This is a genomic window from thiotrophic endosymbiont of Bathymodiolus puteoserpentis (Logatchev), assembly GCF_900127505.1.
Lineage (GTDB): Bacteria > Pseudomonadota > Gammaproteobacteria > PS1 > Pseudothioglobaceae > Thiodubiliella.
In genome coordinates this window covers 238,255-285,827 of record NZ_UEXF01000019.1, presented here as the reverse complement: position 1 = coordinate 285,827, position 47,573 = coordinate 238,255, and the positions used below count along the sequence as shown (strand labels likewise).

Annotated in this window: 49 protein-coding genes; 17 read left to right on the top strand and 32 right to left on the bottom strand. The window is 36.7% G+C overall.

Going from position 1 to position 47,573, the window contains the following annotated elements; genetic code table 11:
- From BHECKSOX2_RS03265 to BHECKSOX2_RS03240, 6 genes are all read right to left on the bottom strand, one after another.
- A partial coding sequence (locus BHECKSOX2_RS03265) for a transposase (protein WP_139682481.1) occupies positions 1 to 415 on the bottom strand: 415 nt, incomplete at its 3' end.
- A gap of 150 nt (positions 416 to 565) precedes the next feature.
- Positions 566 to 3,292, bottom strand: a complete 2,727-nt coding sequence (fdhF, locus tag BHECKSOX2_RS03260) for a formate dehydrogenase subunit alpha (protein ID WP_139682435.1) — start codon at positions 3,290 to 3,292, stop codon at positions 566 to 568.
- Positions 3,289 to 4,890, bottom strand: coding sequence for an NAD(P)H-dependent oxidoreductase subunit E (locus BHECKSOX2_RS03255; RefSeq protein ID WP_139682434.1), 1,602 nt, complete (start codon positions 4,888 to 4,890; stop codon positions 3,289 to 3,291). Before BHECKSOX2_RS03255 ends, fdhF begins: the two co-directional genes overlap by 4 nt.
- 285 nt (positions 4,891 to 5,175) lie before the next feature.
- Entirely contained in the window at positions 5,176 to 6,123 is a 948-nt protein-coding gene (locus BHECKSOX2_RS03250) for a YncE family protein (protein WP_245391292.1), read from the bottom strand.
- 55 nt (positions 6,124 to 6,178) lie between these two features.
- A complete protein-coding gene (locus BHECKSOX2_RS03245; protein WP_139682433.1) occupies positions 6,179 to 6,667 on the bottom strand; it encodes a DUF2380 domain-containing protein in 489 nt (162 codons plus the stop codon).
- A gap of 2 nt (positions 6,668 to 6,669) precedes the next feature.
- On the bottom strand, positions 6,670 to 7,233 hold the full coding sequence (locus BHECKSOX2_RS03240) for an SRPBCC family protein (protein ID WP_139682432.1): 564 nt from the start codon (positions 7,231 to 7,233) through the stop codon (positions 6,670 to 6,672).
- A gap of 265 nt (positions 7,234 to 7,498) precedes the next feature.
- Here BHECKSOX2_RS03240 and BHECKSOX2_RS03235 point away from each other — a divergent pair, with 265 nt between their 5' ends.
- From BHECKSOX2_RS03235 to BHECKSOX2_RS03205, 7 genes are all read left to right on the top strand, one after another.
- Entirely contained in the window at positions 7,499 to 7,936 is a 438-nt protein-coding gene (locus tag BHECKSOX2_RS03235) for a GFA family protein (RefSeq protein WP_139682431.1), read from the top strand.
- Positions 7,937 to 8,016: 80 nt separating this feature from the next.
- Positions 8,017 to 9,126, top strand: coding sequence for an S-(hydroxymethyl)glutathione dehydrogenase/class III alcohol dehydrogenase (locus BHECKSOX2_RS03230; RefSeq protein ID WP_139682430.1), 1,110 nt, complete (start codon positions 8,017 to 8,019; stop codon positions 9,124 to 9,126).
- A 25-nt stretch (positions 9,127 to 9,151) separates the two neighbouring features.
- Positions 9,152 to 9,988 (top strand): S-formylglutathione hydrolase, encoded by an 837-nt coding sequence (fghA, locus tag BHECKSOX2_RS03225; protein WP_180323639.1) that lies wholly within the window; start codon positions 9,152 to 9,154, stop codon positions 9,986 to 9,988.
- A gap of 34 nt (positions 9,989 to 10,022) precedes the next feature.
- Positions 10,023 to 11,813: a methanol/ethanol family PQQ-dependent dehydrogenase gene (locus BHECKSOX2_RS03220; RefSeq protein ID WP_139682428.1), complete on the top strand. Its 1,791-nt coding sequence runs from the start codon at positions 10,023 to 10,025 to the stop codon at positions 11,811 to 11,813.
- Between the two features lie 374 nt (positions 11,814 to 12,187).
- Positions 12,188 to 12,613 carry a c-type cytochrome gene (locus BHECKSOX2_RS03215; RefSeq protein ID WP_139682427.1) on the top strand — a complete coding sequence of 142 codons (426 nt, stop codon included), beginning with the start codon at positions 12,188 to 12,190 and terminating at the stop codon, positions 12,611 to 12,613.
- Positions 12,610 to 13,389 (top strand): quinoprotein dehydrogenase-associated putative ABC transporter substrate-binding protein, encoded by a 780-nt coding sequence (locus BHECKSOX2_RS03210; RefSeq protein WP_139682426.1) that lies wholly within the window; start codon positions 12,610 to 12,612, stop codon positions 13,387 to 13,389. Before BHECKSOX2_RS03215 ends, BHECKSOX2_RS03210 begins: the two co-directional genes overlap by 4 nt.
- 50 nt (positions 13,390 to 13,439) lie before the next feature.
- Entirely contained in the window at positions 13,440 to 13,796 is a 357-nt protein-coding gene (locus tag BHECKSOX2_RS03205) for a hypothetical protein (RefSeq protein WP_139682425.1), read from the top strand.
- A gap of 25 nt (positions 13,797 to 13,821) precedes the next feature.
- On the opposite strand, the gene BHECKSOX2_RS03200 is transcribed toward BHECKSOX2_RS03205, so the two are convergent.
- The 7 genes from BHECKSOX2_RS03200 to pqqA all read right to left on the bottom strand — a co-directional run bounded on the left by BHECKSOX2_RS03200 (position 13,822) and on the right by pqqA (position 18,096).
- The gene (locus BHECKSOX2_RS03200; protein ID WP_139682424.1) at positions 13,822 to 14,307 is read right to left on the bottom strand and encodes a DUF302 domain-containing protein; all 486 of its coding nucleotides are present in this window, start codon (positions 14,305 to 14,307) and stop codon (positions 13,822 to 13,824) included.
- Positions 14,308 to 14,323: 16 nt separating this feature from the next.
- Positions 14,324 to 14,926, bottom strand: coding sequence for a hypothetical protein (locus BHECKSOX2_RS03195; RefSeq protein ID WP_139682423.1), 603 nt, complete (start codon positions 14,924 to 14,926; stop codon positions 14,324 to 14,326).
- On the bottom strand, positions 14,923 to 16,047 hold the full coding sequence (gene pqqE, locus BHECKSOX2_RS03190; RefSeq protein WP_139682422.1) for a pyrroloquinoline quinone biosynthesis protein PqqE: 1,125 nt from the start codon (positions 16,045 to 16,047) through the stop codon (positions 14,923 to 14,925). Before pqqE ends, BHECKSOX2_RS03195 begins: the two co-directional genes overlap by 4 nt.
- Entirely contained in the window at positions 16,035 to 16,301 is a 267-nt protein-coding gene (pqqD, locus tag BHECKSOX2_RS03185) for a pyrroloquinoline quinone biosynthesis peptide chaperone PqqD (protein WP_139682479.1), read from the bottom strand. The genes pqqE and pqqD overlap by 13 nt, the downstream gene beginning before the upstream one ends.
- A 2-nt stretch (positions 16,302 to 16,303) precedes the next feature.
- Positions 16,304 to 17,020 (bottom strand): pyrroloquinoline-quinone synthase PqqC, encoded by a 717-nt coding sequence (pqqC, locus tag BHECKSOX2_RS03180; RefSeq protein ID WP_139682421.1) that lies wholly within the window; start codon positions 17,018 to 17,020, stop codon positions 16,304 to 16,306.
- 17 nt (positions 17,021 to 17,037) lie between these two features.
- Positions 17,038 to 17,958: a pyrroloquinoline quinone biosynthesis protein PqqB gene (gene pqqB / locus BHECKSOX2_RS03175; protein WP_139682420.1), complete on the bottom strand. Its 921-nt coding sequence runs from the start codon at positions 17,956 to 17,958 to the stop codon at positions 17,038 to 17,040.
- A gap of 66 nt (positions 17,959 to 18,024) precedes the next feature.
- On the bottom strand, positions 18,025 to 18,096 hold the full coding sequence (pqqA, locus tag BHECKSOX2_RS10585) for a pyrroloquinoline quinone precursor peptide PqqA (RefSeq protein WP_139682478.1): 72 nt from the start codon (positions 18,094 to 18,096) through the stop codon (positions 18,025 to 18,027).
- A gap of 242 nt (positions 18,097 to 18,338) precedes the next feature.
- Here pqqA and BHECKSOX2_RS03165 point away from each other — a divergent pair, with 242 nt between their 5' ends.
- From BHECKSOX2_RS03165 to BHECKSOX2_RS03135, 7 genes are all read left to right on the top strand, one after another.
- A complete protein-coding gene (locus BHECKSOX2_RS03165; protein ID WP_139682419.1) occupies positions 18,339 to 19,523 on the top strand; it encodes an ABC transporter substrate-binding protein in 1,185 nt (394 codons plus the stop codon).
- 58 nt (positions 19,524 to 19,581) lie between these two features.
- Positions 19,582 to 20,538 (top strand): PQQ-dependent catabolism-associated beta-propeller protein, encoded by a 957-nt coding sequence (locus BHECKSOX2_RS03160; RefSeq protein WP_139682418.1) that lies wholly within the window; start codon positions 19,582 to 19,584, stop codon positions 20,536 to 20,538.
- The gene (locus BHECKSOX2_RS03155) at positions 20,525 to 21,277 is read left to right on the top strand and encodes an ATP-binding cassette domain-containing protein (RefSeq protein WP_139682417.1); all 753 of its coding nucleotides are present in this window, start codon (positions 20,525 to 20,527) and stop codon (positions 21,275 to 21,277) included. The genes BHECKSOX2_RS03160 and BHECKSOX2_RS03155 overlap by 14 nt, the downstream gene beginning before the upstream one ends.
- Positions 21,267 to 22,052, top strand: coding sequence for an ABC transporter permease (locus tag BHECKSOX2_RS03150; RefSeq protein WP_139682416.1), 786 nt, complete (start codon positions 21,267 to 21,269; stop codon positions 22,050 to 22,052). The genes BHECKSOX2_RS03155 and BHECKSOX2_RS03150 overlap by 11 nt, the downstream gene beginning before the upstream one ends.
- Before the next feature lie 38 nt (positions 22,053 to 22,090).
- Positions 22,091 to 22,849, top strand: coding sequence for a quinoprotein dehydrogenase-associated SoxYZ-like carrier (locus tag BHECKSOX2_RS03145; RefSeq protein WP_180323635.1), 759 nt, complete (start codon positions 22,091 to 22,093; stop codon positions 22,847 to 22,849).
- A 47-nt stretch (positions 22,850 to 22,896) separates the two neighbouring features.
- Positions 22,897 to 23,502, top strand: a complete 606-nt coding sequence (locus BHECKSOX2_RS03140) for a response regulator transcription factor (protein ID WP_180323634.1) — start codon at positions 22,897 to 22,899, stop codon at positions 23,500 to 23,502.
- Positions 23,503 to 23,663: 161 nt separating this feature from the next.
- Positions 23,664 to 23,870, top strand: coding sequence for a hypothetical protein (locus BHECKSOX2_RS03135; RefSeq protein ID WP_139682414.1), 207 nt, complete (start codon positions 23,664 to 23,666; stop codon positions 23,868 to 23,870).
- 30 nt (positions 23,871 to 23,900) lie between these two features.
- On the opposite strand, the gene fabF is transcribed toward BHECKSOX2_RS03135, so the two are convergent.
- The 15 genes from fabF to BHECKSOX2_RS03060 all read right to left on the bottom strand — a co-directional run bounded on the left by fabF (position 23,901) and on the right by BHECKSOX2_RS03060 (position 38,567).
- The gene (gene fabF / locus BHECKSOX2_RS03130; protein ID WP_139682413.1) at positions 23,901 to 25,139 is read right to left on the bottom strand and encodes a beta-ketoacyl-ACP synthase II; all 1,239 of its coding nucleotides are present in this window, start codon (positions 25,137 to 25,139) and stop codon (positions 23,901 to 23,903) included.
- Between the two features lie 84 nt (positions 25,140 to 25,223).
- Positions 25,224 to 25,454, bottom strand: a complete 231-nt coding sequence (gene acpP, locus BHECKSOX2_RS03125; protein ID WP_090718041.1) for an acyl carrier protein — start codon at positions 25,452 to 25,454, stop codon at positions 25,224 to 25,226.
- 109 nt (positions 25,455 to 25,563) lie between these two features.
- Positions 25,564 to 26,238, bottom strand: a complete 675-nt coding sequence (queC, locus tag BHECKSOX2_RS03120) for a 7-cyano-7-deazaguanine synthase QueC (RefSeq protein ID WP_139682412.1) — start codon at positions 26,236 to 26,238, stop codon at positions 25,564 to 25,566.
- Entirely contained in the window at positions 26,231 to 28,114 is a 1,884-nt protein-coding gene (gene parE, locus BHECKSOX2_RS03115; protein WP_139682411.1) for a DNA topoisomerase IV subunit B, read from the bottom strand. The genes queC and parE overlap by 8 nt, the downstream gene beginning before the upstream one ends.
- Positions 28,115 to 28,321: 207 nt before the next feature.
- Positions 28,322 to 29,953 carry a chaperonin GroEL gene (gene groL, locus BHECKSOX2_RS03110; RefSeq protein WP_139682410.1) on the bottom strand — a complete coding sequence of 544 codons (1,632 nt, stop codon included), beginning with the start codon at positions 29,951 to 29,953 and terminating at the stop codon, positions 28,322 to 28,324.
- 11 nt (positions 29,954 to 29,964) lie between these two features.
- On the bottom strand, positions 29,965 to 30,252 hold the full coding sequence (locus BHECKSOX2_RS03105; protein ID WP_090716621.1) for a co-chaperone GroES: 288 nt from the start codon (positions 30,250 to 30,252) through the stop codon (positions 29,965 to 29,967).
- Positions 30,253 to 30,295: 43 nt separating this feature from the next.
- Positions 30,296 to 31,144 carry an RNA polymerase sigma factor RpoH gene (rpoH, locus tag BHECKSOX2_RS03100; RefSeq protein ID WP_139682409.1) on the bottom strand — a complete coding sequence of 283 codons (849 nt, stop codon included), beginning with the start codon at positions 31,142 to 31,144 and terminating at the stop codon, positions 30,296 to 30,298.
- 48 nt (positions 31,145 to 31,192) lie between these two features.
- The gene (gene gmk / locus BHECKSOX2_RS03095) at positions 31,193 to 31,801 is read right to left on the bottom strand and encodes a guanylate kinase (RefSeq protein ID WP_139682408.1); all 609 of its coding nucleotides are present in this window, start codon (positions 31,799 to 31,801) and stop codon (positions 31,193 to 31,195) included.
- Positions 31,801 to 32,067 (bottom strand): oxidative damage protection protein, encoded by a 267-nt coding sequence (locus BHECKSOX2_RS03090; RefSeq protein WP_090716614.1) that lies wholly within the window; start codon positions 32,065 to 32,067, stop codon positions 31,801 to 31,803. The genes gmk and BHECKSOX2_RS03090 overlap by 1 nt, the downstream gene beginning before the upstream one ends.
- A complete protein-coding gene (gene murJ, locus BHECKSOX2_RS03085) occupies positions 32,064 to 33,593 on the bottom strand; it encodes a murein biosynthesis integral membrane protein MurJ (protein ID WP_139682407.1) in 1,530 nt (509 codons plus the stop codon). Before murJ ends, BHECKSOX2_RS03090 begins: the two co-directional genes overlap by 4 nt.
- 12 nt (positions 33,594 to 33,605) lie before the next feature.
- The gene (lpxA, locus tag BHECKSOX2_RS03080) at positions 33,606 to 34,397 is read right to left on the bottom strand and encodes an acyl-ACP--UDP-N-acetylglucosamine O-acyltransferase (RefSeq protein WP_139682406.1); all 792 of its coding nucleotides are present in this window, start codon (positions 34,395 to 34,397) and stop codon (positions 33,606 to 33,608) included.
- A gap of 11 nt (positions 34,398 to 34,408) precedes the next feature.
- Complete coding sequence (gene fabZ, locus BHECKSOX2_RS03075; RefSeq protein WP_139682405.1) at positions 34,409 to 34,852, bottom strand: 3-hydroxyacyl-ACP dehydratase FabZ; 444 nt, start codon at positions 34,850 to 34,852, stop codon at positions 34,409 to 34,411.
- 4 nt (positions 34,853 to 34,856) lie between these two features.
- The gene (gene lpxD / locus BHECKSOX2_RS03070) at positions 34,857 to 35,855 is read right to left on the bottom strand and encodes a UDP-3-O-(3-hydroxymyristoyl)glucosamine N-acyltransferase (protein ID WP_139682404.1); all 999 of its coding nucleotides are present in this window, start codon (positions 35,853 to 35,855) and stop codon (positions 34,857 to 34,859) included.
- A gap of 12 nt (positions 35,856 to 35,867) precedes the next feature.
- Entirely contained in the window at positions 35,868 to 38,153 is a 2,286-nt protein-coding gene (gene bamA / locus BHECKSOX2_RS03065) for an outer membrane protein assembly factor BamA (RefSeq protein WP_139682403.1), read from the bottom strand.
- Between the two features lie 60 nt (positions 38,154 to 38,213).
- Complete coding sequence (locus BHECKSOX2_RS03060) at positions 38,214 to 38,567, bottom strand: gamma-butyrobetaine hydroxylase family protein (RefSeq protein WP_090716632.1); 354 nt, start codon at positions 38,565 to 38,567, stop codon at positions 38,214 to 38,216.
- Positions 38,568 to 38,629: 62 nt separating this feature from the next.
- Here BHECKSOX2_RS03060 and dapF point away from each other — a divergent pair, with 62 nt between their 5' ends.
- On the top strand, positions 38,630 to 39,493 hold the full coding sequence (gene dapF, locus BHECKSOX2_RS03055) for a diaminopimelate epimerase (protein WP_139682402.1): 864 nt from the start codon (positions 38,630 to 38,632) through the stop codon (positions 39,491 to 39,493).
- Here dapF and BHECKSOX2_RS03050 read toward each other — a convergent pair.
- Genes BHECKSOX2_RS03050 through pdxA form a run of 4 tightly spaced genes read right to left on the bottom strand, consistent with a single transcriptional unit; the run spans position 39,490 to position 42,398 of the window.
- A complete protein-coding gene (locus tag BHECKSOX2_RS03050) occupies positions 39,490 to 40,299 on the bottom strand; it encodes a symmetrical bis(5'-nucleosyl)-tetraphosphatase (RefSeq protein WP_139682401.1) in 810 nt (269 codons plus the stop codon). The genes dapF and BHECKSOX2_RS03050 overlap by 4 nt on opposite strands.
- Positions 40,296 to 40,667 (bottom strand): Co2+/Mg2+ efflux protein ApaG, encoded by a 372-nt coding sequence (gene apaG, locus BHECKSOX2_RS03045; RefSeq protein ID WP_139682400.1) that lies wholly within the window; start codon positions 40,665 to 40,667, stop codon positions 40,296 to 40,298. Before apaG ends, BHECKSOX2_RS03050 begins: the two co-directional genes overlap by 4 nt.
- Before the next feature lie 4 nt (positions 40,668 to 40,671).
- Positions 40,672 to 41,439, bottom strand: coding sequence for a 16S rRNA (adenine(1518)-N(6)/adenine(1519)-N(6))-dimethyltransferase RsmA (gene rsmA, locus BHECKSOX2_RS03040; RefSeq protein WP_139682399.1), 768 nt, complete (start codon positions 41,437 to 41,439; stop codon positions 40,672 to 40,674).
- A complete protein-coding gene (gene pdxA / locus BHECKSOX2_RS03035) occupies positions 41,436 to 42,398 on the bottom strand; it encodes a 4-hydroxythreonine-4-phosphate dehydrogenase PdxA (RefSeq protein WP_139682398.1) in 963 nt (320 codons plus the stop codon). Before pdxA ends, rsmA begins: the two co-directional genes overlap by 4 nt.
- Before the next feature lie 157 nt (positions 42,399 to 42,555).
- On the opposite strand from pdxA, the gene BHECKSOX2_RS03030 reads away from it, so the two are divergent.
- Positions 42,556 to 43,713 (top strand): efflux RND transporter periplasmic adaptor subunit, encoded by a 1,158-nt coding sequence (locus BHECKSOX2_RS03030; protein ID WP_139682397.1) that lies wholly within the window; start codon positions 42,556 to 42,558, stop codon positions 43,711 to 43,713.
- Positions 43,714 to 43,772: 59 nt separating this feature from the next.
- Positions 43,773 to 47,291, top strand: a complete 3,519-nt coding sequence (locus tag BHECKSOX2_RS03025) for an efflux RND transporter permease subunit (protein WP_139682396.1) — start codon at positions 43,773 to 43,775, stop codon at positions 47,289 to 47,291.
- The last annotated feature ends 282 nt before the right edge of the window (positions 47,292 to 47,573 follow it).

Genomic DNA, 47,573 nt, shown 5'->3' with positions numbered 1-47,573 from the left:
CTTGGGCTTGTTTGCCATGTAAGGCGACACTCATTTTAAAAATAAGATTAAAGCCTTTAACGCCTATACGCTTTCTAAAGTGCACCAACTCGGTGGCATTGCAAGGCATGCCTGGTATATAGTTTGAGTGACCACAGAAGTATTGATAATAAGGGTTGCGCTTAAACTGTAAAACAACACGCTCATCAGAGAGGTTTTCTAGTTGTTTAAGCAAAAGCAAACCTACCATCAGCCTGATGGGTTTTGAGGGTCTGCCATTGTTTTGAGAGTAATGTTGTTCAAAGGCATCATCGAAGACTGTCCAATTAATAGTGTTGGCTAGTTGTATTAAAGGGTCTTTGACATCTAATTGAGAAAAGAGCTCTGAATGAAAAAGATTTGATTGGGTGGATATTGGGCTGGATTTAGTTAACATTTTTTTAAGCAAAACGACCAAGAAATAAGAGGTATTTTAGCAAAAGTTGGTTGATTTGTCTAGGGTTATTGTTGGTTTTATTGTTATAAATCAATGTTTTGTGTGGTTTTTAAGGGTTGACTATTTAGGTGTAAGTCTTTAAATAATGTATTAGATGCAGGGCTCAACAGTCACTGCACAATATTTAAAAGCAGGGATTTTACCGTTAGGGTCAATGTCATCACGAGTAATAATATTAGCAGCAGCCTCAACAAAGCAAAAAGGCATGAATACATTGCCGATTTGTAGATTGCTATCAAGTTTAGCAAGTGTTTTAACACTGCCTCTTTTTGATTTAAGTATGATATTGTCACCTGATGATATACCTATCTTTTTCGCATCTTTAGGATTGATGGCTAAAAATGATTGTGGTTTTAAATGGTTTAATACTTTGGATTTTCGAGTCATTGACCCAGTATGCCAATGTTCCAGTATGCGCCCTGTTATTAGAATTAAAGGATAGTTATTATCTGGTAATTCAGCATTTAACTGATAATTTGTTGGCACAAAAAGCGCTTTGCCATCTGAGGTGGGGAATCCTTCTTTAAAAATAATAGCCTCTCCTGGGTCGGACTCTTTTTTGCAAGGATAGGTGACTGATGATTGTTTTTCTAGTTTATCCCATGTAATGCCTTGAATACTTGGCATGGTTTGTCGCATTTCATTAAAAATTTGTTTAACACTGTCATACTGCCAATCAAGCCCTAATTCTTTGGCAATTTCTATGATTATCCACCAATCTGGTTTGGCAGAACCTGGCGCATCAAGTACTTGCCTTCCCATTTGCACTTGTCTATTGGTATTAGTAACGGTACCAGTCTTTTCAGAAAATGTTGTAGCGGGTAAGATGACATCTGCTAAAGCAGCAGTTTCAGTGTAAAAAATATCTTGAACAACTAAGTGTTTAAGTTTAGCAATGGCTTGGCGACTGTGATTTAAATTAGGGTCAGACATTGCTGGATTTTCTCCCATAATATACATTGCTTGTAAGTCGTTAGTCACAATGCTATCAATGACTTCAGTCACTGTTTTACCTGGCTTTGTTGCTAGGTCAGTTTCCCACAATTTAGAGAATTTAGCATGTACATTAGCATCATCCACTTTCTGGTAATCTGGCAACATCATTGGTATTAAGCCAGCATCAGATGCACCTTGGACATTGTTTTGCCCTCGCAGGGGGTGCAATCCTGTGCCAGGTCGTCCAATTTGTCCACACATTAATGCTAAAGCAATCAGACATCTAGCATTATCAGTACCATGAGTATGTTGAGAGATGCCCATACCCCAAAAAATAATAGCATTGTCAGCCTTAGCATATAAGCGCGATATGGTTTTTATTAACTTTGCTTCAATGCCACAAATTGCACTGATAGACTCAGGTGAATAGCGCGCACTTGAGGCTTTAATGGCATCAAAATTTTTAGTGTGTTTGGCAATATATTCTTTGTTGGTCAGATCTTCTTTGATAATCGTGTGCATCATTGCATTGAGGATTAACACATCAGTGCCAGGGTTAAATTGAACAAAATGCTTAGCTAAACGAGATAAAGATGTACGCATAGGGTTCATTTCGATGATAGCTTGATTTTTTTTGGCAGCATTTTTGAAAAAACTAGCGGCAACTGGGTGATTAACATTAGGGTTTGCACCAATAACAATAATAACATCAGAAAATTGTGCATCATTAAATGGATTGGATACTGCCCCTGAGCCAATACCTTCTAATAAAGCATACACTGATGAGGCATGACATAAGCGTGTGCAATGATCAACATTATTATTTTCAAAACCAGTTCTTACTAATTTTTGAAATAAATAAGCCTCCTCATTAGAGCACTTGGCGGAACCAAAACCTGCTAATGCCTCCCGGCCTTGTTGGGTTTTAATTGTTTTTAAACCCTTTGTAGCAAAGGCGATTGCCTCTTCCCATGTTGCGGGTCTAAACATTTCTTCAAGGTACTCAGGCGTTAGTTTATCAATTGATTTAGGGGCATTATCTCTACGTATTAAAGGTTGTTTTAATCTAGCATCATGGTGTGCGTAATCAAACCCATAACGCCCCTTGACACATAAACGACTTTTATTAGCAGGGCCTTCTCTACCTTTTACACCAACAATTTTATTATCTTTTACTTTGTAAGTCAGTAAACAACCAACTCCACAATAAGGACAAACGGAATCTACTTCTTTTAAGTCCGGCGTCCAATTGTCTTCATTTTTTGAGGTTAAGGCACCTGTTGGGCAAGCTTGCACACATTCACCACAACTCACGCAAGTGCTTAGACTTAAATCAACTTCTAAATCAAACACAATTTTAGTGTGACGACCGTTATTTGCCATTCCTATTACATCATTACATTGCTCTTCACGACAGGCACGGATGCATAAATTACATTGAATGCAACTGTCTAAATTAACGGCAATCGCACAATGTGAAGTATCAGCAACAACAGGGGTGTGGCGCTTAGGTAGCTTGGTGTGATAAACACCAAGCTGCTCACACCATTTTTGCAAACGCGAATCATATTGATATTTTGATTGGATACTTTGTTCAGGCATATCGCTTATTAATAGCTCTAATACCATTTTTTGTGATGTTAAAGCGCGCTTATTATTACTATAAACCACCATGCCTTTGGTTGGTTGGCGGCAACACGACGGGCTAAGTACTCTTTCGCCATCAATTTCTACCATGCAAGAACGACAATTACCATCTGGACGATAGCCTTCTTTATAGCATAAGTTTGGTATTTGTATGTGATGTCTCTGCGCTGCTTGCAATATGGTTTCATTGGTAAGCGCTGTGATGTTTTGGTTATTAAGGGTAAAAGTGGTCATTTTAGTTCTTCTGGAAAGTATTTAATAAGTGAACGAATTGGGTTGGGTGCTGCTTGACCTAGACCGCATATAGAAGAATCTTCCATTACTACGCATAAAGATTCTAATACTTGTTTGTCGGGAGATTCTTGCTTTAGTAATTCAACTGATTTAGCGGTACCAACGCGACAAGGAGTGCATTGACCACAAGACTCGTCACGCAGGAAAGTCATGACATTAATAGCGGCATCTTTAACACTATCTTGGCTTGAAAGCACGATAATTGCCATAGAGCCGATGAAACTATTGTATTTGTCTAAAGTGCCAAAATCCAATACTTCGTCAGCAGCAGAAGGTGGTAGAATGCCACCACAAGAGCCACCAACAAAAAATGCCTTTAACTGATGACCTTCCAGCATACCATCACAATATTTGTTAATCAGCTGATTAAGAGTAATACCATTTGCCACGACATAAACACCAGGTTTGGCAACTCTACCACTGATTGAAAAAGTTCGCATACCAACAAAATCATTTTGACCTAAAGAATGGTACCAATCTGCACCTTTTTTGATAATATCTGGTACCCAATGCAATGTTTCTAAGTTATGTTCTAAGGTGGGCAAACCAAACAAACCAACTTGACTTAATCGTGGCGGTTTTAAGCGTGGCATTCCTCTTTTACCTTCGATTGATTCGGTCATTGCTGATTCTTCGCCACAAATGTAGGCGCCTGCACCACGTCTTAAATGTATTTTTGGTAGTGGGTAATCTAGTTCGGTATTAAGTTTGGCGAGTTCATTGATTAAAATTTGACGCGCATTGGCATATTCATTACGCAAATACAAATAAATATTATCGGCATTAATTGCCCACGCTGCTATTAATGCTCCTTCAATAAATTGATGTGGGTTGCTCTCTAAATAATAACGGTCTTTAAATGTGCCGACTTCGCTTTCGTCAATGTTGATTAGTAACATATGTTCACCAAGCTCTTCACGCACAGATTGCCATTTAATACCTCCTGGGAATCCCGCGCCTCCTAGACCACGCAAACCTGATTGTTTAAGTATTTCAATCACCGATTCAGGTGTTTGATTGGCAACGCAATCAAGCAATGTTTGATAGCCACTTTGTTTTTTGTATTGTTCAAAAGTTAGATGATTATGAGTAGGCAGTGGCTGATATACTTGGTTTTTGATAGCATGTTTAAGTTTTGTTTCATCGGCGTAATCAATAGGATTTTCACCGAGTAGTGCTACTGGCGCATGTTGGCAACGCCCTAGGCAGGCAACAGGCATAATGCGTAATTTATTCCCATACTGCGCTTTGGCTTTGATTAATAAGGCATCGGCGTTATGCATTTGACAAACTAATGAATCACAAATTTTTAGAATAATTTTATTTTCAGGTAGCTGATCAGGTTCAACTACTTGAAAGTGGGGGTAGAAAGTAGCCACCTCAAATACTTCTGATAGAGAAATGCTTAATAATTTTGCTATATCCTCCATATAGGCACGACTGATACAGTGGTATTCATCTTGTATACAATGTAAGTATTCAATCAAATAACTGCGCTCAATTGGTAAGTGTTTGGTTAATTCTAAAATGGTGTTCATCGGTTATTCTCTAGTATTTTTTTTGTAACAAATTTTCATAGCATTTCATTATTTATTTTTTATTTAATAGAGTCTATATTCTTATATGGGAGATTATTTTTAATTAAATTGATTGATGTAAAGTTTAAAGTGCCTTAATTTTTTTTTGTTATTTAGCAGTGATTTGATGGGAAAAATCATTACTTTGTTTATTAAACAGGTTTTTCTTTGATATAGAAATCATACTACATTGTTTTTTATTTATTTCTATAATACTATAGACTTATTTCAAGTTTTTTATTTCGGCTAGGGAATTATGAATTTCCCAAAAGAGCGAGCACCTTTGCCAACTTTAATGGTTTTAATTGTGGCTAATTTTGAAACATCAATCAGGCTAACAGTATCATCAAACCAATTGGCAACATAGACAAGTTGGTCGTTTTGAGGGTGAGTACTAATGCCTTCAGGTTTGTCTCCCACTTCAATGCTGGCGATATATTTCTTATTTTTTGTGTCAATCACCCCTACATACGAATCCCCTTGATGGGTGACTAATAAACGCTGATTATTCAGTGCCAATGTTAGTGCATAGGGTAAAGAATCTTCTGCTAAATCAATATGCGCTACTAGTTCTAAATTATTAATATCTAATACACTGATGTCATGACTAACGACATTAGCACTGTAAATAAATTGGGTATCAATTGCCAGACCAAAAGGGTGTGTCCCCACTGCTGTTGTTTTTTCTACTAGGCGGGTGGCAAGGTTGATTTTAGAGACTGAGTTAGAAAGTCTATTGGCAACAAATAGATGGCTATTATCTACACTTAACACCAAACCTGAAGGCGACTGCCCAACTAAAATTGTATCCACCAACTGTTGTTGTTTAGCATCAAACACATGCACTTTGTTGCTATACCAATCTGCAATATAAACATAATTATCTTTGTGATCAATAGCAATACCTAATGGCGCACCACCGACATAAACAGTTTTAACAACTGCTTGAGTTTGGCTGTTTATAATAACAAAAGAACCATTCTCTGGCGTTGTAACATAGATCTTATTGTTATGATGGCCACTAGCAACACCCGCTGGTGCGCCAGCCACCTTAATAGTTTTGATAGTTTGATTAAGACTTAAGTCAATAACATCAACCGTATTGTCTAATTGATTGCTAATATAGGCAAAAGGACTGGCAACTGTGAGTGTGTGATAAAATAACAGCATTAAACTTAAGTATTTGGTATTCATAATTATGCATAGGCGTCATAATAACCCTATGTAAGATGAGTTTTTAAAGGTGCCTTTAATTTTGAATAGTTTGCACTATTTTCATGGCTAAATTAGGAATGCTCTTTTGTGTTGCCTGCATACTCCTTCCTTTTGCTTCAACTACATGGCGAGCAATAAGTTTAGTTTGCTTGACATCAATAACTCTAGCAATTATATAGGCAAATAAATAACTGGGTTTATGTAGTCGCCCTACTATGACATAATCAACACCTATTTTTCGACCTAATTCAGCTACCACATCTGGGTGTGATTGAAGATAACCCACACCTTGATTTGCTTTATTTTGCAACTGGTGATCAACAGGTATTATCTTATAACCAAGTTTTGTTAAAGCTTGTGCGAGTAAAGGTTGAATTGATTGCGTGCGTATTTTTTCTTGTACATCGTTAATTTTAATCGTAGTGTCGGTTAGCTCAAAATCTAGCACGCTAATTGTTTTATCAAAAGCATAAGTTAGTGTAGCAATGAGTAATATTGATAAACCAATAATATTGCTTTTCATTTTTACTTTTCTAATATGACTTTCAAATTATCAAGACCTGCACGATAAACACCATTAACTGCTTTTTTAGCAGCTATTTCATTGAGTTCTTTAGGTGGATTGTTGTTCATAAAACCACGATAATACGCCCCTTTCCAAGTGACTATTGATTGGTTTTTACCTTTTTTAGTTACTTGAATACTAGCGGAATAATTGGACACCGGCAACACTTTAACAGCAATATCATCACCTAAATGTTGAATGGTTTTAACCGTACTCATATCAATGATTTTATAATCGTAGCGCATCTTATTAGGCTGGTATTTTTTGAGCTTTTCATTAATAACACCACCATTCTTTAGCATAATACTACGTATGCTACCTTTTTTATTGCCTTTTTTTAGCATCACTACTTTTTCAACTAAAGGGTGCCAAGATAAGTCAGAAAAATTCTTAATTCTCTGCCAAACTTTTTCAGTGCTTACATTAATCACGATTTGTTTTTGTGATTTTTTTCTAGTGGGTCCGTGAGATTCTGCAACAACAGATAACAACAATAAGGTAATGAAACAATATTTAATCAACATCTTTTTAACTCCTGCTAAGTAATAAAATACTCAAACTTTGAGGTTTAAGAATACCATAATTTTTATTTCCATCCATAATACTATAGGTCTAATTCTACTAACCTATTGTTTTATAAATTACAAGTAGTGATAATGTCCGTAAACAGAACGAGTTGATGTTACATTTGTGTTACTGTTTTATGGGATAACTTTTGTGATTATATTATTAAAGGAGTTAATTTTGAGTTTTTTTAAAAATTTTTTTAAAAGGAAAAAAGGAGATAGTATGAGTAATTTTATTGTTAAGGGAAAATGTCGCTGCGAGGAAAATCCAGTACAATTTCAATATACCAAGGAGCCTTTCGAGATTCATTACTGTTTATGTACGGATTGTACTGAAACTTGTGGTGGTTCGCTTGCTATTATTGCAGTGGTGGAAAATGCAGAATTTGAGGTAACGGCCAATCAAGATAAAATCAAAAATTTTGATTCATTAGAAACTTGTCACAGAAAGTTTTGCACAGAATGTGGCTGCCATATGTTTTTAAATGTTGATGCTTATCCAGATCATACATTGGTACATGTGCCAACTTTAGAGCGTGGTGTTGATTTAGGGCAAACGCCAGATAGGTGGGTATTCACAGATTCTAAACATCCTATGTTCACCATTCCCGATGATGGCTTGCCTCGTCACAGCGGTTGGGAAGCAACTTCTAACACATAGAACAAAAAAACAGCCAATACTTAAAAAATATTGGCTGTTTTTTTATTGAGACCAATATACCAATATAAGGAGTAGTAAAAATGAAGATAAAAGCAGCGGTTGCATGGCAAGCGAAAGCACCCTTGTCCATAGAAGAAATTGAAATTGAAAAGCCAAGAAAAGGAGAAGTGTTGCTACGCGTTGTTGCTTCAGGCGTTTGTCATACTGATGCCTTCACTTTGTCTGGTAATGACCCAGAAGGTGTTTTTCCTTGTGTGTTAGGTCACGAAGGTGGTTGTATTGTAGAAGAGTGTGGTCCAGGCGTTAAAGACTTGAAACCAGGCGACCATGTAATACCGCTTTATATACCCGAGTGCGGTGTTTGTGATTATTGTAAGTCCCCAGAGACTAATTTATGTCAATCAATTGCCAGCACTGTCTGGACTGGTTATATGCCTGATGGCACTAGGCGTTTTTCTCAAAACGGTAAACCAATTTATCATTACATGGGTTGTTCTACTTTTGCAGAATATACTTGTGTTCCAGAAATTGCACTGGCAAAAATTAATAAAGAAGCGCCACTGGACAAAGTATGCTTGCTGGGTTGTGGTGTAACCACAGGTATTGGCGCGGTATTGAACACCGCCAAAGTGAAGCCCGGGTCAACGGTTGCAGTATTTGGTATTGGCGGTATTGGTATGTCATGCGTTCAAGGTGCAGTGATGGCAAAAGCTGGGCGTATTATTGCTATTGATCATAATGACAGTAAGCTTGAATTGGCTAAATCCTTAGGTGCAACTGATTTAATTAATGCTAAAAACCTTAGCGGATCTATTGTTGAAAAAATTATAGAGATGACTAACGGTGGCGTGGACTACTCATTTGAATGTATTGGTAATGTGCATGTGATGCGTGATGCATTAGAATGTACTCATATGGGCTGGGGTGTTTCTACAGTCATTGGGGTAGCTGGCGCTGGTGAAGAGATAGCAACTAGGCCTTTTAATTTAGTAGTAGGGCGCACTTGGAAGGGTTCAGCATTCGGTGGCGTTAAAGGGCGTACAGAGTTACCAGGTTATGTGGATAGATATATGAATGGTGAAATTGAACTTGATTCAATGGTTACACACACCATGGGGTTAGAAGATATCAATCACGCCTTTGATTTAATGCATGATGGCAAGAGTATTCGCTCTGTGATTATTTTTTAGATGTAGGAAGAGGATATAGCAGATGATAAAAGAAATAGAGAGTATTAAAGAGTTCGGCGGTTTTTTAAAGCGCTATACCCATCAATCTGATGTCAATCATTGTGAAATGACATTTTCTATTTACCTACCACCTCAAGCACAGAAGGAGAAAGTACCTTCGTTGTATTGGTTGTCAGGTCTGACTTGTACAGATGATAATGTTAGAACCAAGGCAGGCATGCAAAAATATGCCTCTGAGTTGGGGCTTGCCATTATTATGCCGGATACCTCACCTAGAGGGGAGGATGTTGTTGATTATCCTGATCGCTATGATTTAGGTAAGGGCGCAGGTTTTTATGTTGACGCTACTGAATCGCCTTTTGCGCAACATTACAATATGTACAGTTATGTTGTTAATGAATTGCCTAGCATTATTGAAGATAATTTTCCTGTTATTAAAGGTGTTAAGTCTATATCAGGACATTCAATGGGTGGACATGGTGCGTTGATTTGTGCCCTAAAAAATAAAAATGCCTATCGTTCTGTTTCGGCATTTTCTCCGATTTGCAATCCTACACAATGCGATTGGGGTAAAAATTGTTTTACAACTTATTTGGGCACAGATGAAAAACAATGGCAACAATATGATGCTACTTCTCTAATTGAGAATGGTGCAAGTGTTGATTCCATATTAATTGATCAAGGAACTGCAGATGAATTTTTAGAAAAGCAACTGTATTCAGAAAGTTTAAAGGAAATTTGTGTAAGCAAAAAAGAAGTTTTACTTAATTTTCGCATGCAAGACGGCTATGATCATAGCTATCATTTTATTGCATCGTTTATAGGTGAACATATGGAGTATCACTACAAAAAGTTATTATAGTGGTGATTTTTTTGAAGTAGAACAGGAGATAAATATGAAAAAAGTTAATATAGTTACAGGTTTTGCCTTGCTACTATTGTTGTTTTTATCATCGTTGGTAACAGCCAATGATGATGCAGCAAGAAAAGCCAATGACCTTAATAATTGGGCGATACCGACGGGTGATTTTTTCAACCAGAGGTATTCTCGTTTAAGTCAAATTAATAGTAGTAATGTTAGTCAGTTAAAACCTGCATGGACATTTTCTACTGGTGTGTTACGCGGTCATGAAGGTTCGCCTTTAGTGGTTGATGGCGTGATGTATATCCACACGCCATTCCCTAACAATATTTATGCCATGAATTTAGATAATGGTAAAATTATTTGGGAATATAAGCCAATACAAGACCCGAAGGTTATTGGGATAATGTGTTGTGATACGGTTAATCGAGGCTTATCTTACGCTGAAGGCAAAATCTTTTTATACCAAGCAGATACAACATTGGTTGCTTTAGATAGTAAAAATGGCAAGCTTGTTTGGAAAGTGAAGAATGGTAATCCTGCTGTAGCTGAAAGTGGGACATCTGCACCTATGGTTTTTGAAGATAAAGTTGTGGTTGGTATTTCTGGCGGTGAGTATGGTATTCAAGGACGGATTACTGCTTATGATATCAATAGTGGAAAAATGGTTTGGAACGGTTATTCACAAGGTCCAGATAATATGACTTTAATTCAACCTTATAAAACCACACACTTAGGTAAAAAAGTGGGTAAAAATAGTGGTGTTACTTCATGGAAAGGGGATCAATGGAAAACAGGCGGTGGATCAACATGGGGATGGTATTCTTATGATAAAGACACCCGTTTGATGTATTATGGTTCTGGTAATCCAAGTACTTGGAACCCTATTCAAAGGCCAGGTGACAATAAATGGTCTATGACGATTTGGGCGCGAAACATTGATACTGGTAAAGTTAAATGGCTTTATCAAATGACCCCGCACGATGAGTGGGATTATGATGGTGTTAATGAGATGATTTTGGCTGATATCACTGTTAAGGGTATGAAACGTAAAACACTGGTTCATTTTGATAGAAATGGCTTTGGTTATACATTAGATAGAATTACTGGTGAATTGTTAGTAGCGGAAAAATTTGATCCAGTAGTTAACTGGGCAACCAGTATTGATCTAAGAACAGGGCTACCTAATAGGGTTAAAAAATACAGCACTGAAGCAGGCGGTGAAGACACTATTACTAAAGATATTTGTCCAGCAGCGTTAGGTTCTAAGGATCAACAACCCGCAGCTTTTTCACCTAAAACAGGACTGTTTTATGTGCCAACTAATCATGTGTGTATGAATTACGAACCTTATGAAGTTTCGTACACGCCTGGTCAGCCTTTTGTAGGTGCAAACTTAGATATGTTCCCACCTAAAGGTGAAGACAACTTAGGTAATTTTATTGCTTGGGATGCTGATAAAGGTAAAATTATCTGGTCTAACCCTGAACGCTTCTCCGTTTGGAGTGGTGCTTTAGCAACAGCAGGTGATGTTGTATTTTATGGTACTTTAGAAGGATATTTTAAAGCTGTAGATGCAAAAACTGGTGCTGAATTATATCGCTTTAAGACCCCATCAGGTATTATCGGTAATGTGATGACTTACATGCATAACGGCAAACAATATTTAGCAGTTTATTCTGGTATTGGTGGCTGGGCTGGTATTGGTATGGCAGCTGGTATTGATGGTGATGGAGACCAAGGTGGTTTAGGTGCTGTTGGTGGCTATAAAGAGTTATCAAAATACACTAAACTTGGTGGTCAAGTGACTGTATTCTCATTATAGAAGTCACATAGGCAAGATAAGGGTAGTTATTTTTTTATAGAGCAAGTATTCGTTTAACAATTTAGAGGTGATTAAATTGTTATGATTAATGCTGGTTTTATAATAAACTTGACTGCCTTTATTTTACCTTTGTAAGCACCTTGAGCGAAATAAATTTAACTGCCTTTATTTTGCCCAAGGTGCTTACAAAGGTGAAATTATTTGGTTCAATCTTGAGTTCCTTTCAGTTTGGAGTGGTGCTTTTAGTGACAGCAGATAATGTTGTATTTTATGGTGCTTTAGAAGGGTATTTTTAGAGAAAACGGGCGTAGATACCCGTCAATTGGAGGTGATACACTTATGAGTCAAATTCACAGAACAAAAAAAGGAGAAAGATGAAAATTATTCCTACAATAATACGATTTAGCGTGTTCTTTTTTATATTTTTCAACACATTTGTTTTTGCTAGTAATCAAGATAATTTTGAGCAAGATAAAAAATATTATGTTGTTGATGAACAAGGCAGGGTGGATAAAAAAACTTATAATGGCTGGCGTCGTTTTGGTGCTTGTAGTGGTTGCCACGGCGCTAAGGCTACAGGTGGTACCTCTGGTCCTAACTTGTTATTGGCGATAAGGAATAAAAAAATAGATTTTATTACATTCAAGGAAATTGTCTCTAAGGGACGACCAAACAAAGGTATGCCAGCATGGAATATTGACCCTAATGTGAATAAATATTACCCACATATTTACGGCTATCTACGGGCGCGCTCAGACGGTATACTTAAAGGTGGTAGACCAAAAAAAATACCCAAATGAATGGTTTATTCTTAGGTATTGCTTTGTTGCTCTTTGCTACGCTGGCAAATACCAAGGAAAAAACATTTGAAGTTTATGATAATAAAGTGCTAAGAGTTTGCTCAAGTCGTAACTTGCCTTTTAGTACTACCAATTTATCAGGTTTTGAAAATAAAATTGCTACCTTTATAGCCAAAAAACTCAAAATATTGCGGGTGGAGTACACTTGGCATCCACTAGGTGTGGGCTTTATCCGTAACACTTTAAATACCAATTTGTGTGATTTGGTTCTAAGCACTACTTTGAAGAATGGCTTATTGCTCAATACCAACCCTTATTATCAATCGGCGTATGTGTTTGTTTATCGTCAACATGAAAATCTAAAAATTAAACATTTGAGCGATAAAAATCTACAATATTTGCGCATAGGGTTGTCAAATAATACACCACCATTATCGGTGTTGCTGGAGTCTGGTTTTGATTATCAACTACATTATTATCCGTTGTTGGTGGATAATCGCTATTATTCAGTGCAGCAAAAAATGATTGATGATTTACTTGCTAAAAAAATTGATGTTGCTATTGCTTGGGGGCCTAGCATTGGTAACAATGTGCAAAAATATGCAAACAAGTTGCAAATGACAAAACTCAAAGATAAAAAAATGTATTTCAAAATTAGCATGGGTGTCCGTAATGGTGAAATTGAATTAAAACATCGAATTAACCGAATATTACGCAAACACAGAACAGCGATTAATGCTATATTAAAATCATATAATGTGCCATTAGTGTTATAAAATTAAGGATGCATACCTTCTTTACAAAATATTTAATTGGAAATAAAATAATGAAAAAACTGCTTGCATATTTTTTACCACTGCTGCTTGCAAATACTGTTCACGCTTTTAACAATTCTTACCCTACTCTTGCTATCGTCGAATATACTAGTAATTGTATGGCTATAAATTATAGTTCAGTTAGCGCATTAAAATCTTGCGCTTGTAGTATTGATGTTATCGCAGCAGAAATACCTTATAAAAAATATGTTGAGTTAGAAACTATCTCTCGTATGCAACAAATCCCCGGAGAGAAAACTTTAATTTTTAAAACAGCAGCTTACAGAAAAAAACAAGGCGCTTTTTACAAGGCACAAATTAAAGCAAACAAGCTGTGTTTCGTCAATGCGTTTGGACCATCATTATAAGGTACCCTTTAAAAATCCTGTCAAATTAATAATCTAAACCTCTTGCTGCGTTAACAATATTTTTGATAGTGGTGTTTACTTGGTTGTGAATATCATTTTTCTTACTAAGCAAATAGGTTTCAATAATTATATCGTCTCCTTTTTCATATACAGCAACTCGACACGGCATATATAATATATAGGAAAGGGACTGTTCTATAAATTTTTTAGCAATACTGACATTACAAAAGTTTACAATAGATGCCTGTATAAAGTCTTGGTCGTTATTTGTAGCAATAGCCTCTCCAATATGATTGATAGAAGTAATTCTATAGTTATGCCGTCTAATTGCAAGCCTTAAATCATACATAACATCATCAAAATTTTTATCAGTTTTTACAAGGTAACGCTGATATTTATCAATAGTATTAGCTTGGTAATAGACAACATAAGTATTGATAATGAGCAATAGTGATAAGACAACAATGCCAATACTAATAAATTGATTTAACAGAGAAGTGTTCAACTTCATAATATTGGAAACACGACTAATTGATATATTGAGAAATTTCTTTTGCTAAGAAGAATGCATAGGCATCGGTATCAACCACTTCTTCACACAAATATGGATTGTGTTTTTTACGTGCATTAAGTACAGTTATTTGCCATTGGTATTGCTCTTCTAAATCTGCTAATTTAGTGATATTAGTATCTTTAATTGCTTGCCTAATTTGCTTTCTGGTTATTTGCAATATATCCACCCTTTTTTGATGATTACGACCATAATTCAAAACGTAGTTTATTTTTTCTTGTCTTTGTTGATTTAGTTTTTTTAAAGTATAAGCGAATAGTAGTGTTAACTTAGAGTTATCACCAGAAATTTTCTGGGAAAATTTTTTAACAATGGTTGTGGCATGTTCTTGGTTGTCTTGGGTTTCTAGCAAACGATGTCCTGTCTTTTTAATCAACTCAGATACCATGATTTTGTTTTGATTAAGTGAATCAAATATTTCATTATGACCATGATGCCAAACCGCACCAATAGAAATATTGCGCACTAATCGTTGTGCACAAAACCAATTTTTATCAGAGGCGGCAGCGTAACCATTAGTGTTTAATTGAAATAAAATAATAAAAATCAGTGATTTCATTTTGTCATCATTATTTTTTTAGAGTTTTTTGCATTTCTCAATATTGTGTTGTCAAGTTCAATCTTACTATCGGTTTGATTGGCCAGTTTAACAGCATTTAAAATAACATCATGATAAGGGGATAAATTGCAAGCGGGGTCAGCATTGCGTGCCTCTTGAGTTAACAAATAAGCCTGGCAACGACAGCCACCAAAATCCTTTTCCTTTTCAGGGCAAGATTGGCATGGCTCCAGCATCCAGTCATTACCTCTATATTTGTTAAATGCTTTAGATTGCCGCCAAATCGTTGCAATAGAATCTGTTTTAACATTAGGAAAAGTAATGTTTGGTAATATTTTTGCGCTATGACAAGGTAGAGCCTCACCATTTGGGGCAATGGATAAAAATGTGCTGCCCCAGCCATTCATGCAGGCCTTTGGCTTACCTTCATAATAATCTGGAATCACGTAAATTATCTTCATCTTGTCATTATATTGTTTTTGATAGTCATGTGCTATCGCCTCAGCTTGGTCCAATTGTTGTTTAGATGGGAGTAATTGCGTCCTATTGTGTAGTGCCCAGCCATAATATTGTACAGTTGCCAATTCAACATAATCTGCTTTTAAACTAAGTGCCAGTTCTAACATTTCTTTTGTTTGATGGATATTTTGCCTATGCAGTACAAAGTTTAAAACCATGGAAAAGCCATAATGCTTGATTAGTTTTGCTGCTTTTATTTTTTGTTCCCAAACATCGCTACCAGCGTATTTTTTATTACTTTCTGAGTCACTACCTTGAAAACTTAATTGAATATGGTCTAAACCAGCGCGTTTAAATGTTTTTATTTTTTCCTCTGTCAGACCGACGCCTGAGGTGATAAGGTTAATGTAATAACCCAATTGATGTGCGTAGTCAATTATTGTTAATAAATCCTTCCTCAGCAAAGGCTCGCCACCTGACAAGCCTAATTGAACTGAGCCTAATTTTCTAGCCTGTTTTAATACTTTTAACCACTCTTTTGTGCTCAAGTCTGTATTTTTGTACTGATGTAAGTCCAACGGATTGGAGCAATACGGACATTGTAGTGGACAACTATAAGTTAGCTCTAATAATAACCAAAGAGGAGGTGTTATTTTAACCATTGTTTTTCATAAGCTTGTTGAATAAATTCGGTAACATCATTTTCAATATCAGCGGAGTTACCAAATCGCTCCTTAAGGCTGTTGATAATATCGTCTAAACTATGATTGCCATCACAATATTGTAATATATTAGCGGCACTATCATTAAGCTTTATCATGCCCTCCGGGTAAAGTAAAACAAAGTTATTTTGACTTTCTTCAAACTGTAGACGGAAAATATGATTAATTTTAGGTTGTGTTGTTAAATCTAACATTTCTAACAATCCTTATAAGGTGGTTGGTTGTAAAAAAATGCCAAATAAATAGCATCTGAAATAGACCATAAAATATCCAATTTGAATTGCAATATTCGTAGAGCATGTTGTTGTTGCTCGTAACTGGAAAAATAATCTAGTGTAATTGTTAATCCGTTTTCAACATCTCTTCTGGCTTGTGATAGGCGGTTGCGGAAATAATGGTAACCGTCTAATTCTATCCAAGGGTAATGTTTGGGCCAGTTATCCAATCTGTTTTGGTGAATATTAGGTGCAAACATTTCTGTTAATGACGAGCAAGCAGCCTCTTGCCAGCTGGCCTTCATAGCAAAAGTGACATAAGCATCTACTGCGAAACGAACACTGGGCAAAACTGCATTAAGCGAGTGTATTTTTTTACTTGACAATCCACAAGCATGTCCTAACTGTACCCAAGCTTCTATGCCACCTTTTTGACCACCATGTCCATCATGGTCTAAGATGCGTTGTATCCAATGTTGACGCACCACTATATCATCACAGTTCGCTAAAATATGTGCATCTTTTTGAGGAATTTTAAGCTGATAATAAAAGCGATTAAGCACCCATGCTTGGATTTGTTTTTTGCTGCATTTACCAGTACTCATTTGTTTATGCAATGGATGGTGAATATGATAGTACTTTTCTTTCGCCAGTAATTGCTGTTTAAATTCTTCTCGGCTCCATGGTTTCTTTTGCATATTTTTTAGGTAAATTGTTATAATTCAATGTCCATACCATCATAGGCGACTTCAATATTATTTTTGATGAGTATTTTTCGCTCTTCAGAGTCTTCATTTAAGATGGGATTGGTGTTGTTAATATGGATTAAGATTTTTCTACTATTGTTTAGTTTCGGGTCTGACAGAACCTCTATCATTCCCCCTTTACCAGATTGCGGTAAATGCCCCATATCACTGGCTAACTTGTTTGATATTTTTAGCTTAACCAATTCATCATCACGCCAAACAGTACCATCTATTAACACGCAATCTGCTTGATGCATAAAGCTTTTTACCTCATCAGAAATGACATTCAAACCAGGCGCATAAAATAGGCTTTTGCCAGAGTGATTATCTTTGATAAAAACGCCAATATTGTCACCAATATGTGGGTTATGGCGATGCAAAGAATATGGTGGAGCCTTGCTGTCTAAATGTATAGCGGTAAAACTCAACTGTTCGATTTTTTCTATGTTAAACGAACTTTGACCATCACAAGCAATAGTATGGATTGTATTGCCACCCCAATGCTCTAGCATACTAAAAATTGGAAAGGCAGTGGTTAAATCTTGATATACCATATCTGTACAATAGATGTGGTGTGGACAACCTTCTCTTAACATTAAAAGCCCAGTTGTATGGTCAATTTGCGCATCAACATATAAAATGGCAACAATAGCAGTATCTCGTATTGTTCTATGAGGTTGTAATTTATCAAACGATTGTAGTTGTGATAGAATATCGGGTGAAGTATTAAATAATACCCAAGATTTGTTGTCAGCACTGACAGCAATAGAAGATTGAGTTCTAGCACTGGTTCTAATGCTAGATGTTCTAACGCCAGTACAATTAGGACAATTACAATTCCATTGTGGAAATCCTCCACCTGCTGCAGACCCTAATATGCGTATATACATAGTTTGATGATATAATGAAAAACTCCGTTAAAATCTTAACGGAGTTTTATAGGATTTAAAAAAAACTTAACGGTTGGCTATGTACATGGTTACTTCCATGCCAAAGCGCATTTCTTCAAAACTTGGCTTAATCCACATATTAATTCTCCTTTAGTTTATTAATACAAAACACAACATATAAATATCTTGTCATGTGCCTAACTGCTAGTGCATACTACCATTGTGAACCAGTCATTACAAGTAGTTCTTTAGTATTAATACAACCTATCTAAAGGTTAAAATTATTTATTTAAGTGTATCATTTCTGCTAATTCCTTTTGATTAATACCACGAAAGTTTTTTGTAAATGATACTTACAAAGACTTAGGCTGTACCAAACTATGCACTATTTTTATCATAAAAGCCATTCTAATATTTTAATTGTTTTGCTATTCTTACTACTTTCATTTAAAGTGCTTAGTGATAGTACCTCAAACACTAATATTGCTGTTGTGTTGTTAAGTTATGATGTTAATAAAAAGTTGTCTAATTTAGATAAAAAACCTAAAAACTTAGGCATAGCAGGTGGCGTTATAGCTGTTAAAGACAACAATACTACTGGCTCTTTTATTGGTGAGAAATTTAATATTACGAGTTTTAAATCCAATAAAATCAAAGAGATAGAGAGAAAAATAGCAACATTAATTACACAAAACTATCAGCATATTGTACTAGATGTGCCTAGTGATTTATTATTGTCAATGAGTACTAGGTACAGCAGTAAAGATGTATTATTTTATAATATTGGCAACAAAGATAATAAATTAAGAAACCAAGATTGTAGGAAAAATATTATTCACATTGCCCCAAGTTATGCTATGTTAGCTGACGCAATTGCACAGTTTTTGGTTTATAAAAATTGGAAAAAATGGCTATTAATCACAGGGCAAAAAGCTAACGATAAAAAATTTGCTGAAGCAATTAAAAAATCCAGTAAAAAATTTGGTGGACGCATTATTAAGGAAAAGCAATGGAACTTTGGCCCTGATAGTCGTCGCACTGCACAAAAAGAAATCCCTATTTTTACTCAAGGCATTGATTACGATATGTTGATTGTTGCAGATGAGGTTGGTGAATTTGGTGAATATATTATCTATCAAACATGGTTGCCAATTTTGGTCTCAGGTACGCAAGGTTTGATGCCAACCACTTGGCATAAAACCCATGAAAAATGGGGTGCTGTACAATTACAAAGCCGATTTTATAAGCGTTATGAAAGAAAGATGCGCGCTTTAGATTATCAAGTTTGGTTAGCCATAAGAGGTATTGGAGAGGCGGTGACGCAAACTCATTCCAGTCAATTTGCAATTGTTAAACAGTATTTATTTGGTGCTCAATTTTCTATTGCTGGATTTAAAGGCAGAAAGCTAACGCTTAGAGACTGGAACCACCAATTGAGACAGCCTATTTTATTGGTATCGGCTAATTCTTTAGTGTCAGTTTCTCCGCAAAAAAAATTCTTACACCAATATTCCAACCTAGATACACTTGGTCTTAGCAAAGAAAATACACAATGCAGAATGTAACGCCTATTTTTACGACAAGCAATGCAATAAGTTATTAACTATATGAGGAGAATTTAACATGAAAAAACAACTATTTTTTTGCTTACTAATGTTATTAACACTAGTAACGAATGCCAAAATTTATGTTTCTAATGAAAAAGACAATAGCATTAGTATTTTAGATGGAAAAAACTTTAAGCTACTTGAAACAATTAAAGTTGGGCAGAGGCCAAGGGGAGTGATTCTTAGCCAAGACCAAAAACGACTTTATATTTGTGTTAGTGATGATGATAAGATTGAAGTGTTAGACCTAGAGACTTTAAAAATTGTTGATATTTTACCATCTGGCCCTGATCCTGAATTAATGGAAATTAGTAGTGATGGTCGTTTTATTTATGTTTCTAATGAGGATGATAATTTAATTACAGTTATTGATGTTGAGGCAAAAAAAATCACAGCAGAAATTGAAGTAGGGGTTGAGCCTGAAGGTATGGCCATTAGTCCAGATGATAAAATCCTAGTAAATACATCTGAAACAACCAATATGGCGCACTTTATCAATCTTGACAGTCACTTGATTTATGGCAATGTATTAGTAGAATCCCGCCCTCGTTACGCCAAGTTTTCTCCAGATGGAAAATTTGTCTGGGTTTCTTCTGAAATTGGCGGCATTGTTAGTATTATTGATGTAAAAACTTTAAAAATAGTCAAAAAGATTGGCTTTGCTATCAATGGCGTTGAAAAGGAATTAATTCAACCAGTTGGTATTGCCTATAGTAAAAAAGGTTTGGTTTTTGTAGCATTGGGACCTTCTAATAGGCTGGCTGTTATTGATGCTAAAACCCTAAAGGTTATTAAATATATATTGGTAGGTCAAAGAGTATGGCAATTGGCCTTTAATAAAGATGAATCAATCTTAGCTTCTACCAATGGTGTTAGTAATGATATATCCATTATTGATGTTGAAAAACTAAAGGCTATTAAGTCTATTGCTGTTGGCAGATATCCTTGGGGGATTGCGTATGCAGATGATTAACCCCTCTTGTATTAAAGTTAAAAATTTGATTTATAGTATTGGGAATAAAACTATTTTAAATGACATAACATTTGATATTCCAAACAGAGGTGTTACTTTTTTATTGGGTAGAAATGGTGCTGGTAAAACCACTTTATTTTCTTTACTAACTCGTTTTTACAAAGCGCCAAAAAATTCAGAAATTATGTTATTTTCTCTTGATATTAACAAGCATAGCCATACAATCTTTAAAAAAATAGGTATCGTATTTCAACAAAGAACTCTGGATTTAGATTTAAGTGTCAGGCAAAATTTAATGTATTTTGCTCAACTGCATGGACTTAAAAAAGAACAGTCCATTAGTAGCATAGCAAAAAATTTACAAACTTTTGGACTACTAGATGCGCTAAACCAAAAAGTACGCACATTGAGTGGGGGGCAAATAAGGCGTATTGAGCTGGTTAGATCATTGCTCAATCAGCCTGAATTATTGTTATTGGATGAGCCAACTGTGGGATTAGATATAGAAAGTAGAATAAAATTAACCAACCATGTGCGTCATTTGGCTCAAAAAAAATTAGCCGCTTTATGGAGTACACATTTAATTGATGAAGTCAACTTGAATGATTATATTATTATTTTAGAGCAGGGTCAAATAATAGCAGCAGATTATGCCAGTAATATTATCAAATCAGCCAATACTGAAAATCTACAACAGGCTTTTGTAAAGCTGACAGGCAGTCAAATTAATGAACAATAATTATTTAACTGCATTCAAAGCGATTGTTTATAGAGAATTTTTGCGTTTTTTGCAACAATACACACGTTTTTTTGCCTCTTTAGTGCGACCCTTGGTTTGGTTGTTTATTTTTGCAGCAGGATTTAAGTCGGTACTTGGGGTGTCTATCATTCCACCTTATGAAACCTATGTTTTATATGAGACTTACATTACCCCTGGTTTATGTGCAATTATCCTATTGTTCAGTGGTATGCAAAATTCGTTGTCAATGATATATGACCGTGAAATGGGAAGTATGAAGATACTATTAACTGCGCCTCTACCGCGCTGGTTTTTATTGTTGAGTAAATCCATGGCTAATGTTTCTGTTGGTATTGTACAAGTTTATGTTTTTTTAATCATTGCTTATTTGTGGGGAGTGGAGATTAATTTTAATACTTATTTGACCTTATTACCAGTTTTATATTTGGTGGGTTTAATGTTTAATGCAATTGGTTTATTATTGTCTTCTTTAATTAAACAATTAGAAAATTTTGCTGGAGTAATGAATTTTGTTATTTTCCCAGTTTTTTTTGCTTCGTCGGCGTTGTATCCATTGTGGAATATTCAGCAATCAAGTCTATTACTTTATCAAATAGCCATATACAATCCGTTTACTTATGCAACCGAAGCCATTCGTTTCGCCCTATATGCTCAATTTAATGTTGATTATTTAGTAGTTATACTGCTAGTAACGACGGTATTCGTAAGCTTATCTTTATTTGTGTATAATGGCAGGTGCATAGAATTTTCATAATTTTTTTGGGGTGGAATATGAGGCGTTTGGTGTTGATTTTGGCGATATTATTAGTGCCATATGGTGTTGTTTTTGCAGATAACTTTTCTAAAGTGGATGTTAAAAATCCACTGTATTATTATCCAGATTTTATTGGAAAAACTGTTGAAGTAGACAATAATATTATTTCTTTGGATGCTCCTAAGCGTGCTGCCGACCCTGCCTTTGTGCCGTTAAAAATTACAACGAGCCACATGCAAAAAGATTTATTTATTGAGAAAATTTGGGTATTTGTTGATACCAATCCAATGCCACTTGTAGCTGTATTTGAATTTGGTGAGGCTAGTGAACGAGCAGACTTAGCCTTTAATATTCGTGTTAACGAGCATAGTTTTGTGCGTGCAATCGCCCTTACCAAGAGTGGTCAATTATACCAAGCTAATCGCTTTGTCAAAGCTTCAGGTGGTTGTTCCGCTCCTGTTGGTACCGATATAACGGAAGGTAGAAAAAGATTAGGGCAAATGCGTCTTGGTATAGAAAAAAACAACCCTAGTTTGGTTAATCTTAAAATTCGCCATATCAACCTAACTGGTATGCAGATGGATCAAGTAACTCGAATACGCACTTTGCCTCACTATGTAAAAAGCATCAAAGCAAGCCTAGATGGTAAGACGGTATTTTTAGCTAAAACTGGTTTTTCTGTGAGCGAAGACCCTAATTTTCGTTTTTATGTATCAAGTGGAAAAGCCAGAAATCAATTAAAGATTGAAGTATTGGATACAGAAAGTCTAAAATTCGTGAATGATTTTTCTATGTAGTGCAATAATTTGAAATTTTTTAACCTAAATAAATACTTAATCAATCAATGAAAAACTATATTTTAATATCTGATGCCCAGCAGTTATTCAAAGAATCAGTTGCCAGTCTAATTAACAAAGAGATTGATAAAGATTACATATGTAAACAATATTGCACTTATGAAACCTTGGTGCAGAATGTTAAAGCTATTAGTGGCAATATTAAGTTAATAATTTTAAGTACAAATTTGATAGATATTGGTAAGATTAATAAGAGATTACCTGATTTAAGAACTATAACAAAAACGCCCATCTTAGTAATTACCTCTATTAATAGTCGTTTCTTTGCTCAGGAAGTTATTGATTCTGGCGCCACTTATTGTCTGGTAAAAACTACATCACATGAAAGATGTAAAGAAGTTATCAATAAGATCTTATCAGGAAAGCAGATAGCTCCGTTTGAAGAATCAAAGAGTGAGATCTATTCTAATAAGCTTACTAAAAGACAATACGAGGTTTTGTCTGAAATAGCGCAAGGCATGTTAAATAAACAAATAGCAAATAAACTACGAATTAGCGAGTCAACCGTTAAAATACATATTTCGTCTATTTTGGTTAAATTGTCTGTTAATAATCGCACTGAAGCTGTTATTAAATTTTTCCAAGAAGCGTAAGAAATTAAGTCTAGGGTTTAACAATAAGTATTTTTGCTTGGATTTTGGTGATGTTTAAATTTAACAACTCTATTGGTCAATCAGGATGCAAAATTAAATGAAACAGAAATAACAAAAAACAGGTAAAATTATTTTTTTTCTAAAACAATAGGTTTTTTGATATGATTAAGTTTATAGTAGGTAGTATTGTGATTTTGGCACTTATTGGTGGCGCAGTTCAGTTTAAGTCAACTGATAAAGATTATTCTTTGATAGTGAATAAAGAGACAGCAAAGGTTAGCGTGTATAGCGGTGTTATTAAAATTTATGATTTTGTTAAAGGGTTAGTCGGCGGTACTACGAATGAAGTTGCTAACAAGGTTAAGTAGACTTATAGGTATTTTGTTATAGAAATAACCTTAGATTTTAGAAAGCAAAATTGTTCCGTTTGTGCCACCAAATCCAAATGAATTGGAAATTGCGTGGTTAATCTTCATTTCCCTTGCTTCGTTAGCGCAATAATCTAAATCACAATCAGGGTCTTGATTGAAGATGTTGATAGTTGGTGGTGCGACTTGATCTCTAATAGCTAAAGCGGTAAAGATTGCTTCAATGCCTCCAGCAGCACCCAACAAGTGTCCTGTCATTGATTTGGTAGAGCTCACTACAACATTATATGCATGCTCACCAAGCGCTAATTTAGTCGCATCAGTTTCTGCCTGGTCGCCAGCAGGGGTTGAAGTGCCGTGTGCATTAATATAATCAATTTGCTGTGCATTGATACCTGCGTTACGCAGTGTGTTTTTTATACATCTGGCTGCGCCTTCGCCACCTTTGGAAGGTAGTGTCATATGATAAGCGTCGCCACTCATACCGTAACCAGAGACCTCAGCGTAGATAGTTGCACCACGTGCTTTGGCGTGTTCGTATTCTTCTAATACCACCACGCCAGCACCATCGCCAAGTACAAAACCGTCACGGTCTTTGTCCCAAGGACGAGAAGCAGTTGATGGGTCATCGTTGCGAGTGGATAGGGCGCGTGCTGCTGCAAAACCGCCCAAGCCACAATTGGTGGTTGACATTTCAGCACCACCAGCAACCATTACATCGGCATCTCCATACTCAATTAAACGCGAAGCATCGCCGATATTGTGCGTACCAGTCGTGCAAGCAGTAACAATGGCGAAATTTGGACCTTTAAGACCGTATTTAACAGACAAGTTGCCAGAAATCATATTGATGATAGAAGAGGGTACAAAGAAAGGAGAAACACGCTTTGCACCTTTCTCTCTGAAAAGGTCAGCCGTTTTCTCAATGGTGCCTAAACCACCAATTCCTGCACCTATGGCAACACCGATACGCTCAGCATTTTCTTCGGTAATTTCAAGTCCACTATTTTCAATCGCTTGAATGCCTGCCGCCATACCATAATGAATAAAAGCATCCATTTTTTTGATCTCTTTAGGTTTTAAATAATCAGCAACATCAAAATCTTTAACCGAACCACCAAAAGTAACAGATTGTCCTTGGGTTTCAATATTGGTGAGAGAGTTAATGCCTGATTTTCCGTTAAGAATACTATCCCATGCTGTTGATACAGTTGAACCAACAGGAGATACAATGCCTAAACCAGTGATAACGACCCTTCTTTTACTCATAACTTACCTTTATTCTTAAATAAGAAAAAGGCGCTTAACCCAAGAGGGAAGAAGCGCCTTACTTATTATGTTGCTAAACGGAAATTACAAATTGTTATTAACATAGTCAATAGCTTGCTGGACAGTTGTAATATTTTCTGCTTCATCATCTGGAATTTCGCAATCAAACTCTTCTTCAAGAGACATGACTAATTCAACGGTATCTAAAGAATCTGCACCTAAATCATCAATAAAAGAAGCGTTATTATCAATATCACCACTTATATCTAATTGCTCAGCTACAACTGCCTTTACTCTTTCTTCAATACTACTCATTATGTTATTTCCTGCATCGTTATAAAAACCTATATTTTATCGTAAAAAATATTTATGTAATACTATTTTTGTAACTATTTTTATAACTATTAATGCAAAGGTTTCGTAGTTACCTTTGATACCTAGTAGGGTCAGGTATACCTACTTTTTTAAAACCGAGTTTTCGATACTCGCAAGCATCACAAAATCCACAAGCATCGCCATTATTATCCGCTTGATAGCAGGTGGTAGTCAATGAGTAGTCCACACCTAATGACAACCCTTTTTGAATAATTTGCGCTTTGTGTAAATCAATAAGCGGTGTGTGGATAGTAAGTTTTTTTCCTTCAACACCTTGTTTAGTGGCTAAATTCGCCATAATTTCAAAGGATTTAATATATTCTTTACGACAATCTGGATAGCCCGAATAATCCAGCGCATTGACACCAATAAAAATATCTTGGCAGTCTAGTACTTCAGCCCAAGCCATAGCATAAGATAAAAAGATGGTATTGCGTGCAGGCACATAAGTCACAGGTATTTCATCACTAGGCTTAAATTTAGGCACTTCAATGGCGCTATCAGTCAATGCAGAGCCACCAATATCGTTTAAAGAGATACTCATGGTTCTGTGTTCTATGGCACTAAACAGTTCAGCAACTTGTTTGGCTGAGTTAAGTTCTGATTTTTGTTTTTGTCCATAATCAAAACTTAACGCATAACAATCCAACCCTTGGGATTTGGCGATGGCAAGCGTGGTAGTGGAATCTAAGCCACCTGATAAAAGAATAACAGCTTTAGACATTTGCGAGATTGCCTTTTTCTTCCAGCCATTTTTTACGATCAGGAGCACGCTTTTTGCTAAGCAACATATCCATCATTTGAAAAACTTGTAGTGGGTCGTCTAATGTTAATTGAATCAATCGGCGTGTATCAGGCAACATTGTAGTTTCACGAAGTTGCGAAGGATTCATCTCGCCTAGACCTTTAAAGCGTTGAACCTGTATTTTAACGCGTTTGTTTTCTTTTTCAAGTTTGTTGATAACACTGTCTCTTTCGCTATCATCTAACGCGTAATGAACTTGTTTGCCTGCATCAATTCGATATAGTGGTGGCATAGCAACATACACATGTCCTTCTTTAATCAATTTTGGAAAGTGTTTGACAAATAGAGTGCAAATTAATGTAGCAATATGTGCACCGTCAGAGTCCGCATCCGCCAAAATACAAATTTTCCCATAGCGCAGACCCGACATATCTTCATTGTTTGGCTCTAAACCAATTGCCACACTAATGTCATGTACTTCATTACTGGCCAATACTTGCTCTGAATCTACTTCCCATGTGTTTAGAATCTTGCCTCGTAGTGGCAAGATTGCTTGATATTCTTTATCTCGTGCTTGTTTGGCGGAACCACCCGCAGAATCACCCTCAACTAAAAACACCTCGCTTTGACTTAGGTCGTGACTGATGCAATCTGAAAGTTTTCCGGGCAAGGCAGGACCACTAACGATTTTTTTACGCACCACTTTCTTGCCTGTTTTTAGGCGTGACTGTGCATTCATGATGGCTAATTCAGCAATCTTCTCAGCCACAGAGGTATGTTGATTAAGCCAAAGACTAAAGGCATCTTTAATTGTATTGGCTACAAAACTGGCACACTCTCTGGAGGACAATCGTTCTTTGGTTTGTCCTGAGAATTGTGGGTCTAAAATTTTAATAGACAACACATAAGCGATTCTTTGCCAAACATCATCTGGTGTGAGTTTAATATTTTTTGGTAGTAAATTTCTAAATTCACAAAACTCTTTTAAGGCGTCTGTTAATCCAGAGCGTAGCCCATTGACATGGGTGCCACCTTGAGAGGTGGGAATAAGGTTAACATAACTCTCACCAATAACATTGGTGTTGAACTCAGTCCATGCCAGTGAGCAATTTAGTTGTTGTTTTTCAGATTCATAATTCACCACAAATGGCTTCTCTGGCAAGCAGTCCAAGCTATCAAGTGAAATTGACAGATAGTCTTTTAAACCATCTTTATAAGTCCACTGGTCTTTGGTTTCATCTATTTCGTTATGGAAGGTAACTTTTAAACCTGGGCACAATATTGCTTTTGAGCGTAAGTTATGTCTGAGTTTGCTAACAGAGAATTTATCTGAGTCAAAAAATTTCCCATCTGGCATAAACTTAACTTTAGTGCCGGTATTACGCTTACCAACTGTACCAATCACTTCAAGCTCAGTTTTTTTAAGACCCTCAGAAAAGCTAATGTAATGTTCTTTAGCATCGCGTTTAATCCAAATCTCCACTAAAGTTGATAGTGCATTAACCACCGAAATACCTACGCCATGCAAACCACCAGAAAATTGATAAGAATCGTTTGAAAATTTACCACCGGCATGAAGCTTGGTTAGAATAACCTCAACACCAGAGCAACCTTCTTCAGGGTGGATGTCAACTGGCATACCACGACCATCGTCTTCAACTGATAAAGAGCCATTTTTGTAAAGTACCACATTGATTGTAGTCGCATAACCAGCAACGGCTTCATCGACACTATTATCAATAACTTCTTGTGCTAAATGGTTTGGTCGCTCAGTCTCGGTGTACATTCCTGGGCGTTTACGCACTGGGTCTAAACCTGATAGTACCTCAATGGATGATGAATCATAGTTGTTCATTTGTTATTTAATACCTAAGAATATTTTGCGAAGTATCATACCAAAAAAAACCCCGTAAAAACGAGGCTTTCTTTTTAATTTTCATTTACAAGTATTTTTTTATTCTACAAGGCGAGTTTTGAAATTGAGCAAGGAGTTTAGCAAATCTAAACGATTAAGCAATTTTAAAATTCAACGCCGTAGAATAACAAAAAACAAAGTAAAGAATTACATCATGCCACCCATGCCACCCATATCTGGAGTAGGCGCAACAGACCCAGACTGAGGAATTTCGGTAACCATTGCCTCGGTGGTAATCATTAGACCGGAAATACTAGCTGCATGCTGTAAAGCAGCACGCGTTACTTTAGTTGGGTCTAAGATTCCCATCTTCAGCATATCACCGTACTCATCTGTGCCAGCATTGTAACCATAGTTACCTTTGCCGTTAGCAACTTCGTTTAATACAACAGAAGGCTCACCACCACCATTAGCAACGATTTGACGCAGTGGTGCTTCCATAGCGCGTTTAACAATATCAATACCGATATCTTGGTCATGATTGTCACCTTTTAGTTTATTTAATGTACTAATAGCACGAACCAAGGCAACACCGCCACCAGGTACAACACCTTCTTCTACGGCAGCGCGCGTTGCGTGCAAAGCATCATCAACACGGTCTTTCTTCTCTTTCATTTCCACTTCAGTAGCAGCGCCAACTTTAATTACGGCAACACCACCAGAAAGTTTAGCCAAACGTTCTAAAAGTTTTTCTTTGTCATAGTCAGAAGTTGTTATCTCCATTTGTGTTTTAATTTGCGCAATACGACCATTGATTGCTTCTTTAGAGCCAGCACCATCAACAACAATAGTAACCTCTTTTCCGACTTCAATACGCTTGGCACCTCCTAAGTGATCTTCAGTGATAGCTTCAAGTGACAAGCCAATTTCTTCAGAAATTACCTCACCACCTGTCAAAACAGCCAAATCTTGTAAGATGGCTTTACGACGATCACCAAAACCAGGTGCTTTAACAGCAGCGACTTTAACAATACCACGCATATTGTTGACCACTAAGGTCGCCAACGCTTCGCCTTCAATGTCCTCAGCAATAATCAACACAGATCTACTAGACTTTTGTGCCAATTCAAGCGTTGGTAATAAATCACGAATATTTGAGATTTTTGCGTCGTGTAATAGAATGTATGGATTGTCCAAATCAGCAGTCATCGCTTCTTGGTTATTCACAAAGTAAGGTGATAGATATCCACGGTCAAACTGCATACCTTCAACCACATCTAATTCGTTATCAAAACCTGAGCCTTCTTCAACAGTAATAACACCTGCTTTACCTACTCTATCCATTGCTTGAGCAATAATATCACCAACAGAGGTATCTGAGTTAGCAGAAATAGTGCCTACTTGTGCAATTGCCTTAGTGTCATCACAAGGCTGAGATAATTTGCGCAATGCTTTTACTGCAGCTTCTGCGGCTTTATCTATGCCACGCTTAAGGTCCATCGGGTTCATACCTGCAGCAACAGACTTTACACCTTCGGTCACTAGCGCTTGCGCCAATACGGTTGCAGTCGTTGTGCCGTCACCTGCGATGTCATTGGTTTTAGAAGCAACTTCTTTCACCATTTGCGCACCCATGTTTTCGAATTTATCTTCTAGTGTGATTTCTTGTGCAACCGATACGCCGTCTTTAGTGATCTGTGGACCACCATAAGATTTGTCTAAGACGACATTTCTGCCTTTAGGTCCTAAGGTTACTTTTACTGCATTAGCCAATATATTAACACCGTCTAACATTGCATTTCTGGCTTCTGAGCCGAATTTAATATCTTTTGCTGACATTTTAATCTCCTTTATTTAATTACAGCAACAATGTCGCTTTCAGTCATTACTAACAAAGTTTCACCATCTGTTTTAATTTCAGTACCAGCAAATTGAGTAAATAAAACTTTGTCACCAACTTTAACATCTAAGGCGATGTTATCGCCATTGTCATTTTTTTTGCCATTGCCTGTTGCAATAATAACACCTTCTAAAGGTTTCTCAGCTGCTGCATCAGGAATGATAAGACCACTTGCAGTGGTTTTTTCTTCTTCTATTCTACGGATAATCACACGGTCGTGAAGGGGGCGGATATTCATTTTTTACTCCTAGTATTTATTTTTTAAAGATAAAATGCAATGCTTAAGCTTTTTCTAAAGAACTTTTTACTTGTTGCATGGCTTTGTTTTCAAGTTGGCGAACTCTCTCAGCAGAAACACCATACTTGTTAGCTAAAGTATGTAGGGTCGTTTTTTCTTCTTTCAAGTACCTAGACTGTAAAATATCCAAACTTCTTTCGTCTAGTGTAGAAAGTGCTTTGTAAAGTTGCTGTTGTTGGTGTTTTTGTGTGTCATCACTAAGTAATAATTGCTCAGGTGTTTTCGTGTTGGTGTTGGTTAAATAGCGTTCTGGCGCTGAATTGTCTTCATCATCTGAGATTTCAAATGTAACATCATTAAATTGTAAGCGTGATTCCATTTCCAGTACATCTTTAGGGCGTACACCAAGTTCATCAGCAATTTCCTGTGCTTGTTTCTCATTTAATGATTGATAAATATTTGCTTTTGCCTTCTTAAGCTTGAAAAATAATTTGCGCTGTGCTTTAGTAGTAGCAACCTTAACAATCTTCCAGTTTTTAAAAACAAACTCGTGAATCTCAGCACGAATCCAATAGACTGCATAAGAAGCAAGACGCACATTTTTATATGGGTTAAACTTCTTAACTGCCTTCATTAAACCAATGGTGCCTTCTTGGATTAAATCCGCTTGCTCTAAGCCATAACCCTTGTAGCCATGTGCGATAAAAGCCACAAAGCGTATATGTGATAATACTAACTTTCTAGCAGCGCTTAAATCGTGGTTTTCGTATAGTTCAACGGCCAAATCATGCTCTTCTTGTGCTGATAAAATCGGTGGGTACTTCTGAACACTAACATCTTGCGTGTTGGTGCTAAAAGTTTGAATAGTGGGTAGTGTAAAATCTTGACTCATAACATTAAAAAAACAATAAAATAGGCTGATATTATACTATCATTAGTGCTATCCAATAAGGGCTTTAAGTAAATCTTGATGTTTAATTGATTGTTGCTCAATGTTTAGGCGTTGTGAATGGATAATGGTGGATAACTCATTAAGTGCAATATCAAAGTCATCATTAACCACTAAATAATCAAATTCGTCATAATGTTGCATTTCACTAACAGCGTCTTTCATTCTGCGCTCAATAATTGTTGAATTGTCTTGCCCTCTATCGGTTAAACGCTCTCTTAGCGCCTCAATAGAAGGTGGAATAATAAAGATGCTAATGATACCTGAAAAATTTTTTTCAACTTGTCTGGCACCTTGCCAATCAATTTCTAAAATAACATCTTGATTTTGTGTGAGTAAGTCTTTGACCGTTTGTTTAGCGCTACCGTAGTGATTATCAAATACACAGGCTGATTCAATAAAACCATTGTTATTATTGATTTCGTCAAATTCATTTTTAGACACAAAGAAATAGTTTTCTCCATGTACTTCACCTGAACGAGCTGCACGCGTGGTGTGCGAAACTGATACGCAAAGATTTTTCGTTTTTTCAATCAGTGCTTTAACTAAAGAGGTCTTTCCGCAACCAGAAGGCGCAGCAACAATAAATAGATTTGACATTACTCTTTTGTATAGCCTGCAATGTCATCGGCGCCATCTACTGAAAAGAAAAACTTTTCCATTTGTTCTTTTAGATAACTTTGTGCGTTTTCATCAAGCATATTAAGGTTGTTTTCGTTGATTAGCATAGTCTGGTGGTCTAACCATTGTTGCCAGCCTTGCTTAGAAACATTAGCTAGAATGCGTTGACCCAGCTCACCTGGATAGGGTGCACGCTCTAATGCTTCAAGTTCTTTGTTTAGTTTTACACATTGGATAGTATTCATAAGTGTTTTGCCTTGATACCTAATAATCTTAAACTTGTAAAATAAATGATAGCGGAAGCACTGATAATACTAGCAATTGTTAGTATTCTGTGCCATGCATCGGCATTCAAGTAGTAATTAATATCTTGGTTAAAATTTAAAATAAAGATGACCATTATAAGTGTTGCCAGCAAAACTTTAAAAAACATTTTTAAAAAATTTTGAGAAAATGTAAAAATATTGCGTTGCTTTAGATAGTGATAAAGCAAAGATGCGTTGATAACAGCCGACAGCGAGGTAGCAACTGCCAAACCCATATGTGCATAATAATAAGCAAATATAAGGTTTAAGAATACATTGGCTATCATTGCTATCACACCAACTTTAACGGGTGTTTTAATATCACCCCTAGAGAGAAAAACAGGTGCCAGTATCTTAACCATAATAAATGCCATTAGTCCTGCACCGTAAGCCATTAGACTAAGTGATGATTGGTGTGCGGCAAAAGCGCTAAATTCCTCATATTGAAACAAGGTAACGATTAAAGGTTCTGCTAGCAATACAAGTCCTAGGCAGGCGGGTGCACCAAGGATTAAGCCGATTTTGAGTGCGTAATCAACTGTGTGGGTAAATTTATCCTCATCTTTATTGGCAAAATGACCACTAAGCTTTGCTAAAGCCACTGTTGCTAGAGCGATACCAATAAGCGCCAAAGGTAATTCTAGCAATCTATCAGAGTAATATAGCCAAGAAACGCTGCCACTAACCAGTACTGTGGCAATCATAGTATCAATTAGTAAGTTGATTTGAGATACTGAAACGCCAAATAGGGCAGGTAGTATGCGTTTTTTAAGGGTTTTTATAGCCTCATGGTCGCCATGTGCTAAGCGTGGCATCTTTTTGATTTTGAGTAGAAATGGAATTTGAAATAACAATTGTACGATACCGCCAATTAACACCCCCCAAGCCAATGCCATAATTGGTGTATCTAAGTGTTTTGATAAATAAACTGCACACAGAATCATTGAGATATTTAATAACACTGGAGTGAAAGCAGGCACAGCAAACTTGTCGTAAGTGTTTAAAATACTACCTGAAAAAGCGGTTAATGAGATTAACAATAAGTAAGGAAAAGTAATTCTCAACATATCTGATGCAAGATTAAACTTAGTGGGATCAGCATCAAAGTAAAAACCCCATGCAAATATAAAGATAATAGCAGGAGCGATTAGTATAGTAATTACAGTTAAGATGATTAAAATTTTTAAAAACTTAGTGCCGATATGATTAATCATATCTTGTACTTCTGCTTCGTTGTGATTAGCTTTAGCGTTTGCTAAAATAGGTACAAAAGCTTGAGAAAAAGCGCCTTCACCAAATAAACGCCTTAGGAAATTAGGAATTCTAAAGGCAACTAAAAAGGCATCTGTTAAGTCATTTGCGCCAAAATATCGTGCCACAAAGTAATCACGCGCCAAGCCCAATATGCGTGATAAAAAGGTCATTATAGTGACAATGCTACTGGACTTTAAAAAAGATCTGTCCATATTTAGTTAAGGTTATTCCTCGTTAGGTCCACGCATAATGCCAGTTTTTGAACTGCGGATGCATTTTACGAATTGCATAACTTCTTTATGGTCAGACTCAGTTTTTTCCAGCTCTTTAAGTGATTGCTCAAGCAAACCAGAGCTACGATAAACCACCTTAAAGGCGCGTTTTATAGCAGCAATAGCATTGGGTGAGAAACCACGCCTGCGCATACCTTCGGCGTTAATACCGCGAACACGAGTTTGTACGCCTGATGCCACCATATAAGAAGGAATGTCTTTGTTAATTTGGCAGCCCATACCAATATAAGTATGCATACCAATCATGCAAAATTGTTTAACCAAGGTAAACCCACCTAAAATTGCCCAATTTTGTATGCGTACATGCCCTGCAAGTGAGGCGTTGTTTGACATAATGATATGGTCACCAATCTGACAGTCATGTGCAATATGCACATATGCCATTAATAAATTGTTAGAACCCACACGGGTAATAGACTCTTCTTTTTCTGTGCCACGGTTAATGGTGCAAAATTCACGAATTTGGTTTTCATCACCGATAATTAAGTTAGAATCTTGTCCAGCTTCATAAGTGATATCTTGTGGGTCGCCACCAATAGAGGCAAATGAATAAATATGGTTGTTTTTACCAATTTTGGTTGGACCTTGTACAACTGCGTGAGACTCAATAATAGTACCTGCATCAATCTCTACATTCGCACCAATGACAGTGTATGCGCGTATTTCAGCATTTTTATGGATTTTTGCACTAGGGTCAACAACTGCACTTTCATGTATTGCCACGAGACTCTCCTTTAATCAGCTGCTTTTTGTGTGCACATTAACTCAGCAGTGGTAACTATTTTTCCATCAACTGTAGCACTACATTTGAACTTCCAAATACCGCGTTTAACAGTCGTAACTTCCGCTTTAAGGTGTAATTGGTCACCGGGTTCAACCATGCGTTTAAAACGCACTTTGTCCACGCCAACTAGCATATAAATTTGACCCTCAATAGGTTTACCAACTTCAGATTTAAACGCCAAGATTCCTGTGGCTTGTGCCATAGCTTCAATGATTAGAACGCCTGGCATAATCGGTTGATCAGGAAAATGTCCAGTAAATTGCGGTTCGTTGAACGAAACATTCTTCAGTGCAACAATAGACTTGCCAACTTCTATCTCTAAAACTCTATCAATGAGCAAGAAAGGGTAGCGGTGTGGCAAGTAATTCTTAATTTCTTGAATATTCATTTCCATAATTTTATTTACCCTTTTTTAGATTTTTAAGCTTAATATTTAGATACTGGGCGATTTTATCAAGTTTTAACAACCACATTTGTGTTCTTTTCCAATTTGAATGCAGAGAAATAGAAGTAAAGCCCGTGTAATGACCTTTATTTAGATGCTTATCTACCGTGCTTGAGCCAGTTACAACGGTATCATCTGCTAAATGCATGTGACTGGCAATCACCGCGCCACCGCCGATTTGACAACGCTTGCCCAATATTACACTACCGCCAATAGTAACGCCAGCGGCAATCGCTGTGTCTGCACCTAAAATAACATTATGAGCGATGTGCACCAAGTTATCAAGGCATACACCATTGTGGATTTGTGTGTCTTCTAATGTGCCTCTGTCAATAACTGTGTTTGCACCAATAGTAATATTATTGCCAATTAGCACATTACCTAGATGAGCAATTGCATGCCAGTGACCTTGTTTATCTAGCGCATTACCAAAGCCTTCTGAGGCAATTACCACGCCTGCAGAGATAACTACATTGTTGCCAATTGTGGTATTTTGCAAGATAACCACATTGGGTTGTATGGTGACATTATCACCAATTGTAACGCCTTGCTCAATTGTTGTATTTGCACCTATAGTACAATTTTTTCCAACAATAACTTCTTCGCCAATAGTGCAACTATCGGCGATATTTTTACTGTTAATTTGAGCGCTAAGATGGATACCATTAAGATGATTGGATTGTTGTTTGAAATAATGTGTAATTTTGGCAAAAGCCAAGTAAACATTATCAACCACAAGAGCATTTGTAGAGCAGTCACCTAACAAGTCCTTGGTTAAAATCACCGCACTAGCATTTGAATTGAGCAGGTCTAACTTATACTTACTATTTGAAACATAAGTTAGTTGACCTTTTTTCACTTTAGAGCTAGCAGACAAACCGTTGATTTCTAATGATGCATCGCCAATCAATTCAGCATCAATAAAACCAGCAATGTCTCCTAGAGTATACATTATTCAGACGATTTAGAAATTTGTGCCTATGGTGAATTCAAAAGTACTGGTTTTATCACCTGCTTTCTTTATAAGTGGTTGAGCTGCATACACACCTAATGGACCAACTGGCGTTAACCAAATAAACCCAAGACCAACAGATGCACGGAAATCATTAGTGCTAAAAGCAACCTTTTCACTAATACCACCTGCATCAATAAATGCACTCACGCGCATATTTTTACTGTCTTCCATAAAGCTAACTGGCGAAACAATAGAAGCGCTCATTAACATGGACAGCTCACCGCCTTTTGCTTTGTTATTAAGATATGTTGCACCAAGAGAGTTAAAATTAAAGCCGCGTACAGAGGAGGCACCACCACCATAGTAACGCTCAAAGAATGGCAATTCTTTGCCACCGTAACCTTTTGCTAAGCCTATTTCAGCACTAGTTTTAAGTGTTAAATTTTTAGTAAGTGAACGATAACTTTTATGTGAGGCATCAAATTTATAGTATTTAAAATCAGCAACGGGTAGTGCTACACTGGCTTTAAGGTTATTACTATCGCCCTTGGTTGGAAAATTGTAATCATCAAGCGTGTTGTTGCGCCAGTTTATACTTAGTTTGGCTTCAGTCTTATCGTTACTAGAACATTGGGCTTGCTCATAATCAGCACCTGAAAAAGTTTTGCCACAAGTGATTTTTCTAGAAGAGAGTCTAAGGTCTACACCAATACGCGTATCTTTTGTAATTGGAATACCGTAACCAATACTTCCTCCTTTTTCATTCACTTTGTATTCTTCAACTTTAAGTTCCGAGCCTTCTGTTTTCTTGTTAAATATACCATAACTGATGCTGTGTTTATCTTTGGTAAAGTAAGGGTTGGAAAAGTAGATGTTTAGCTCTTTTACCGCTTTTGATTGTGATGTTGAGGCATTTAGCGTGTTACCTGTGCCAAGGAAGTTTTTTTCTTCTATACCAAGATTAAAAGAAGCACCGGTGCTGTTAGAATTAGACAAGCCAACAGAAAAAGTTCCTGTTTTAGCTTCTTCTACCGAAAAACTTAGATTAATTTTATCGTCAAAGCCTCTAAGTTTAGAAACTTCCATTTTCACATCAGAAAAGAAGCCAAGACGCTTAAGTTTATTAATTGATTCTTCTAGTTCCTCGTTTGAATACAGTCCGCCTTCGTAAATACCGATTTCTCTACGCACAACTTCATCTTGTGTTCTGGTGTTGCCAGTAATAGTAATGCGGTTAATGTAGACTTTTTTATGTGGCGATACTTTGAATTTTAAGTTAATAATATGGGTGGCTTCCCCTTCAGAAGTTAGCGCATCTATTTTAGCAAAGGCATAACCTTGATTGGTGTAAATATCAGTGATAGCCTTAATGCTATCAATAATTTTTTTACGCTCAAATACATCGCCTGTGCTAATAGTTAGAAGTTCTGACAAACTTTCGCTAGATTCATCCAGCATATTGCCTGTAAATTCAATTTTACCAACTTTGTATTTGGAGCCTTCATTGACTTGAATATCAATATCAATGCTTAGTTTGTCCTTAGACAGTTCACTCTTAACATCGCTCACTTTAAAATCAAGATAACCAAGGTTGAAATAGTGTGATTTTAGCGTTTCAATACCTGCATCAAGTGCAATTTTAGAGTAGTGGTCTTTTTCAGTGAAGTAATTGACAATGAAAAAATCAGGTTCACCAATTTGGAACAGATTAAGTAAAGTCTTTTCTTTTTGCACTTTATTTCCATTAATATGCATTGATTTGATGCGTGCAACCTCGCCCTCAGAAATGTCAAGTTCAACACCAACTCTATTACTGCTATCAATTTCAATTTTTTCAGTAATTTTAATACCGTAATAACCTTTACTAATGTATGTCGCCTTTAACTGTTCAATGAGTTTAGCTAGTTGTCTTTTATTAAAAATCTTACCGGGAGTTAGATTCATGCTAGATAAAACTTGTTGAAGTGCGTCGTCGTCAATGACTTTTTCTGATTGGTTGAGCAAATCAACATATTTAATATGCGGATTTTCTATGACTGTGATTGTTAAAGTTTGGTTGGTTTGACTTACTTCAATATCTTTAAAAAATTGCGTCTTATAAAGACTACTAATGATTTTTTTTGATGTTTGATCGGTGTAATTATCACCTGTTTCAACTGGCAAGTAACTAAGTACTGTGCCTCGAGAAATAGCATCAAGACCTAAGATTTCAATGTTTTTAATAGGTGCTGAGATTGTAAGTGAAGATATTAACAAGCTTGATAGTAAAGCAAATTTAAGAATGATTTTTTTCATGTTTTATAAGCCCAAAATAAAGTGAAATGTTAGCGCAAAATTATACAGTGAAATTAAAGCTTAATGTTGTTTGTGAGAATGCCCTGCATCCTTCAATCTTGTAAGGTAGCCACTCCATAGTTTATCTTGTTCTGTAGCCAGCTTGTAAAGGTGTTCCCAAGAATAAATGCCGCTATCATGGTCATCACTAAAAAATAAAACAATAGCGTAATTTCCTGTGGGTTCAATACGACTAATAGTGACATTCTCTTTGCCTACTTGCAAGGTCTCTTGACCTGGGCCATGTCCCACCACCTCGGCAGAAGGGGAGTAAACTCTTAGATATTCAGCACTCAGTGGATATTTCGTGCCATCAAAGGTAAGTGTAAGAAGGGTTTTGGTTTTATCTAAAGTGATATTGCTAGGTGTTTGCATAAAAGTATTAATAAAATAAATTAGACGATATTTTAAGTCATTAAGTAGATAAAATATCACTCATGTTGATTAAGTTTACAAAAATGCAAGGCTTGGGGAATGATTTTATGGTGATTGATGCCATTAATCAGAGTGTGTCACTCTCTAAAACGCAAATCAAACAACTCTCCGATAGGCATCTTGGGGTGGGTTTTGATCAATTGCTACTAGTGGAGTCGCCAGAAAATAAAGAAAATGACTTTAAGTATCGTATTTTTAATGCTGATGGTTCTGAGGTGGAGCAATGTGGCAATGGTGCAAGGTGTTTGGCTCGATTTGTGGTTGAAAAAGGTCTAACCAAAAAAACCGTTATAACTGAAAGCGTTGCATTTGAATATAGCGTAAAAAACACAATTCTTGTAGAGACAAAAAAAGGTGTAATAAGGGTAGCCGCTGCAATGAGTGGAGTTTTCGTTGATATGGGGGAGGCAATTTGGAAACCAAAAGACATTCCATTTAATCAATTAAAAAATGAAAACGCTACCCATGCTGTCAATGGATATCAAGTTGGCGTGGTCTCAATGGGTAATCCGCATGCAGTGTTAATCGTAGATGATATCAACCAAGAGATTGAATCTATTGCAAAAAAAATACAGAATTCTGGGGATTTTCCAGATGGGGTGAATGTAAGTTTTGTGCAAATTACTCATGAATTTAAGGTTAAACTTCGGGTTTATGAACGCGGAGTAGGGGAAACACTCGCCTGTGGCAGTGGTGCTTGTGCAACTGTGGCGTATTTAGATTTGATAGGCAGAGTTAACGCTAAAGATAAAGATGTCATTGTTGACTTAAAAGGAGGGGTGTTATCAATTGGCGTTAACGAGGGAGATAGAATCCTTATGTATGGTCATGCCGAATTTGTATTTGAAGGGCAGGTGAAAGTCTAACAACCTACGGAAAATACTTGCTTATCTTCGAAGCGAATTGCACTTAATTGAGCGCCGAGAGCTTGACCCCAAACACAACCATGATCCATAGGGTAGATATGTGGCGTGTTAATGGCGGATAGGGTGGACCAATGACCAAAAAAGATATCGGTATTTGTCAGTATTCTATGTTCGTGTAAAAACCAAGCTTTAAAGCCTATTGGTGCAGTATTTTGTCCCATTTTATGCTTAAATTCTAAAGTGCCATCTGCGCGACAAAAACGCATACGCATGCAAGCATTAATGGTATAGCGACAAGCCTCCATTTCCTCTAAATCACGATGCCAAGTGTGTGGAGAATTGCCATACATTTGGTTGATAAAACCCTCTGCATCGGATTTTTTTAAGTGTTTTTCAACTGTAAAGGATTGAGATAAAAGTGTGTTTTTATCCCAGTTAGGGGGGGCACCTGCGTGCAGTAAGAGTGCATTTTTATGTTCAATCACTAAGGGTTGTTGTAATAAAAAATCGATCAATGCCACTTTGTCTTTGGCGTTTAAAATATCGCTAAAAGTATCTTGATTACTGGGGGTTTTATCACCCAGAGCACAGGCTAATAAATGAAAATCATGATTACCTAACACCATTTGGGCGTTTTCAGATAAATCTTTGATAAATCTTAAGGTTTCAAGTGATTTGTTGCCACGATTAACCACATCCCCTAAAAAAAACAATTGGTCTTTATCGCTAGAAAATGCTACTTTTTTAAGTAATTTTTGTAATGAGTCAAAACACCCTTGAATATCACCAATTAAATAATCGCTCATTGTAATGTATAGGGCTTACTTAGTACGAATTCTGCGATTTCAACACTAAAATGTTCACCCGTGTCACTAATCATATGATATTTTCCTTTCATCGTACCTGTTGGTGTTTTAATCATTGCCCCAGAAGTGTACTCAAAAGACTCGTTAGGCAGTAAATGCGGTTGTTTACCCACCACGCCTTCGCCAATCACCTCTTCTGTGTATCCAGTTTCATCTTGGATAAACCAGTGTCTGCTAATTAACCGTGAACCAATTTCTCCTTGATTGCTAATAGTGATTGTATAGGCAAAGGCGTATTGACTACTGAAAGGAATGGTTTGAGCTTCTATAGGGGTAACTTTAACAGTAATTTTAATGTTGTTTTTCATAATATTATTCCGTATGTGTAAATGCCTCATATGCATCAGCTAAGACAATAAAATCTTCTACTGTAAGCATTTCAGCGCGTTGTGATAAGTCGATGGTTGTTTGTTCTTGTAACAGCAAAGATTTTAAACAATTTCCAAGGGTTTTTCTGCGTTGAGAAAAAGCTGCCTTGACGATTTTCTCAAAAATCTCAGTATTACTAACTTTTGATGGTGCTAAGGGTTTGAGATAGACAATGGCAGAATCCACCTTTGGCGCAGGATCAAAAGACTCAGGTGGCACGATAAAAATTAATTCAACTTCAAAAAATGCTTGCATCATCACACTCAGGCGCCCATAAGTTTTCGAACCATTTTCAGCTACCATTCTTTCTACGACTTCTTTTTGTAACATAAAAGTCATATCTACCACTTTGTCTCTGTTTTCAAGTAGATAAAAAAGTAGTGGCGACGAGATATTGTAAGGCAAATTTCCCACCACACGAAGGGGTGTTGTTAGGGTGCTTAGGTCAAATTTAAGCGCATCACCTTGATGAATAACAAGGTTGTCTTTGTTTAAATTGTTCAACACAGCGATCAAATCTTTATCAATTTCAATGACATTTAGTTGTTTGACGCGTTCTAATAAAGGCAGCGTCATTGCACCTTGACCAGGACCAATTTCAAGTAAATTATCATTAAACTTTGGTGTGATAGTGGCGACAATATGCTCAATAACGCTGTTATCAGTTAAAAAGTTTTGTCCAAAACGTTTTCTAGCTTTATGCTTACTCATAATTTAGACGCTATAAAATTTTGCGCAGTTTTTAACGCAGTATTAAAACTACCCAGACTTATATTGCCTGTACCAGCAAGATTAAGCGCTGTGCCGTGGTCAACTGAAGTACGAATAAAGGGCAAACCCAAGGTAATATTAACGGCTTTTTTAAAACCCAAGGTTTTTAATACCGGTAAACCTTGGTCGTGATACATTGCCAATACGCAGTCCACGCCTTTTAGCGCATCAGCTGTAAAAGCAGTATCAGCGGGTACGCTACCAACAAGATTTAGCCCCTGTTTATTGAGTTTCTCAATCAAAGGATTGATGATTTCAATTTCTTCAGAGCCTAAATATCCATCTTCACCTGCGTGAGGATTGAGCCCACAGATAACAATCTTAGGATTTTGCAGACCATAATTCTGCAAGGACTTGTGAATGATATTTAAGGTTTTTTCTAAAGAGTCGGCTTGTATGTGCTTTGATACTTGATTTAGCGGCAGATGTGTTGTTGCTAATGCCACTCGCAATCCATCGGTTGCCAACATCATTACGGTTTTGTCCACGCCTGAGAGATGAGCCAGATACTCAGTGTGACCACTAAAGTTAGGGTAAATGCCTGATTGGTTGATAATGCCTTTGTGTAGTGGTCCAGTTACAAGCGCTTGAGTGTTGCCATTAAGGCAATGCTGTGTGGCCAAGTCCAATGTTTTTAACACATACTCAGCATTGTTTTTATTCAGCATACCAGCAACGACTTTATCGGCTATTTTAATAGGGTAGACGCATAATGTCTGAGCATTAGAAGTTGATTCTGATTCACTGATTTTAAGGGTTAAATTAAGGATTTTAGCTCGATGTAGTAACATATCAGGATCGGCAAAAACCAATAAATCTTTTTTAGATTTTTCTTGCGCGTGAATCACTGCTAAATCAGGCCCTATTCCAGCGGGTTCGCCAGGGGTAAATGCAAACATTGCTTAATTAATATATTAAAAAAACTCTAATTATAAAAGGCAAAGCCAGATGAATTAAGGTTTATCAAATAAAATAGTGATAAAAAACAGAGTAAATATTGTAAAATAACGAGGTTCGGATATTTGCTACACCTAAATTATTTTAATAAGATTAACTATGAATTCATCAATTGCTCTTTTGACTACACTGGCTTTATTACTGTCACTTCCTGCTTTAGCGGAATCATTTAATCAAGATCCTAGTCAACATTCAAAAAATTTTAATTCAACTTACAATATCCAACAAGTATTTGGACGCTCACTTGACAAGAGGGCGCTTTTAGGTGGTAAAGTTATTTCTTCTGCCCAAGTGACTTTATCGGCACAAGTTTCAGGCGATGTGTTGACAATTAACGGCAAAGAAGGGGATATGTTTAAGCGGGGCGCTATTCTAATAACGCTTGAGCAAGAATCTATTCAAGCACAAAGAGACGCGGTTTATGCAGAAATATCTTCCGCTAATGAGGCGTTAAGAAATGCTGGCGTGCAATATTCTCAATCTATTGTTTCTCCAAATTCAAGCAGTATGTTTGGCGGTATTCCAGGTATGTTCTCAATGTTCACAGACCCAATGGTGAAAATGAGTGGGAGAGGCGATCCTGCTTTTGATAAGTTTGCCAATCGTACTTCACGCTATACCAGTTATCAACAGGCGAAAAACAAACTAACACAAGCACGACTTAAGCTTAAGCAAGTAGAAGAACGCCTAAAGGATGCAAATGTTGTTGCGCCTTTTGATGGTGTTATTGTGGTTAAGAATGTTGATCAAGGTGATATTGTGCAGTCTGGGCAAGTGTTGATGAAATTTGCCAATATCAAAAAATTACAAGTTGAGTTAAATGTACCTTCGCGCTTGATAACCAGTTTAAAACTCAATAAGAAATACCGTATTAAATTAGACATGGTAAATGTTGTGGTTAATGCAAAACTCTCACAAATTTATCCAATTGCCGATAACAACAAACACAGTGTTAAAGTGAAATTTGACTTACCTGAGAACCTACCAGTCTTAGCAGGTGCTTATGCAGAAGTAGAAATTTTTGAAACAGATTCAGGTCCACTAACACCCATCATTCCAGAAACGGCAATTATGTGGCGTTCTAGCTTACCAAGTGTGTTTGTTGTCAATCCAAAAACCAGTAAAACTGAATTGAGGTTTATACGCCTTGGTGAGCAAATCAGTGATTATCAAAAAAGTGTTTTATCTGGTTTAAAGATTGGTGAAAAAATCGTTATTAATCCTAGTATTATGATGATTTCAGGGATGGATATTTAGTAAGCTCTTTACATAATTATGAATAACCATCAAAATACCATTTTTCATACAGGGGACTTATGAAAAAACACGAACACATTGATATCTCTAAAGATAAGAATATCGATAAAGATATAATTTTAGATGACTTAAGAGATTACGAGTTGGGCGTTGCTGGCAAGTTAACTAAGGCTTTTATCACCTCCCCATTGTCTATTATTTTATTCTTTGCTATGCTTGGCGCTGGCATTATTGGACTTATCTCCACACCACGACAAGAAGACCCACAGATTTCTGTACCACTCATTGATGTTTTTGTTGAATATCCAGGTGCTTCTTCGGAAGAGGTGTCTAATATTGTGGTTAAACCATTAGAGCGTCTAATGTCTAATATTTTAGGGGTTAAGCATGTATATTCAGTCAGCGATAAAGGTCAGGGTATTGTTACCATTGAGTTTGATGTAGGGCAAGAAATGACAGCTTCTGTTGTTAAGGTGCGTGACAAAATGTTGGCAAATCTTGACTTTATGCCGCCAGGCGCTAGAACACCACTGGTTAAACCAAAAGAAATTGATGATGTGTCTATTGTTAATCTTACCTTATGGTCAAAATCACTTGACGATGGACAGTTACGCTCCTTGGGCTTAGAATTATTACAACAACTTGGCAAGGTTCCAAATACCAACAATGGCTTTGTTGTTGGTGGACGCAAAGAGATTTTCCATATTGATATTTTTCCTGGTCGTTTGGCGGGCTATGGTATTTCTATTCAGCAAATCTCAAACACTATTGGCAGTGCAAATGTTAGTTCACATACCGGTAATATCGAGTTAAACGGCTACAAAATGGAGGTTTACTCAGGTGACTTTTTTAAGAAAGTTGAAGACATCGAGAATTTAGTGGTTACAGTAAATGATGGAAAGCCTGTGTATGTGCGTGATATTGCAGATGTGTATTATGCGCCAGAAGAAGCACACCACATGGTTAATCACTATAGTGGTGTTGCCAGTCAAGACAAAATCAAAGCAACAGGTGAACAGGCAGTAACCATTGCTATTGCAAAGAAGTTTGGTACTAATGGTGTTAAAGTTGCTAACGATATTTTGGCTAAAGTTGAAGAATTGAAGGGGCGCCTTATTCCAGATAATGTTGAAGTTAGCGTTAGCAGAAACTATGGAAAATCTGCTGAAGACAAGGTTAATTCATTGATCAAGAAACTCTTTATTGCTACTGGTGCTGTGACTTTATTGGTTTGGTTTGCACTTGGTATTCGCCCTGCAATTGTAGTGACACTGGTAATTCCAGTTGTATTATTAATGACTATTTTCTCAGCTTGGATGTTGGGCATGACCATTGATAGAGTGAGTTTATTTGCGTTGGTTTTCTCTATTGGTATTTTGGTGGATGATGCAATTGTTGTCACTGAAAATATTTACCGACGCTGGCTGATTGACAACAAAATTACTATTGCCACTGCGATTGATGCAGTGCGTGAAGTGGGTAATCCAACAATTTTAGCAACCTTTACTGTGGTTGCTGCCCTGGTTCCAATGGCAGCAGTAAGTGGTATGATGGGCCCGTATATGGCGCCAATCCCAGTATTAGGCTCGGTAGCAATGATGTTCTCGTTGTTTGCAGCATTCGTATTTACCCCTTACTTCATTATGAAATTTGTGCCACCAATAGGTGTATTGCACAAGATGCATGCAAAAGAAGAAAGAGAAGGTAAGGTATTGCACGCATTCTTTCATTCAACTATTTCTAAATTATTCAGTGTTAAAGTTTATGGAATGGGTTTCTTAATTGGCTTGGTAATAACATTTTTCTTGTCAATGTCAATGTTTTATACCACAGCAGTGCCAGTGAAGATGTTGCCATTAGATAACAAATCAGAGTTTGGTGTATCGCTTGATATGCCTGATGGTAGCGCATTAGCGAACACAGCATCAACACTACATAAGATGGCACAAATACTACGCAAAATGCCAGAAGTCGTGTCTATTCAAACTTATTCAGGAACAGCCAAGCCATTTGATTTTAACGGCTTAGTGAGGCATTCTTATTTAAGGCAAAAATCATCAGAAGGCGAATTGCAAATCCAATTAGTAGATAAAGGTGAGCGTGAGCGTTCAAGTCATGAAATTGCACTTGAAGCTCGACAATTAGTTCAGCAAGTAGCACTTGATGTTGGTGCTAATTATGCTGTGGTTGAAATGCCACCTGGGCCACCAGTATTGCGTCCAGTGGTTGCAGAAGTATACGGACCCGATAAAGCAACGCGTCGTAAGTTAGCCAATGATTTAACTAAAATGTTTAAAGCCTCAGGCACGATGACAGATGTTGATAATTTGATGCGTGATGAGTATCCAGTGATTAACTTTCAAGTAGATACCGCAAAAGCATCGCGTTTTGGCGTAAGTGTGCAGGTCATTAAAGAAACCTTAGCAATGGCAATGAGTAGTTTTAATGTGACTACGATTCGCCTCAAAAATGCGCTTGAACCTTCGCGTGTTCGTATTAAAATACCATTGTCTAAACGCTCACAACTGTCTTATTTGACGCAATTACCAGTGCCTTCACAACATGGTGGCATGATTCCAGTTTCTGAATTGGGTTCTTTTGTTTATAAGAAACAAGATGATTTGATTTTCCACAAGGACTTAGCGGATATTGAGTATGTTTTAGGTGAGCCAATAGGGCGCTTAAGTGCGCCAATCTATGCAATGTTTGGCGTTGATGATTTGTTATTAGATTATAAAACGGTTAATGGTAAGCAACTACAAGGTGAGTATTTAGGGCCACCAAAAGATCAAACTGTGCCAAGTTTTGAATGGACTGGGGAATGGACGGTTACTTATGAAACTTTCCGAGACATGGGCAGTGCATTTGCGGTAGCATTAGTGGTTATCTATATGTTGGTTGTTTGGCAATTTGGCAATTTCATCGTACCAGCAGTAATTATGGCACCAATTCCGCTGACACTATTGGGCATTGTGCCAGGGCATTGGTTACTTGGTGCAGAATTTACCGCCACTTCAATGATTGGTTGGATTGCTTTAGCAGGCATTATTGTGCGTAATTCAATCTTATTGGTAGACTTTACGGTGCAAGAATACGCCAAAGGTGTGCCGTTCTTTGATGCAGTGGTAAATTCTTGTGCGTCAAGAACGCGTCCTATTATGATTACTGCTTTTGCACTTGTTGGTGGTTCAAGCGTTATTTTGTCTGACCCAATCTTCCAGGGCATGGCTATTTCACTATTATTTGGTGTGTTAGTGTCAACCGTGTTGACCTTAATCGTTATTCCGTTGGGCGCGCTATCTGCAGGCGAGGCATCTTTTCGTGGTATTGCTATTAGTATGGGTTTATTATCAGATGATACCAATTCTGATGCAAAATACAACATTGAAAAAGAAGCGTCAAAGTGCAATAAGGATAATGCCAAAGAATGGATTAAAAGCACATTGTCTAAGAATAACAAAGCTGCAAAAGATTTAAATAAGAAAACCAATCAAAATGACGGTAAGAAAACAACTGTTAAGTCTGAAAAAATTGACACTAATGGTTTTCTCAAAAAAGAAGATAAAAATGATATTTAAGCTACAGTTCTTTTTGTAAAGACCGTTATACAAATAGAAGTTATCATTAAAATCTCACTTTCCACCCACTCTATTTTTTAATCCACCTTTGACCTTAACAAAATAAGGTTTTATGCTGTTGTTGATCATTTGGCAATACAGTAATTAGTCAACCCTTAAAAACCACACAACAAATTGATTTATAACAATAAAACCAACAATAACCCTAGACAAATCAACCAACTTTTGTTAAAATACCTCTTATTTCTTGGTCGTTTTGCTTAAAAAAATGTTAACTAAATC

Coding starts and splice junctions, on each gene's coding strand:
- BHECKSOX2_RS03165 (WP_139682419.1), top strand. CDS start 18,339: ATGCACTATTTTTATCATAAAAGCCATTCTAATATTTTAATTGTTTTG.
- pqqD (WP_139682479.1), bottom strand. CDS start 16,301: ATGTTAGATTTAACAACACAACCTAAAATTAATCATATTTTCCGTCTA.
- rpoH (WP_139682409.1), bottom strand. CDS start 31,144: ATGAGTCAAGATTTTACACTACCCACTATTCAAACTTTTAGCACCAAC.
- groL (WP_139682410.1), bottom strand. CDS start 29,953: ATGTCAGCAAAAGATATTAAATTCGGCTCAGAAGCCAGAAATGCAATG.
- bamA (WP_139682403.1), bottom strand. CDS start 38,153: ATGAAAAAAATCATTCTTAAATTTGCTTTACTATCAAGCTTGTTAATA.
- BHECKSOX2_RS03150 (WP_139682416.1), top strand. CDS start 21,267: ATGAACAATAATTATTTAACTGCATTCAAAGCGATTGTTTATAGAGAA.
- BHECKSOX2_RS03105 (WP_090716621.1), bottom strand. CDS start 30,252: ATGAATATCCGCCCCCTTCACGACCGTGTGATTATCCGTAGAATAGAA.
- BHECKSOX2_RS03215 (WP_139682427.1), top strand. CDS start 12,188: ATGAAAATTATTCCTACAATAATACGATTTAGCGTGTTCTTTTTTATA.
- BHECKSOX2_RS03060 (WP_090716632.1), bottom strand. CDS start 38,567: ATGCAAACACCTAGCAATATCACTTTAGATAAAACCAAAACCCTTCTT.
- BHECKSOX2_RS03140 (WP_180323634.1), top strand. CDS start 22,897: ATGAAAAACTATATTTTAATATCTGATGCCCAGCAGTTATTCAAAGAA.
- queC (WP_139682412.1), bottom strand. CDS start 26,238: ATGTCTAAAGCTGTTATTCTTTTATCAGGTGGCTTAGATTCCACTACC.
- murJ (WP_139682407.1), bottom strand. CDS start 33,593: ATGGACAGATCTTTTTTAAAGTCCAGTAGCATTGTCACTATAATGACC.
- BHECKSOX2_RS03050 (WP_139682401.1), bottom strand. CDS start 40,299: ATGAGCGATTATTTAATTGGTGATATTCAAGGGTGTTTTGACTCATTA.
- pdxA (WP_139682398.1), bottom strand. CDS start 42,398: ATGTTTGCATTTACCCCTGGCGAACCCGCTGGAATAGGGCCTGATTTA.
- gmk (WP_139682408.1), bottom strand. CDS start 31,801: ATGTCAAATCTATTTATTGTTGCTGCGCCTTCTGGTTGCGGAAAGACC.
- BHECKSOX2_RS03255 (WP_139682434.1), bottom strand. CDS start 4,890: ATGAACACCATTTTAGAATTAACCAAACACTTACCAATTGAGCGCAGT.
- fabZ (WP_139682405.1), bottom strand. CDS start 34,852: ATGGAAATGAATATTCAAGAAATTAAGAATTACTTGCCACACCGCTAC.
- BHECKSOX2_RS03245 (WP_139682433.1), bottom strand. CDS start 6,667: ATGAAAAGCAATATTATTGGTTTATCAATATTACTCATTGCTACACTA.
- BHECKSOX2_RS03205 (WP_139682425.1), top strand. CDS start 13,440: ATGAAAAAACTGCTTGCATATTTTTTACCACTGCTGCTTGCAAATACT.
- BHECKSOX2_RS03195 (WP_139682423.1), bottom strand. CDS start 14,926: ATGAAATCACTGATTTTTATTATTTTATTTCAATTAAACACTAATGGT.
- pqqE (WP_139682422.1), bottom strand. CDS start 16,047: ATGGTTAAAATAACACCTCCTCTTTGGTTATTATTAGAGCTAACTTAT.
- BHECKSOX2_RS03235 (WP_139682431.1), top strand. CDS start 7,499: ATGAGTAATTTTATTGTTAAGGGAAAATGTCGCTGCGAGGAAAATCCA.
- BHECKSOX2_RS03090 (WP_090716614.1), bottom strand. CDS start 32,067: ATGAATACTATCCAATGTGTAAAACTAAACAAAGAACTTGAAGCATTA.
- BHECKSOX2_RS03135 (WP_139682414.1), top strand. CDS start 23,664: ATGATTAAGTTTATAGTAGGTAGTATTGTGATTTTGGCACTTATTGGT.
- BHECKSOX2_RS03240 (WP_139682432.1), bottom strand. CDS start 7,233: ATGTTGATTAAATATTGTTTCATTACCTTATTGTTGTTATCTGTTGTT.
- pqqC (WP_139682421.1), bottom strand. CDS start 17,020: ATGCAAAAGAAACCATGGAGCCGAGAAGAATTTAAACAGCAATTACTG.
- BHECKSOX2_RS03030 (WP_139682397.1), top strand. CDS start 42,556: ATGAATTCATCAATTGCTCTTTTGACTACACTGGCTTTATTACTGTCA.
- fdhF (WP_139682435.1), bottom strand. CDS start 3,292: ATGACCACTTTTACCCTTAATAACCAAAACATCACAGCGCTTACCAAT.
- BHECKSOX2_RS03155 (WP_139682417.1), top strand. CDS start 20,525: ATGCAGATGATTAACCCCTCTTGTATTAAAGTTAAAAATTTGATTTAT.
- BHECKSOX2_RS03200 (WP_139682424.1), bottom strand. CDS start 14,307: ATGAAGTTGAACACTTCTCTGTTAAATCAATTTATTAGTATTGGCATT.
- fabF (WP_139682413.1), bottom strand. CDS start 25,139: ATGAGTAAAAGAAGGGTCGTTATCACTGGTTTAGGCATTGTATCTCCT.
- pqqB (WP_139682420.1), bottom strand. CDS start 17,958: ATGTATATACGCATATTAGGGTCTGCAGCAGGTGGAGGATTTCCACAA.
- rsmA (WP_139682399.1), bottom strand. CDS start 41,439: ATGAGTAAGCATAAAGCTAGAAAACGTTTTGGACAAAACTTTTTAACT.
- BHECKSOX2_RS03160 (WP_139682418.1), top strand. CDS start 19,582: ATGAAAAAACAACTATTTTTTTGCTTACTAATGTTATTAACACTAGTA.
- BHECKSOX2_RS03250 (WP_245391292.1), bottom strand. CDS start 6,123: ATGAATACCAAATACTTAAGTTTAATGCTGTTATTTTATCACACACTC.
- dapF (WP_139682402.1), top strand. CDS start 38,630: ATGTTGATTAAGTTTACAAAAATGCAAGGCTTGGGGAATGATTTTATG.
- BHECKSOX2_RS03210 (WP_139682426.1), top strand. CDS start 12,610: ATGAATGGTTTATTCTTAGGTATTGCTTTGTTGCTCTTTGCTACGCTG.
- BHECKSOX2_RS03025 (WP_139682396.1), top strand. CDS start 43,773: ATGAAAAAACACGAACACATTGATATCTCTAAAGATAAGAATATCGAT.
- acpP (WP_090718041.1), bottom strand. CDS start 25,454: ATGAGTAGTATTGAAGAAAGAGTAAAGGCAGTTGTAGCTGAGCAATTA.
- lpxD (WP_139682404.1), bottom strand. CDS start 35,855: ATGTATACTCTAGGAGACATTGCTGGTTTTATTGATGCTGAATTGATT.
- apaG (WP_139682400.1), bottom strand. CDS start 40,667: ATGAAAAACAACATTAAAATTACTGTTAAAGTTACCCCTATAGAAGCT.
- parE (WP_139682411.1), bottom strand. CDS start 28,114: ATGAACAACTATGATTCATCATCCATTGAGGTACTATCAGGTTTAGAC.
- BHECKSOX2_RS03220 (WP_139682428.1), top strand. CDS start 10,023: ATGAAAAAAGTTAATATAGTTACAGGTTTTGCCTTGCTACTATTGTTG.
- BHECKSOX2_RS03230 (WP_139682430.1), top strand. CDS start 8,017: ATGAAGATAAAAGCAGCGGTTGCATGGCAAGCGAAAGCACCCTTGTCC.